Origin of the sequence: Cellulosimicrobium cellulans (assembly GCF_024124905.1) — a bacterium.
In the GTDB taxonomy this organism is placed as follows: Bacteria; Actinomycetota; Actinomycetes; order Actinomycetales; family Cellulomonadaceae; genus Cellulosimicrobium; species Cellulosimicrobium cellulans_G.
In genome coordinates this window covers 1-56,729 of record NZ_JAMXST010000007.1, presented here as the reverse complement: position 1 = coordinate 56,729, position 56,729 = coordinate 1, and the positions used below count along the sequence as shown (strand labels likewise).

Sequence of the window (56,729 nt, the reverse complement as noted above, 5' to 3'; positions counted from 1 at the left end):
AGGGCCGTCGCGCGGAGCTCGTCCCCGCTCTCGGGGCGGGCGAGCGCGTCGGCCTCGACGGTGCGGGCGTTGAGCCCGTCCTGCCACGACGGGCGCGCGTACGGGCGGTGGTAGACCGGGCCCTCGTGCGCGACGGTCCGCGGGTCGACGTCGACGATGCGCTCGCCGTGGTGGTCGATCGTCAGGCGCCCGGAGTCGTTGACCTCGCCGATAACGGCAGTCTCGACGTCCCACTTGCGGGTGATCGCGAGGAACTCGTCGAGCTTGTCGGGCGCGACGACCGCCATCATGCGCTCCTGCGACTCGGACATGAGGATCTCGCCCGCGTTGAGCGTCGGGTCGCGCAGCAGGACGTCGTCGAGCCACACGTGCATGCCGCCGTCGCCGTTCGAGGCGAGCTCCGACGTCGCGCACGAGATGCCGGCGGCGCCGAGGTCCTGGATGCCCTCCACGACCTGCGCCGCGTACAGCTCGAGGCAGCACTCGATGAGGACCTTCTCCATGAAGGGGTCGCCCACCTGGACGCTCGGGCGCTTGGCGGGCACGCCGTCCTCGAACGTCTCCGAGGCGAGGATCGAGGCGCCGCCGATGCCGTCGCCGCCCGTGCGGGCGCCGAACAGCACGACCTTGTTGCCCACGCCCGAGGCGTTGGCGAGGTGGATGTCCTCGTGGCGCAGCACGCCGAGGCACAGCGCGTTGACGAGGGGGTTGCCCTGGTACGAGGAGTCGAAGACGAGCTCGCCGCCGATGTTCGGCAGGCCGAGGCTGTTGCCGTAGCCGCCGACGCCGCTCACGACGCCGTGCACGACGCGCGCCGTGTCCGGGTGGTCGACGGCGCCGAAGCGGAGCTGGTCCATGACGGCGACGGGGCGCGCGCCCATCGAGATGATGTCGCGCACGATGCCGCCGACACCCGTCGCGGCGCCCTGGTAGGGCTCGACGAACGACGGGTGGTTGTGCGACTCGACCTTGAACGTCACGGCCCAGCCGTCGCCGATGTCGACGACGCCCGCGTTCTCGCCGATGCCGACGAGCAGGTGCTTCTTCATCTCGTCCGTGGTGGCCGCGCCGAACTTCGACAGGTGGACCTTGGACGACTTGTACGAGCAGTGCTCGGACCACATGACCGAGTACATCGCGAGCTCCGCGGCCGTGGGGCGGCGCCCCAGGATGTCGCGGATGCGCTGGTACTCGTCGGGCTTGAGGCCGAGCTCGGCGTACGGCTGGACCTCGTCGGGAGTGGCGGCGGCGTGCTCGACGGTGTCCAGCGTCGGTCCTGCGGCGGGACGAGCGTCGGAGCGTGCGGAAGCCTGGGGTGCGGGGGCGGTCATCGTTTCCCTCGGGTGGGCGCTGATGCGGGGAGCGCACGACGGCGCGGGGCCCAGTCTACCGGCGGGTCGCCGGGCCTCGTGGTCCCGTCCGCCCTCCGGTCGGCGTCCCCGTCGTCCCCCTCCCGGTCCCGCCTGGGGCCGACCACGTGGGCGGCCCCAGCAGGCGGGTGTCAGGAGACGAGGCCGACGACGACCCCCACGACGCCCAGCAGCGGCGGGACGAGCTGCACCAGCGCGGCGCGCGCCTTGGACGGCGACGAGAGGATCAGCACGAGCCCGGCGGCGACCATCGACCCGGCGCCCGCGAGGACGAGCGTGAGGCCCACGTCGTGCCGGCCCGTCGCGTACAGGACGATCCCGAGCACGACGAGCACCGCGAGGAACAGGTTGTAGAAGCCCTGGTTGAACGCGAGCTCCTTCGTCGCCGCGGCCTCCTCGCGCGACGTGCCGAAGGTCGCGCGCGTGCGCGCGCTCGTCCACGTGAGCGACTCCATGACGAAGATGTACCCGTGGATCGCCGCGGCGACCCCCGCGAGCGCCAGCCCGAACCCGATCATCCTCGGCCCCTCCCGGTCCGCGAGGCCGCACGGTGCACGACCTCCCGCCGGCGGGCCGGCCCGGGTCGCTGCCTCAGCGGTCCTCAGCGTTCCACAGGAGCGGCTCCGCCGCCGCGAGCGCCACGGCCAGCGCGCCGAGCACGAGCCCGACGCGCGTGTGCGGCAGCCGGACGCCCCGTGCGCGCAGCCGCTCCCCGCGGCGGTAGACCCACTTCTCCCCGGCGACGGCGAGCGTCGTCGCGAGCGCGACTCCCCCGATCGCTCCGGCCGCGACGACGCCGGGCGGGACCGGTGTCGGCTCCTCGCGGTCCGGCACGTACGTGTTGTCCTCGCGCGCGGCGCCGTCCGCCGGCTCGGCCCCGGGGCCGCCGGTCGTCCCGGTGCTCGCCGCCGCGACGTGGTCGCCGGCGTCGTCGGGCGACCGGACGGCGTCGCGCAGCGACCGGACGCCCTCGCGCGCGTCGCGACCCTCCGCGGTCGAGGTCACCGTGAGCACGGCACCCGCCGTCGCGACCGCGGTCTTGGCGAGCGCACGGGCCCAGCGCGGCCGGACGACGTCGGGCACGGCGTACCAGGCGACGGTCATCAGGCCCGCGATCGCCACGGCGCGCGGGTCGGCGGACCGCCGGGTCGGCTCGTGCTCGGTCATCGGGCCCCTTCGTCGGACGGGTGCGGCGCTGACGCGCTCGCCGACCTCAACGGACCACGCGCCCACGAAGTTCCGGCGGCGGACCCCTCGCCCTTGGTGCCGCCGAACCCGGGATCTCTCCCCACGCACGGCCGAGGGTGAGGAGCGATCCCGAGCTCGGCGCCTGGTCAGGGCGCGACGGCGCGCAGGCGCTCGCGGAGGTAGCGGACCGCGGGGGCGTCGGTCATGGTCGCGCGCCACACGACCGTCACCGGGCGGGTCGGGACGGGCTCGCGCACGGGCACCGCGACGACGTCGGACGGCAGGGGTCCCCGGCCCAGTCGCGGGACGAGCGCGACGGCGAGGTCCTGCGCGACGACCTCGACCTGCGACGCGAACTCGAGGCACCGGAAGTCGATGCGCGGGACGCGCGGCTCGCGCGCGAACATGTGGCAGAACCACTCGTAGCAGATGGTGCCGTCGGGCGTGCAGACCCACGTCTCGTCGAGCAGGTCCGACGGCGTGAGCGCGGCCCGGCCCGCGAGCGGGCTCGACGCGTGCACCAGGACGTCGGCCTCGTCGCGGAACAGCTCCTCGGCGCGCAGGCTCGGCGGGAGCGCGAGGCCGACGCCCTCCCAGTGGTGCACGAGCGCGAGGTCCAGGGTCCCCGCCGCGACGGCCGCGACCGCGTCCCACGGCTCGGTCTCCTCGACGACGAGGCGCAGGTCCGGGACGTCGTCCCGCACGCGCGCGACGAGCGGCGCGACGACGCCGCGCACCGCCGTCGAGAACGACCCGAGGCGCACGGTCCCCGTGGGGCGGGCGCCGGCGTCGTGCAGACGCGCGCGGAGCGACTCGACCTGCTCGCGCAGCGCGCGTCCCTCCTCGACCACGCGCCGGCCGGCGGCCGTGAGGACGACGCCGCGCCCCTCGCGGTCGAGCAGGCGCGCGCCGAGGTCGCGCTCCAGGCGCTTGACCTGCTGCGAGACGGCGGACGGCGTGTACCCGAGGTCGCGCGCCGCGGCGTGCACGGTCCCGGTGCGGTCGACGGCGAGCAGCGCGTCCACGGCGGCGAGGTCGATCATGACCCCAGGCTATCGGTTAGCAGAGCTACCGAGAACTGTGCACGACCGTGCGCTGGACGTGCACGATGACCAGGGCGCACCCTCGTACCCATGCCCCTGCGCTCGTCCCTTCTCGCCGTCCTCGTCGCCGTCCTGTGGGGCGTGAACTTCGTCGTCATCGACCTCGGCCTGGGCGACGTGCCGCCCACGCTGTTCGTCGCCCTGCGCTTCCTCGTCGTGCTCGTCCCGGCGATCTTCCTCGTCCCCCGGCCCCGCGCGCGCTGGCGGGACGTGCTGCTCGTCGGCACGTTCATGAGCCTCGGCCAGTTCGGCCTGCTCTACACCGCGCTCGCGCTCGGCATGCCCGCCGGGCTCGCGTCGCTCGTGCTCCAGGCGCAGGTCGGGCTCACCGTCCTGTTCGCCGCCGCCGCGCTGCGCGAGGTGCCGACGCGCTCGCAGCTCGTCGGCGTCCTGGTGGGTGCCGCCGGGCTCGTCGTCGTCGGCGCGGGGCGCAGCGCGTCGACGCCGGCGCTCGCGTTCGTCGTGACCCTCGCCGCCGCGGCGTCGTGGGCGGTGGGCAACGTCGTCGCGCGCCGGGCCGGCCGACGCGACCAGGGCGCTACATCGCGAGACCGGGGCTCTACCCCGGCCGACCAGGGCTCTACCTCGGCCGACCAGGGTTCTACCTCGGCGGGCCGGGGCGTTTCCTCGCGGCCCGGGCTGGACGGGTTGTCGATGACGGTGTGGTCGGCGCTCGTCGTCCCGGTCCCCATGCTCGGGCTGTCGCTCGCGCTCGACGGGCCGGACGTCGTCGGGCACGCGCTCACGCACCTCACGCTCGCGCCGGTCCTGTCGACCCTGTACACCGCGTGGCTCGCGAGCCTCGTGGGCTACGGGATCTGGAACACGCTGCTCGCCCGGTACCCGGCGTCGGCGGTGGTGCCGTTCACGATGCTCGTGCCGCCCGTGGGGATGCTCGCGGCGTGGGTCGTGCTCGACGAGGTGCCGAACGCGGCCGAGCTGCTGGGCGGCGTCGTGCTCCTGCTGGGCGTCGCGACGACGACGGGCGTCCTGCGCCGACGTCCGCGTCACGCCACCAGCGCACGCCCGACGTCCGCCGAGCCCGGGATCACTCCCCACCCGCCGGCCGACCTGGGGAGCGACCCCGGGTTCGGCGGGCCGGAGGCGACACGCGCGCGTTCGCGCTGACACGAGGCCGCGGCCGGGGGTTCCATGGAGGTTCGGGACGTCGAGACGCGAGGGAGCCTCTCATGAGCCAGACCGCGGGTCGCACGGAGGAACGGCAGCAGCCGGAGCTCAAGCGGGTCATGGGGCCCAGGCTCCTGCTCCTGTTCATCGTCGGGGACATCCTCGGCACGGGCGTGTACGCGCTCACGGGCCAGGTCGCGGGCGAGGTCGGCGGGGCGGCGTGGCTGCCGTTCCTGCTCGCGTTCGTCGTCGCGACGATCACCGCGTTCTCCTACCTCGAGCTCGTCACCAAGTACCCGAGCGCCGCCGGCGCGGCGCTCTACACGCACAAGGCGTTCGGCATCCACCTGCTGACGTTCGTGGTCGCGTTCATGGTCATGAGCTCGGGCATCACGTCGGCGTCGACGGCGTCCAACGCGTTCGCCGGGTTCGTCTCCGACGGCTTCGGGCTGGCCCTCCCGACGGGCGGCGACGGCAGGCTCCTCATCGCGCTCGGCTTCATGGCCCTCGTCGCGCTCGTCAACTTCCGGGGCGTCGGCGAGAGCGTCCGGGCGAACGTCGTGCTGTCGCTCGTCGAGCTGTCCGGCCTGCTGCTCGTGATCTTCGTCGGGCTGTGGGCGACGACGCAGGGCCGCGCCGACTTCTCCCGCGTCGTGGTGTTCGAGAGCGCGGACGACAAGAGCGTGTTCCTCGCCGTGACGGCCGCGACGACGCTCGCGTTCTTCGCCATGGTGGGCTTCGAGGACTCGGTGAACATGGCCGAGGAGTGCAAGAACCCCGTGCGCGACTTCCCGCGCATGATGCTCACCGGGCTGTCGATCACGGGCGCGATCTACGTGCTCGTCGCGATCACGGCCGTCGCGCTCGTGCCCGTCGGCGACCTCGTGGACGACTCGAAGGGGTCCGCGCTCACGCAGGTCGTCGCGGCGGGGGCGCCGAACCTGCCGTTCGACACGATCTTCCCGTTCATCGGCATGTTCGCGGTCGCGAACTCGGCGCTCATCAACATGCTCATGGCGTCGCGCCTGCTCTACGGCATGGCGAACCAGGGCGTGCTGCCTCGCGCGTTCGGCCAGGTGCACCCGTTCCGCCGGACGCCGTGGGTGTCGATCCTCGTGACGACGGCCATCGCGTTCGCGCTCATCGTGTACGTCGTGCGGCAGTCGGGGACCGAGGCGGGCACCAACGCGATCGCGCTGCTCGGCGGCACGACGTCGCTGCTCCTGCTCGTCGTGTTCACGATCGTCAACGTCGCGCTCCTCGTGCTGCGCCGCGACCGCGTCGACCACCAGCACTTCCGCACCCGCACGTGGCTCGCGGTCCTCGGCGCGCTCACGTGCGCGTACCTCGCCGGCCCGTGGGCGCGCAGCGCCGAGCAGCAGGAGCAGTACGTCATCGCGGGCGCGCTCGTCGGCCTGGGGGTCCTGCTCTCGTTCGTCACGTGGCTGTACAACCGCTCGGTGCGGCACCGCCAGATCGCGTTCTCCGACGTGTCGCGCCTGGAGGACGAGGTCCCGGACGAGTCCGACGACGACGGCTCCCGGTGAGCGACGACGTCCGCCCGGGGCCGTGGGCCTCGGGCGGACGTCGTGCGCGGCGTCAGGCCGAGCGCTGGCGGGTGCGGAAGGCCTGCGTCGCGAGCCAGCCCATGACGACCGCCGCGAGCGCGAGCAGCCCGAGCCGACCCCACACCACGCCCCAGTCCGGCGAGGCGGCGAGCGCCTCGCGCCCCGCGACGACGGCCCAGTCGAACGGGTTGTACCGCGCGACGTCGGCCACCCAGTCCGCGGACAGACGCGTGTCCATCACGGCGGACGACAGGAACATGAGCGGCAGCGTGATGAGCTGCGAGATGCCGATGAGCGCCTCCTGCTGCCCGGTGAGCAGGGCCATGGCGTTGCTCAGGGCCGAGAAGAGGGCCGTGAGCAGCACGACGGCGAGCAGCAACGCGAGGACGCCGAGCGTCGTCTCGCCGGGCGTGCTGCCGAACCGCGCGCCGCACAGCCACGCGACCGCGAGCACGACGAGCGCCTGCCCGACCGCGATGACGGCCTGGTAGATCATCGTCGACGCCATGAGCGCGCCGCGCGACGCCGGCGACGTGAGGAAGCGGTCCATGACGCCGCGGTCCATGTCCTGCACGTACGACGTCCCGGCCCACGCCGCCCCGAACATCGCCGTCATCATGACGACGCCGGGCGTGATGAACTCGAGGTACGTCCCGCCCGTGGAGAACCCGGGGATCTCGACGACCGCCTGGAAGAGCTGCCCGAACAGCAGCAGCCAGATCATGGGCTGCACGAGGTTCATGACCATGAACACGGGGATGCGCGCGCCCTGGCGCAGCGCCCGCGCGGTGAGCAGCCCGGTGTGCACGACGGCGGTCATGCCGCCACCCCCTCGACGGTCGCGCCGGCATCGGCTCCCGGGCGGCCCCCGGCCGGCGCGTCCGCGGAGGACTGCGCGGCCGTGAACGTGCGGCCCGTGTGCCGCAGGTACACGTCGTCGAGGCTCGGGCGCGCGAGCGTCGCCGACGCGACGGGGAGCCCCGCGGCGTCGAGCGCGGTGAGGACGGCGGGCAGCGCGACGGCGCCCGAGTCGGCCCGGGCGCGCAGGGTGCGGCCCTCGACGTGCACGTCGCGGACGCCCGCGCACGTGCCGACCGCGGCGGTGACGCGGGCCGCGAGGGCGGCACCGCCGTCGGGCAGCCCGGACGCCGCGGCGGTCGGGGCCGCGAGCTCGACGACGATCCCGTCGCCGCGCAGCTCGTCCTTCAGCGCGTCGGGGGTCCCCGCGACGGCGACGCGGCCGTGGTCGACGATCGCGAGGTTCGCGGCGAGGCGGTCGGCCTCGTCCAGGTAGTGCGTGGTGAGGAGGATCGTCATCCTCTCGCGCGCGGTCATGCGCTCGATCTCCGCCCACATCTCGGCGCGCGCCTCGGGGTCGAGCCCGGTCGTCGGCTCGTCGAGGAACAGGACCTGCGGCCGGTGCACGATCCCCATCGCGACGTCGAGCTTGCGCGCCATGCCGCCGCTGTACGTCTTCACGAGGCGGTCGGCCGCGTCCGCGAGGGAGAACCGGTCGAGCAGCTCGGTCGCCCGGGTGCGGGCGGCGCGCGCGCCGAGGCCCTGGAGCCGGCCCGCGAGGACGAGGTTCTCGCGCCCGGTGTCCATGGGGTCGGTCACGGGCTTCTGCGCGACGTAGCCGATCGCGCGCCGCACGCGCTCGGGCTGGCGCGCGACGTCGATGCCGGCGACGGTCGCCGTGCCCGAGTCCGCGCGGCTGAGCGTCGTGAGGATCTTGGCCGTCGTCGACTTGCCCGCGCCGTTGGGGCCGAGCAGGGCGAACACGGTCCCCGCGGGCACGGCGAACGACAGGCCGTCGAGCGCGTGCACGGGCGGGCGGCCGCGGCCGCCCGGGTAGGTCTTGCGCAGGTCGACGGCGTCGATCGCCGTCTCCCGCGCGCGGGTGGTGGAGGGCACGATGAGGCTCCTTGTGTCGGGAGCCGTCTCGCCGGGGGTGGCCTCTCCCGCGCGGCTAGCATGGGAGGGCCCTGGGTGACTGTTGACGCAGCAGTTCCGTCGGTTCCGGCGGGACGACTCGGGCTCGGTGGTCCGGATGTTGGCGCATCCGGGCCACCACTCTTTCTCCGTCCGGCGCGCGCCCTCGTCGGGCGCGCGCCGGTGGTTCAGGGGGTGAGGTCGGCGGGCAGGTGGCGGCGCACGACCTCCTCGATCTCCTCGGGCGAGGCACCCGCGGCGCGCAGGCGCGCCATCTCGGCCCAGCCGTCCTGGCCACCGACCTCGCCCGCCTCCAGGCGTGCGGCGAACCGGTCGATCCACGTGCGCTCCGCGCGCAGCATGGCGAGCCGGTAGTCGGCCTCGACGAGGAAGATCTCGGGCAGCCCGGCCGCCGCGGCGCCGGCGAGCCCGGCGTCGCGCGTGCGGATCTCGTTGTCGAGCGACGCGAGGCGCGCGCGCAGGAGCGCCGCGACCTCCTCGGGCGAGAGCATCGCGATGAGCGACAGCCCCGCCTCGACGTCTGGGTACTCCTTGGACGGCACGGCGAGCAGCTCGCGCAGCCACGCGGCTGCCTCGACCTTGCCCGCCTCCGTGATCTCGTAGACGACGCGCTCGGGCCGGTTGCCCTCGCGCTCCGAGTGCGACGGCGTGATGAAGCCGTGCTTCTCGAGCGACTTGATGACGGAGTACAGCGAGCCGAAGTTGAGCCGGATGCTGTCGTCCTTGCCCCGCTCGCGCAGGGTCGTCGTGATCTCGTACGGGTACATCGGTCGCTCGGCGAGGCTCGCGAGCACGGCGAGCGCGAGCGGGTTGGACACGGGACGACGGGACATTGCTCACCTCCGAATACTTGATTCAGAGTATTCGACATCGGTTGTTCGCGCAAGAGTCCCCCCTTCCACCGGTCGAGCATGCCGGCCGTCCGGGCGTCGGGGCGGGCGGCTCGCATGCTCGGCGCGGCGGACCCGCCTGGTCGCCGCCGACGCAGGGCTCGACGACGGTCGTCGCGCATGATGGGTCCATGCAGATCCGCGTCGCCGCCTACGCCGTGATCGTCCGTGAGGACGGGAGGATGCTCCTCCCCCACTGGAGCGAGGGAGGCCGCGACGGGTGGACCCTGCCCGGCGGCGGCATCGACCCCGGCGAGCACCCGGAGGCCGCGGCCGTCCGCGAGGTGCGCGAGGAGACCGGCTACGACGTCGAGCTCGACGGCCTGCTCGGCGTCGACAGCATCGTGATCGACGCCGAGGACCGGCTGCGCGCCGAGGACCGCGACCGGTCGCTCCACGCGATCCGGATCGTCTACCGCGCCCACGTGGTGGGCGGCGGGCTGCGCGTCGAGGAGGACGAGTCGACCGACGACGTCGGCTGGTTCACGCCCGACGAGGTCGACGCGCTCCGGCGCGTGGGGCTCGTCGACCTCGGCCGGCGCTGGGCGGGCCTGCTCCCCGTGCCGTCGTGACCCGGCCCGGCCGTGCCGGTGCGCGGCGCCACCCCCGTGCGACGACGCGGGCGCTCGCCACCGGCGTCCTCGCGCTCGTCGTCCTCGCCGGGTGCACGCCCGACGACGGCACGTCCTCACCGAGCCACGGCCCGGTCCCGACGACCCGGGCGGACGGCACGTCCGGCGAGCCCGGCGACGACGGCACAGCAGAGGCAGGTGGCGACACGACTGCGGACCCCACGGTCGTGCGGGTGCCCGTCGGCTCGGCGACCGTCGAGGTCGCGGCGCCCGCGCTCGCGTCGACCGCGGAGGGCGAGGGTGCTCCGGCCGCGACTGTCTCCCCGGGCGAGGAGGGCGCGTCGGACGTCTCGCTCGTGCTCGCCGACGCCCCGGCTCTGGTCTCGGTCGAGCACGGCTCGCTCGTGCGCCACCCGGACGGCACCCTGACCGTCCTGGACGACGCCGGCACGCCCGTCGGCGGGCTCGACGCCCCGCGCGTCGTCGGTCCGCCCGCACCCGACGCCCCCGGCGTGCGGGTCGCGCTTCTGGATGCCCACCGCGCGGAGGTGACGCTCGCGCCCGCGACCGGGACGCCGTCGGGCACCACGCCGGACGCCTCGTCCGGTGCCGACGAGACGAGCGGGACCGACACCGGCCCGCCCGCGGCCTGGGACGTCGTCGTGACGCTGGGCACGCAGGCGGTGCGGAGCACCGACTGGGGCGAGCGCGAGGGCGGACGGTCGCTCGCCGTCGACCCGACCGCGTGGGCGCGCGCCGCGGGCCAGGCGGGCCAGGAGCTCGTCTGGGCGCAGGTCGTCGCGGCCGAGCCGGAGGCCGACACGCCGACGATGCACGACCAGCTCGTGTGCCACGCGGTGGGCGCCCCGGACAAGGCGACGTGGAACCTCGAGCCGTGGCGGCCCGACGTCGGGCTGCTCGCCACGATGGCGGCACGCTGCAACCCGACCTGACCGGCAGCGCCCGTGCCGCGCCGAGCACGACGTCGCACGCGGTCGAGCACGACATGGGGGTCGTTCTCAGGTCCAGAACGACCCCCATGTCGTGTTCGGCGGGATCGGGGACCGGACGGCAACGGCCCGGGCGGCACGACGGCTGGTGGGCGTCGTGCCGCCCGGGCCCGACCTCGGCGGCGGTACCGCTCCGCCTGCTGTGCCGAGGACGTTCCGGGGACGGGCCGGTCAGGGGCCGGCCGCCATCAGGTCAGTGGGCCTGGGGGCCGCCCTTCGCGGCCTTGCGCAGCGACTTCTCGCTCCGCGGCTCGTCGCCGCTCGCGCGCAGGCGCCGGTAGTAGTCGCGCGCCTCGTCCTGGCGCTCCTTCTCGATGCCGGTCGCGATCGTCGCGCGCAGGTGCTCGGGGCCGTACCCCCACGCGTCGACGAGGTCCTGCGCGTGCGGGCGCAGGCGGTCGATGAGGCGGTCCAGGTAGCTCGTGACCGTCCGGGCGCGCTGCGTCGAGAGACGACCGTTGAGCAGGTACCACGCGAGGTGGCGCTCGACGAGGCTCAGGCCGAACAGGTCGCGCACAGTCGTGAGGACCTCGCGCGTGCCCGCGTCCTCGATCGTCTCCAGCGCCTGCGTGAAGGCCTCCCAGCGCAGCAGCTCCGCGTGGGCCCGCGCCGCCTCGACGAGCTCGACCTGGTGGGCGTTGAAGAGGTTCGTCGCCGTCTCCGGGTCGGCCTTCTGGGCGGGACGCAGCGCCTGGGCCACGTCGGCGACCATCGTCTCGACCCGGTCGGTGAGCAGCGCACGCTGCGTCTCGGGGTCGCGCAGGTGGCCGGCGGCGCGGCGCGGGTCGCCGACGTCGGCGAGCGCCTGCGCGGCGCGCTTGAGCGGCGTGCGGTGCAGGGCCATGTCGCCCGCGCGCTCGACGACGACGCGCGCCATCTGGCCCGGGGTGATGCCCTTGAACTGCTTGCCGTAGTCGGCGAGCAGCCGCTTGGCGACGAGCTGGAGCAGCACGGTGTTGTCGCCCTCGAACGTCGCGTAGACGTCGAGGTCGGCGCGCAGGCTCGTGATGCGGTTGGCCGTGATGAACCCGGCCCCGCCGCACGCCTCGCGCGTCTCCTGGAGCACGTCGAGCGCGAACCGCGTGCTCGTCGCCTTGAGCGCGGCGGCCGTCGTCTCAAGGTCCTCCCGCTGCTCCGGGGTGTCCTCCTCGCCGGAGAACACGGAGTGGAACAGGTCGAGCAGGCGGTCGTGCGCGAAGTGCGCGGCGTACGTCTCCGCGATCGGCACGATCAGGCGGCGCTTGTGCGTGCCGTAGTCGAGGAGCACGACCTCCTCGGTGGCGCTCGCCCCCGTGAACTGGCGGCGCTCGTTCGCGTACCGCACCGCGATCGCGAGGCCGAGCTTCGAGGCCGTCACGGCGGCGCCGTCGAGGGACACGCGCCCCTGCACGAGCGACCCGAGCATCGTGAAGAACCGGCGTCCCGGGCTCTCGATCGGGCTCGAGTACGTGCCGTCGGCGTCGACCGAGCCGTAGCGGGCGAGCAGGTCGGTGCGCGGGATCCGCACGTGGTCGAAGTGCAGGCGGCCGTTGTCGATGCCGTTGAGCCCGCCCTTCTGGCCGTCGTCCTCGCCACCCACGCCCGGCAGGAACGGAAGCCGGCCGAGCTCGTCACGCTCGCCCGTGGTGTCGCGGATCGGCACGTAGAACGCGTGCACGCCGTGGTTGACGTTCTTGGTGATCAGCTGGGCGAACACGACCGCCGCGACGCCGTGCACGCCCGCGTTGCCGAGGAACTCCTTCCACGCCCCGCGGAACGGGGTGTGGATGACGAACTCCTCGGTCTCCGGGTCGTAGGTCGCGGTGGTGCCGATGCTCGCGACGTCGGACCCGTGGCCGATCTCCGTCATCGCGAACGCGCCGGGCACCGAGAGGTCCATCGCACCCGGGAGGAGGCGGTCCTGCTGCTCGGGCGTGCCGAGGTGCAGGATCGCCGCACCGAACAGGCCCCACTGGACGCCCGCCTTGATCTGGAGCGACGGGTCGGCCGCGACGAGCTCCTCGAACCCGGCGAGGTTGCCGCCCGCGTCGTCCGCGCCGCCGAGGCGCTCGGGGTACCCGCGCCAGACCTGCCCCTTGCCGACGAGCAGGCGCATCTGCTCCAGCACGCGCTCGCGGTGCTCGCGCAGGGTCAGGCCCTCGATGCGCTGGAACGCCTCCTCGCCCGCGGTGGCGCGCGCCGTCGCGCGCAGGTCCGCCCACCGGCCGAGCAGAAGCTTCTCGAGGGAGGCGACGTCGACGCGGGCCTCGCCGTGCGGCGTCGCGCTCGCGTCACCCGTGGTCGACGCGCGCTGCGCGAGGGCGGGACGGTCGGACGTGGCGGTCATGGGATCTCCTTGAGTTCTGAGGCGGTCGCCGGGTGCTCAGGGCGGTCGGTGGCGGGGCGGACGCCGTCGCGACGGGTCGCGGGCGACGTGCGCCGGTCGCCGTGGGTGCGGGGGGTGCCCGGGTTGTGGGAGAGGACGCCGACCGGCCCGGCCCAGAGCCAGGCGGCGACGCGCTCGGTGAGCTGCTCGCGGTCCGGGACGTCGGCCCGGTCGCGGTGGCCGAGCCACCACTCCCCGGCGCCCCGCACGAACCCGACGGCGCCCGCGGCCCAGGCTGCGGCGTCGGCGGGAGAGACGTCGGTGACGCGCGCGAACGGCTCGGCGACGAGCTCGATCACCGAGTCGAGGAACGCCGCGAGGGGTGCGCGGCTCGCGCCGGTCGTCCCGTTCGTGAGCCCGCTCGCGGCGAGCTGCGCGGCGGGCTCCTCCGTCCCCGCGACGGCGCTCGTCCGGGTGACGAAGTAGTACACGTTCGGCGAGCTCTCGATCATCTCGAGGTAGACGCCGACCATCGCGCGCAGCGCGCGCTTGGGGGTCTCGGCCGACTCGGCGGCCTGGGTCAGCGCGTCGTGCATCTGCCCCACGACGGCGGAGCCGAGCGCGACCTGCAGTCCCGTCTTGTCGTCGAAGTAGCGGTAGATGATCGACTTCGACGTTCCTGACGCCGCCGCGATCTCGTCCATGGAGACCCCGGGGCCCCCGCGGTGCACGGCCTTGCTCGCCGCCCGGATGAGCTCCGCGCGGCGCGCCGCCCGGTGCTCGTCCCAGCGGGTCGACCGGCCGTCCACCGCCGCGCCCGGCTGCACCCGTCCTCGGGTGGCCGCTCGCGCGTCGGCACCTGTGTTCACGTCGCCCTCCGTTGCGCCCGACCTCGATGTCGTCGGTGCCTGTTCCGCGGCACCGCGTCGGGCAGGGCACGGCCCTGTGACCCGACTCACGAAACCGAGAGTATCAGGTACTCTTGGTATTGGACACCAGCCGGCCCTCTCCCCTCGCCTCCGCGCGGCGTCGACTGCGGCATCGCCGTCGACCTCGCACAGGGGCCCCCTCCCCGGGCCGGACCGACGCAGCGCAGCGAGCACGGACAGGAAGTGAGGCACAGTGGCCAACCGCACCAGCCCCCGCCAGACCCCCGAGCAGGCCCCCGAGCACGTCCCGGCGACCAGCGCCCCGGGCGCCCCCCGCGACGCCTGGGTCGTCGGCGGGAACCGCATCCCGTTCGCCCGTGCCGGCAAGAAGTACTCGTCCGCGAGCAACCAGGAGATGTTCACGGCCGCGCTCGACGGGCTCGTCGCGCGCTTCGGCCTCCAGGGCGAGCGGCTCGGGGAGGTCGTCGGCGGCGCCGTGCTCAAGCACTCGCGCGACTTCAACCTCGTCCGCGAGTCCGTGCTCGGCTCGTCCCTCTCCCCCGAGACCCCCGCCTACGACCTCCAGCAGGCCTGTGCGACCGGCCTCGAGGCGACGATCGCCGTCGCGAACAAGATCCGGCTCGGCCAGGTCGAGTCGGGCGTCGCGGGAGGCTCCGACACCGTGTCCGACGCCCCGATCGCCGTGAGCGAGGGCCTGCGTCGCGCGCTGCTGGAGGCGAGCCACGCCAAGACGTTCGGCCAGCGCGTCAAGGCGTTCGCCAAGGTCCGCCCCGCCGACCTCGCGCCCCTGACCCCCGCGACGGACGAGCCGCGCACCGGACTGTCGATGGGCGAGCACCAGGCGATCACGACGGCACGCTGGGGCATCGAGCGCGAGGCGCAGGACGAGCTCGCGCTCGCGAGCCACGAGCACCTCGCGGCCGCGTGGGACGCCGGGTTCTTCGACGACCTCGTCACCCCCTTCCGCGGGCTCGTGCGCGACGACAACCTGCGCACCGACTCGTCGCTCGAGAAGCTCGCCGCGCTCAAGCCCGTGTACGGCAAGCGCCTCGAGGGCGTCACCCCGACCATGACCGCGGGCAACTCGACGCCGCTGACCGACGGCGCGTCGACCGTCCTGCTCGCGTCGGCCGACTGGGCGCGCGAGCGGGACCTGCCGCTCCTCGCGCGCGTCGTCGACGCCGAGACCGCCGCGGTCGACTTCGTGCACGGCCACGAGGGCCTCCTGATGGCCCCCGCGCACGCCGTCCCGCGCCTGCTCGCGCGCAACGGCCTCGCGCTCGGCGACTTCGACCTGTACGAGATCCACGAGGCGTTCGCCTCCACGGTCCTCACGACGCTCAAGGCCTGGGAGGACGACGAGTACTGCCGCACCGAGCTGGGTCTCGACGGCGCGCTCGGGTCGATCGACCGCTCGCGGCTCAACGTCAACGGGTCCTCGCTCGCCGCGGGCCACCCCTTCGCGGCGACCGGCGGCCGCATCGTCGCGACGGCGGCCAAGCTCCTCGCGCAGCGCACCGCCGAGACCGGGGCGCCCGCGCGGGCGCTGATCTCCGTGTGCGCCGCGGGCGGCCTCGGCGTCGCCGCGATCCTCGAGTCCGTCCCCGCGACCGACACCCCCGCCTGACGGCCCGACGACCCGAGAGGAACCACCGTGACCGACTCCTACGTCCAGGCCGTCAACTCCGGCTTCACGAAGACGCTCGCCAAGAAGCTCGGCCTCCCGCGCCCCGCGGTCCTGCGCCGCTTCCGCGCGGGCGACCCGCTCACCGTCGGGCCCGTGCTCGTCCTCGGCGGCACGCCCGGCGTGCGCGACGACGCCGACCGCGTCGCCGAGGCCCTGCTCGCCTGGGACCTCGACGTCCGCCAGACCCCGGACGACACGACCCGCTGGGGCGCGGTCGTCGTCGTGCTCAGCGAGATCGAGCGCCCGGAGGACGCGTCGGCGCCCGTCATGGCGCTCTCCGCGACGCTGCGCCGCCTCGCGCCGAACGGCCGCGTCGTGACGATCTCGCGCGCCCCCGCCGACACCGACTCTCCCGAGCTCGCCGCCGCCCGCGAGGGCGTCGACGGGTTCCTGCGCTCCGTCGCGAAGGAGCTGCGCTACGGCGCGACCGGCAACGGCATCCAGGTGACCGACGACGCCCCCGTCGACAGCCCGAGTGTCCTCGCGACCCTCCGCTTCTTCCTGTCCGCCAGGTCCGCGTTCGTCGACGGCCAGCTCCTCCGGGTCGGCGCCGCCACGCCGGCAGACCAGGGCTCTCCCTCGGCGGGTGGGACGGCCGCCGGAGCCGACCAGCCGCTCGCCGGCAAGGTCGCCGTCGTGACCGGCGCGGCCCGCGGCATCGGCGCGCAGGTCGCCCGGACGCTCGCGCGCGACGGCGCGAAGGTCGTCGTGGTCGACGTGCCCGCGGCGGGCGAGGCGCTCGCCAAGGTCGCGAACGAGATCAGGGGCACGGCGCTCCAGCTCGACGTGACCGCCGACGACGCGGGCGCGCGCATCCTCGAGCACGCCCGCGCGCGGCACGGCGGGCTCGACGTCCTGGTGCACAACGCGGGGATCCTGCGCGACAAGCTGCTCGCCAACATGTCCGCGGACAAGTGGGACGCCGTGATCGCGGTGAACCTCGCCGCGCAGCTCCGCATCACGGAGTACCTGCTCGGCGCGAACGGGTTCTCGTCCGCGCCGCGCGTCGTGTCGCTCGCGTCGACGAGCGGCATCGCGGGCAACCGCGGCCAGGCGAACTACGCGTTCTCGAAGGCGGGCGTCATCGGCCACACGCGGGCGTTCGCGCGTCGTCTCGCCGAGGTCGGGGGCACGGCGAACGCCGTCGCGCCGGGGTTCATCGAGACGGACATGACGGCGTCGATCCCGTTCGTCCAGCGCGAGGTCGCGCGTCGCGTCGCGTCGCTCCAGCAGGGCGGCCAGCCCGTGGACGTCGCCGAGGCGATCGCGTTCCTCGCGTCGCCCGGGGCCGCGGGCGTCAACGGGCAGGTGCTGCGCGTGTGCGGGCAGAACGTGGTGGGCCGGTGACCGCCGCGCCCAGGTCGCCCGACGGCGCCGCTGCCGCTCCCGCCGGGACCGCCCCCGCGCGCGTCGAGACGCTGCCCGCGATCCCGGGGCTCGGCGGGCTGTACGTGCGCGGGGTCGCGGCGTCGGGCCGGATCGCGGCGGCGCACCGCCTCCCCGGGGGCGGCGGCCGACGCGACCTCGCGCTGCCCGACGTCACGTACCGCGTCGCGGGCGTGCCGACGGGCGACGACGCCGCGCCCGGCCACGTGGGCAGCGCCGCGCACCTCGCGCGGTACGCGCGCCTCGTGGGCGAGGCCCCGTCGGAGGTGCTGCCCGCCGGGTACCTGCACGTGCTCGGCTTCCCCCTCGCGACGGCCGTCATGGTCCGGACGGACTTCCCGCTGCCGCTGCTCGGCATGGTGCACCTCGCGAACGCGGTGTCCGTGCTGCGTCCGGTGCGGCTCGGGGACACGCTCGAGGTGCGCGCCTGGGCGGAGCGGCTGCGGCCGCACCGGCGCGGGGTCCAGGTGGACCTCGTCACCGAGGTCTCCGTCGAGCGCACCGACGACGAGCGCGCGGCGGGCAGCGGCCTGCCGGCGACGACGCTCGCGTACCGCGGCGTCTCGACGTACCTCGCGAAGGGCGTCACGCTCCCAGGCGACCCGGCGGACGAGGACGCCGAGGCCACCTCGGGGGTCGATGCCTTCGTCGCGCCGCTCCCGACGGCGCGCTGGGCGCTCGGCGCCGGGACGGGCCGCGCGTACGCGGCCGTCTCCGGCGACCGGAACCCGATCCACACGTCGGGGCTCGGCGCCAAGGCGTTCGGGTTCCCGCGCGCCATCGCGCACGGCATGTACACCGCCGCGCGGGCGCTCGCCGAGTCGGGGCCCCGCCGCGGTGACGCCTACGACTGGACGGTCTCGTTCGCCAAGCCGGTCCTCCTGCCGAGCACCGTCGACGTGGCGCTGCGCCCGGCGGGCGACGTGCCCGCCGCGGTGCGGGACGCCGTCGGGCAGGTCCCGCCCGCCGTACCGGACGGCGCGGGCGACCCGACGACGGGCGTCGTCTACCAGGCGTGGGACGGCAAGGGCCGCCTCCACCTCGCAGGCCGGGCCACCCCCCGCCCCTGACGCCCCGCTGCCGAACACGGGGTTGGTGTCGCTGTCGAGCGGATAGCGACACCAACCCGTTCTCGACACCACGGAGGCTCGTGCTCGGCGAGCCCGCCGATCAGGCCAGACGGGCCAGCAGGCCGTCGCGGACGGTCGGCCACTCGTCGAGCAGGACCGAGAAGTAGGCGGTGTCCTGGCGCGACCCGTCGGGCGCGACGCGGTGGCTGCGGAGCACGCCCTCGGGCACGGCGCCCAGACGCCGGATCGCGCCGATGGACCGGCTGTTGCGCGCGTCGGCCCGCAGCGCGACGCGCGCGACGCCCAGGTCCTCGAACGCGTGCCGCAGCAGCAGGTACTTGCACGCCGGGTTGGTCACGCCGCCCCACCACTCGCGCGCGTAGAACGTCGAGCCGAGCTCGATCCGGCCCTGGGAGGGCACCCACTCGTAGAGGGACGTCGACCCGCGGACGACCTCCGCGCCGTCGGTCGCGGCCCCGGGGCCGACGACGGCGAACGCGAGCCGGCCGGGGGCGGCGACGGCGTCCCGGACGTACCCGGCCATCGCGTCGGTCCCGCGCGGCACGCGGCTGGACATGCCGGCCCAGATGCCGTCGTCGACGAGCGCGCCGAGCGCGGGCGCATGGCTCTCGTCGAGCGGGACGAGGCGGACTCCGAAGCCTTCGAGGGTGGTGTCGTGCAGCACCCGCACATCCCACCACACCCGGGGTGCCCGACCGCGTGCGAGCGACCGGGACCGTGCCTACGGTCGAGCGGTACCGACGAGAGGAGCACTCATGGGACTCGGAGACAAGGCCAAGCACGCCGCCGAGGAGGCGGGTGGCAAGCTCAAGGAGGGCGCGGGCAAGCTCACGGACAACGAGCGGCTCGAGGCCGAGGGCAAGAAGGACCAGGCGAAGGCTGACGTCAAGCAGGCGGGCGACGACGTCAAGGACGCGTTCGACCGCTAGTCCCTGCCCCTGATCTGCTCGCGAGGGCTCCGCTCCGGCGGGGCCCTCGCGGCGTCCCGCGTCCGCGGCACCGCCGTCGAGCCTGCCGGCCGGGGCGACGGGTCTACGACGCGGCGAGCGGGAGCGGGGCCACCGGGTGCGCCGGGGCGAGCACGGGCACGACGCGCGGCGCGTTGATGCGCTCCAGGAGGCCGACCTCGACGGTCGGCCACTCGGGCGCGAGGATCGAGAACATCACGGAGTCGGCGCGCGTCCCGTCGGGCGCGGTGCGGTGGCCGCGCATGACGCCCTCCTCGTAGGCGCCGAGCCGCCGCATGGCCCCGAGCGAGCGCGTGTTGCGCGTGTCGACGCGGAAGCCGACACGGTGCACGTCCCACGTCTCGAACGCGTGCCGCAGCAACAGCCACTTGGTCACGGGGTTGACGAGGCTCCCCCACGTGGAGCGGGCGTAGAACGTCCGGCCGACCTCGACCCGGCGGTCGACGAGCGACAGGTCGCGGAACGCCGTGCTGCCGAGCACGTCGCCCGGGGCCCCGTCGGGGCCGGTGGCGCGCACGACGAAGCCCGTCAGGTCGGGCGCGGCGCGCGTCGCGGCCACCAGCTCGGCCATCCCCGCGACCCCGAAGGGCATGGGGATGCTCATGCCTGACCACATCGCCTCGTCGATGAGGCCGGCCAGTGTCTCAGCGTGCTCCAGGGCCAACGGTTCCAGGCGGAAGCCGTGCCCCGAGAGGACGACGTCGTGCAGCACAGCGCATATCAGAGCACACCCGGACGACGCCGCCAAGAGGCTCCGGCGACACGGTGGACAACGCTCGTCGACGCTCGGGTGAACAGTTGCCCGAGCGGCCGCGAGAGAGCGACGCCCGTCCGAGGTAGCGACCTCCGGTGCCTCGACAGGGCTGCCTGTCGCTCCCTCGGCGGGAGGTCGCTATCTCGTGGTCATGCGGCGGGGCCGCACCCCGCGGCGTCGGCGAGGAAGCCCGCCGCGGCCGTGGCGAAGAGGCCCTCCAGGCCCGAGCCCGCCGGTACCGGGCGCGGGTCGTCGGCGACGGCCCAGCAGCCGTCGACGACCTCGTACCGCGTCGTCGGCCCCTGTTCCACGTACGACCGCACGGCCTCGACGAGGCGGACGACGTCGGCACCCGTCGTCCCGACACCGACCGACGCCCGGATGGCGCCCGCGTCGTACCCGAGGCGCGCGAGCAGCGGGTGGGCGCAGAAGCGACCGTCGCGCACACCGATGCCGTGCTCGGCGGAGAGGTACGCGGCGACGAGGCCCGGGTCGTGGCCCTCGACGGAGAACGTCACGACGCCGACCGGGTCGACGGCGTCCTCCCAGACCCGCACGACGCGCACGCCCGGGACCGCCTCCAGCCCGGCGACGAGCGCCGCGCGCAGGGTCGCCTCGTGGGCGTGGAGGTCGGCCGGGTCGAGCGCCGCGAGCGCGTCGCACGCGGCCGCGAGCGCCGCGGCGCCCACGACGTTCGGCGACCCTGCCTCGTGGCGCGCGGGCGCCGTCTGCCACTGCGTGCCGGTGAGAGCGACCTGCCGCACCGCCCCGCCCCCGGCGAGGTACGGGGTCCCCGCGTCGAGCCAGTCGCGGCGACCCACGAGCGCGCCCGCGCCGAACGGCGCGTACGTCTTGTGGCCGGAGAACGCGACGTAGTCGACCCCGGAGCCCGCGAGGGAGAACCCGCGGTGCGGGACGAGCTGGGCGCCGTCGAGCACGACGCGCGCGCCGGCGTCGTGGGCGGCCCGCACGACGTCCGCGACGGGGAGCGACTCGCCCGTGACGTTCGACGCCCCGGTCACGGCGACCAGGGCGTACGGGAAGCGTGCGAGCTCGGTGCGCAGGCCGGACAGCGTCTCCGCGACGGACGCGCCGCCGGCGAGGACCGTCGCGCCGCCCGTGCGCTGCCACGGCAGGAGGTTCGCGTGGTGCTCGACGTCAAGGACGAGCACGCGCCCGGGCGTCCCGTCCGCGTTCGCCGGGACGCAGCCCGCGAGCAGGTTGAGCGAGTCGGTCGTGTTGCGCGTGACGACCGTGACGTCGTCCTCGCGCGCGCCGACGAACGCGCCGATCGTGCGGCGCGAGGCCTCGTAGAGCGCGGTCGAGACCTGCGACAGGTACCCGGCGCCCCGGTGCACGCTCGCGTAGAGCGGCAGCACCTCGGTCACGCGGTCCGCGACCGAGCGGAGCGCCGGCGCCGACGCCGCCACGTCGAGGTTCGCGTACGGGACGCTCCGGCCGTCGACGAGCGGGACGAGCGTGTCCGCGCCGACGACGGGCAGGAGCGCGGGCGCGCCGGCGACCGCTACGAGGTCGGGGGCCTCCGAGACCTCGGTCGGACACGAGACGTGGGCGAGAGCAGTCATGACACAGTCCTCCGAGGGCAGTCCGGGGACGGTGATCCCCGCGCTTGCCGCGCGCCGGTCGGCGTACGGCCTGGTCGTCACCCGGGGCACCCCGCCGCGAGAGGAGGGTTGCCGGCCAGCAAACCGGGGTTTCACGCTGGCACTCATGACCTGCGTCCAGGATGTGCGCGCGGCACGGAGCGTGTCAACCGGTGGTCACGGTGTCTCGGATGGCGGGACGCAGTCCACGGGCAGGTCGAGGCGCCACCCGGACTCGTCGACCTCGAACGCGTCGAGCACCGCTCCGGTCCGCGCATCGAGCACGACGACGGAGTCGGGCGGCCACTCGGCCGGGTCCCCCGGTGGCGTCTGCGGAGGACGCTGGAGCCGTACGCCGTTCGTGTGCGCCTCGACGACCTCACCGGTGCGCGTGCTGACCAGCACGACCTCCGGGTGCGCGTCGGCGTAGGCGTCGCACGCCTCGCCGTCGCCGTCCGAGGTCCACCAGCCCTCGTACCCGCCGACGGTGTGCTCGGCCAGGTCGATCGGCTCCCCCGTGTGCGCGTCGCCGTCGAGCGCCTCTCGGGAGGGGAAGGGCGAGACGAGGTCCTCGTCGGGTTCGACCTGGACGACCCGCGGCCGCTCGGTGGGCAGCCCGGGGACCGCGTCCCCGACGACGTGCACCACCGTCTGCGGGGCGTCCTCGCCTCCGGGCGCCGTCCACAGCAGGACGACGCCCGTCCCGACCACGCCCGCCACCACGGCCGCGCCCACCGCCCGTCGTCGCACGCTGGCCACCGTCTCCCCCCTTCGCTCCCGGGACCCCGCCCCGGCGCGCGATCACGCTAGCGCGACCGTCCGACGTCGGGCACCCCCCTCCCGGAGGCCGCTCCCCGAGACGGGCGTTCCACGCGTCGGACGGGTGGCGTACGATCCCGAGCAACCATCCGGAGCGGCCGAGTGACGTGGCACGTCGACGCCGCAGCAACCCCCCGGTCCGTCGCGAGGCGGCCGGGCGCAGGGTGCTACTGCCACGATCGATGGAGGAGGACTCATGAGCGACCAGTCCCAGCAGACGTCGGCCGTACCCGACGCGCGACCCGCCGTCGGCTACGCCGGCGACCTCACCCCCCAGCAGGCGTGGGACCTGCTGACGAACGACGAGCGCGCCGTCCTCGTGGACGTCCGCACCGAGGGCGAGTGGCGCACCATCGGCGTGCCCGACGCCACGGACCTCGACCGCGACGTCGTGTTCGACGAGTGGGTGACCCCGGCCGGGCCCAACCCGCGCTTCGTGGACCAGCTCGTCGAGGCGGGTCTCACGCCCGGCGACGAGCGCCCCGTCGTGTTCCTGTGTCGCTCGGGCCAGCGGTCGATCGGCGCCGCGCGCGCGGCCACGGCCGCCGGTCTCGGGCCGTCGTACAACGTGCTCGAGGGCTTCGAGGGCGCCCAGGGGCTCTCGGGCCTGCGCGACGTCGAGGGCTGGAAGGTGCGCGGCCTGCCCACCACGACCTACGACGAGGCCGCCCGGTGAGCGCCGCGCAGCCCGGGAGCGTCCCCGGCGGCTCCGGCCGCAAGCCCCTGCCCGCGAGCGCGCGCCCCGCGACGCTCGCCGTGCGCGGCGGCCACCACCGCACGGAGTTCCAGGAGACCTCCGAGGCGTTGTTCCTCACGCAGGGGTACACGTACGACCGCGCCGCCGACGCCGAGGCGGCGTTCAAGGGCGAGCTCGACCGGTTCGTCTACTCGCGCTACGGCAACCCGACGGTGCACGCGTTCGAGGAGCGCCTGCGCCTGCTCGAGGGCGCCGAGGCCTGCTACGCGACGGCGTCCGGCATGTCCGCGGTGTTCACGTCGCTCGCCGCGCTCGTCGGTTCCGGGTCGCGGATCGTCGCGGCGCGCGCGCTGTTCGGGTCGAGCATCGTCATCTTCGACGAGATCTTCGCGAAGTGGGGCGTCCGGACGGACTACGTCGACGGGCACGTGCTCTCCCAGTGGGAGGAGGCGCTCTCGACGCCCGCGGACGTCGTGTTCTTCGAGACCCCGTCCAACCCCATGCAGGACATCGTCGACGCGCGGCGCGTGAGCGAGCTCGCGCACGCCGCGGGCGCGGTGGTGGTGCTCGACAACGTCTTCGCGACGCCGCTGCTGCAGAAGCCGCTCGAGCTCGGCGCGGACGTCGTCGTGTACTCGGCGACCAAGCACATCGACGGGCAGGGCCGCGTGCTCGGCGGCGCGATCCTCGGGACCGAGGAGTACGTCAACGGGCCCGTGCAGACGTTCCTCCGCAACACGGGGCCGTCGCTCTCGGCCTTCAACGCGTGGGTGCTGCTCAAGGGTCTGGAGACGCTCCCGGTGCGCGTCGCGGCGCAGAACACGGCGGCCGCGCAGGTGGCCGAGGCGCTCGAGCAGCTCCCTGGGATCGGCCGAGTGCGCTACCCGTTCCTCGCGTCGCACCCGCAGCGGGAGCTCGCGCGGTCGCAGCAGAGCGGCGGCGGCACGGTCGTGACGTTCGACCTCGCCGTCCCCGAGGGCACCGACCCCGAGACGGCGAAGAAGCGCGCGTTCACGTTCCTCGACGCGCTCCAGGTCGTCGACATCTCCAACAACCTCGGCGACGCGAAGTCACTGATCACGCACCCCGCCACGACGACGCACCGCAAGCTCGGCCCCGAGGGCCGCGCCGCCGTCGGGATCGCGGAGACGACCGTGCGCCTGTCGGTGGGTCTGGAAGACCCGCTCGACGTCATCGAGGACGTGGAGCAGGCGCTCGACGCCTGACGACCCTCGCGCCGACCATGTGGTCGTGGCCCGTCCCGCCGTCGGGACGGGCCACAACAGCATGGTCGGCGGGCAACAGGCGCATGGTCGGCGCGGTGCTCCGGAATGGTGTGGACCGGCCGTGCGGGCCTTCGTAGCGTCGGGGGATGCCCGACGCGATCTTCGACGACCCTCGCCTCGCCGCGCTCTACGACCCGCTCGACCCGGACCGCAGCGACCTCGACGCGTACGTCGCGATCGTCGACGAGCTCGGCGCGCGGCGCGTGCTCGACGTCGGGTGCGGCACCGGGACGTTCGCGTGCCTCCTGGCGGGGCGTGGGATCGAGGTGGTCGGCGTCGACCCGGCGGGCGCGTCGCTCGACGTCGCGCGCACCAAGCCGGGCGGCGACCGCGTGCGCTGGCTGCACGGCGACGCGACGACGCTCCCGCCGCTCCGGGTCGACCTCGCGACGATGACGGCGAACGTCGCGCAGGTGTTCCTCACCGACGACGCGTGGGCCGCGACGCTGCGCGGCGTCCGCTCCGCGCTGGTCCCGGACGGGTGGCTGGTCTTCGAGACGCGCGACCCCGCGCGCCGGGCCTGGGAGGGCTGGGTCCGCGAGGCGACGACCGTACGCGTGGACGTGCCCGACGTCGGGCCGGTCGAGTCGTGGACCGACCTCACCGACGTGTCGCTCCCGTTCGTGTCCTTCCACGACACGACCGTGCTGCCCGACGGCACCGAGCTGCACTCCGACTCGACGCTGCGCTTCCGCGAGCGCGACGAGGTCGAGGCGTCGCTGGTGGCGTGCGGCTTCGAGGTCGTGGACGTCCGCGACGCGCCCGACCGCCCGGGCCGCGAGTGGGTGTTCGTCGCACGGCGCGCTGAGCCGGAGGTCGAGTGACGCACATCCGAGCGAGCGACGCGCTCCGGCGTGCGCCTCTCGGTCGGGCGTGCGTCAGCCGGCACGTCCGCCCAGGACGGCACCGTCGTTCCCGACGATGTGGACGGCGGTTCGACGGTGTGGGACGCACCTCGTAGATTCCTCGTAGCGCCCGGCCGACCGGCGGGCGCGACGACCGGTCCGCCACCACCGACAGGGGTCCCCTTGCTGCACGTGCACCGCTCCGAGCGTGCCGAGGCGCTCGTGGCGCCGCTCGCCGCCGTGCTCGCCGAGGCGCCGGAGGACCCGTTCACGCCGGACGTCGTGGCCGTCCCGACGCGCGGGGTCGAGCGGTGGCTCGCGCAGCGGCTCTCGCACCACCTGGGCGCGGGCGAGACGTCGGGGATCTGCGCGAACGTGGACTTCCGCGGCCCGCGCCGGCTCGTGGAGCAGGTCGTCGCGGACCTCACCGACCTCGACCCCGACGACGACCCGTGGCGCCCCGAGCGGCTCGCCTGGTCGGTGCTCGAGGTGCTCGACGCGCACCTCGCCGAGCCCTGGGCGGCACCGCTCGCGCGGTACGTCGGCGACCCGGGCGACGAGGTGCGCCGGGGCCGGCGCCTGACGCTCGCGCGTCGGCTCGCGGACCTGCTCGTCGACTACGCGCGGCAGCGGCCCGAGGTGGTGCTCGCGTGGTCGGCCCCATCGCCGAAGACCGGCGACACCCCGGACGACCTCGCCTGGCAGCCCGAGCTCTGGCGCCGCCTGGTCGACCGCGTCCCGGCCACGGACCCCGCTCGTCGTGTCGAGGACGCGGTCGCCGCGCTCCGCGCCGACCCCGCGGCCGTCGACCTCCCGCCGCGGCTGTCCGTGTTCGGCCCGACGCGGCTCCCGGAGGACGAGCTGCGCGTGCTGCACGCGCTCGCCGAGCACCGCGACGTCCACCTGTGGCTCGTGCACCCGTCGCCCGCGCTGTGGGAGAAGGTCGCGGCTTACGACGGCGCCCCCGCCACGAGCGACGACCTCACCGAGGACACCGCCCCGGACCACGCGGGCACGCGGCGTCGCGCAGACCTGCCCACGCTCGCCCGGCACCCGTTCCTCGCGTCGACCGGCCGTGACGCGGTCGAGCTGCAGCTCCGGCTCTCAGCCGGTGGGTCGGTCGAGACGCACCACGCGGCCGCGCCGACCCCCCCGACGCTGCTCGGCGCGCTGCAGTCCGCGCTGCGGGCGGACGAGCCCGACGGCGCGCACCTGCTCGACCCGGCGGACCGGTCCGTGCAGGTGCTCGCGTGCCACGGCCGCGCGCGCCAGGTCGAGGTCCTGCGCGAGACGCTGGTCGGCCTGTTCTCCGCCGACCCGACGCTCCAGGCGCGCGACGTGATCGTGCTGTGCCCCGACGTCGAGACGTTCGCGCCCCTCGTCACGGCGACGTTCGGCGCGGTCCCCGAGCTCGGCGAGGACGCGCACCCCGGTCAGCGCCTGCGGGTCAGCCTCGCCGACCGCGGCGCCGGGACGACCAACCCCGTGCTCGCGCTGCTCGCCACGCTGCTGCGCCTCGCAGACGGCCGCGTCACGGCGTCGGAGGTGCTCGACCTCGCGGCGAGCGCGCCGGTCCGGCGCCGGTTCCGGTTCTCCGACGACGACGTGGACCGCCTGCGCCAGTGGGCCGTCGAGGCGGGCGTGCACTGGGGCGAGGACGGCGCGCGCCGGGCCCGGTTCGGGATCGACGGGCACGTGCGGCAGGGCACGTGGGACGCGGCGCTCGACCGGCTCCTGCTCGGCGCGGCGATGGCGGACGAGGACGCGCGGTTCGTCGGGCCGGCGCTGCCGCTGGACGACGTCGGCTCGACCGACGTGGACCTCGCGGGCCGCCTCGCAGAGCTCGTCGCACGGCTGACGGAGACGCTGCGCGCGCTCGACGGGGTGCACCCGCTGGCGCACTGGCTCGACGCGCTCGACCGCGCGCTCACGCTGCTCGCCGAGGCGCCGCCCACGGAGGGGTGGCAGATCGGCTCCGCGCGCCGCGTGCTGGGCGACGTGCGCGCGGCGGGCGCCGCGCACGGCGGGGTCGCGCTGCGGCTCGCGGACGTGCGCGCGCTGCTCGACGACCGTCTCGCGGGGCGCCCGACCCGTGCCGGGTTCCGCACGGGCGCGCTGACCGTGTGCTCGCTCGAACCGATGCGCTCGGTGCCGCACCGGGTCGTGTGCCTCCTGGGCCTCGACGACGGCGTCTTCCCCCGCACCACCGCTCCCGCGGGCGACGACCTGCTCGCGCGGCACCCGGAGATCGGCGAGCGCGACGCGCGCAGCGAGGACCGGCAGATCTTCCTCGACGCCGTCGCGGCGGCGGGCGACCACCTCGTCGTCGTGCACACGGGCGCCGACGAGCGCACCGGCGCCGCCCGCCCGCCGGCGGTCCCCGTCGCGGAGCTGCTCGACGCGCTCGACCGCGTGGCGCGGACTCCCGACGGGCGCCCGGCGCGCGAGCACGTCGTCGTGCAGCACCCGCTGCAGACCGTGGACGAGCGCAACTTCATCCCGGGCGCTCTGGGCGTGCCGGGTCCGTTCAGCCACGACGGCGCGGCGTTCGACGGCGCCCGCCAGGCGCGCGAGACGCGTCAGCCGGTCGGGGCGCTGGTGGGCGCGCCGCTCTCGCTGCTGGCCGTGACCGAGAGCGGCCAGCCGGCCGGCGAGGTCCCGGACGCCGGGGCGGACGCCCGCGCCGACGTCGAGCTCGACGACCTGGTCCGCCTGCTGGAGAACGCGCCGCGCTGGTTCGCGCAGCACACGCTCGACGTCGGGCTCGTGCTGGAGGAGGACGACGTCGAGGACCGCCTCCCGCTCGCGCTCACCGGCCTCGCGGGCTGGGGCGTGGGCGACCGCGTGCTCCGCGCCGCGCTCGCCGGCGTCGACCCGAACCGGGCGATGCAGGCCGAGTGGCGCCGGGGCCAGGTCCCGCCGCGCGAGCTGGGCCGCTCGGCGTTGCAGGAGGTGGTCCGCGCCGTCGGCCCGCTGCGCGTCGCCGCCGTGGAGGCCGCGCGCGAGGCCGACCTCGCCGCGGGCCGCCCGGTGAGCCAGGACGTGCTGAGCTCCGCGGAGACGGTCGACGTCCGCGCCGTGCTGCCCGACGGCCGCACCCTCGTCGGGAGCGTGCCGGGCGTGCACGGGGCGCGGGTCGTGCGCACCGAGTACTCGCGGCTCGGTCCCAAGCACCGGCTGCGCGCCTGGGTCCAGGCGCTCGCGCTCACGGCGAGCGACCCGGGCCGCCCGTGGGACGCCGTCGCGATCGGTCGCTCGTCCCGGGGCCCGGGCGTCGCGTGGTCCACCCTCACCCCGCCGGACCGCGAGACGGCGTCCCGGGTCCTCGCGGACCTCGTGGCGCTGCGCGACGAGGCGGCGCGCGAGCCGTTGCCGCTGCTGCCCGACGTGTCGCTGCGCTACACGGAGGAGCGGCGCACGAGCGACGCGCGCGACGCCCTGATGCGCGCGGGCTGGGCGTGGAACAAGGGCTTCGAGCGCAAGGACCCGTACGTCGTCCTCGCGTGGGGCCAGGACCCGGCCCTCCCCGACGTCGCGGGGCTCGCCACCACGGCCGACCTGGGCCGCTTCCCCGACGACCCGACCCGCCTCGGTGCGCTCGCGCGCCGCGTGTGGGAGCCCCTGCTGGAGAACGAGCTGCGAGGTGCCCGGTGAACGGCGCGACGTCCCGGACCGCGACCGACGGCGCCCCCGCGCACGGGGGCACGGCGGGGACGAGCAGCGCACCCCGGCGCTTCGACCCGTTCGGCGCGCTGCCGAGCGGGACGGTCGTGCTCGAGGCGAGCGCCGGCACGGGCAAGACCCACACGATCGCGACCCTCACGACGCGCTACGTCGCCGAGGGCGTGGCCGCCCTGCCGGAGATCATGCTCGTGACCTTCGGCCGCGCCGCGACCTCGGAGCTGCGCGACCGCGTCCGCGAGCGCCTCGTCGCGACCGAGCGCGCGCTGCGCGGGCCCGCGCCGGCGTCCAGCCGGGACGACCTCGTCGCGTTCCTCGCCGCGGTCGACGACGACGAGCTCGACCGCCGCCGCGAGCGCCTGCGCGTCGCGCTGTCCCAGCTCGACGCCGCGACCATCACCACGACGCACGGCTTCTGCCAGCAGATGCTCACCGCGCTGGGGACGGCGGCCGACGTCGACCTCGCGACGAGCTTCCTGCCGGACGTCGCGGACCTCGTCGAGGAGGTCACCGACGACCTGTACGTGCGGCGGTTCGCCGACGAGCCGGAGCCGATCCTCTCGCCGCGCGACGTGCGCGACGTCGCCCGGGCGGCGGTGAGCGACCACGGGGCGGTGGTCGCGCCGGCGGACGCGGCCGAGGGGTCGGTGGCGGCGGCGCGGTACGAGGTCGCGGTCGCGGCCCGTCGCGAGGTGGAGGCGCGCAAGCGCGCGATGCACCTGCTCGACTACGACGACCTGCTCGTGCTGCTGCGCCGCGCGCTGACCGACCCCGAGCACGGCGCGACCGCGGCGCGACGGGTCCGGTCGCGGTTCCGCGTCGTCATGGTGGACGAGTTCCAGGACACCGACCCCGAGCAGTGGGAGATCCTGCGGACGGCGTTCCACGGGCACCCCGAGGAGTGCCGCACGCTGGTGCTCATCGGCGACCCCAAGCAGGCGATCTACGCGTTCCGCGGCGCGGACGTCGTGACGTACCTGCGCGCGGTCGAGGACGCGACGGACACCGCGACGCTCAGCACGAGCTGGCGCAGCGACGGACCGCTCCTCGCGGGCCTGCACGCGCTGCTGGGCGAGACGGCGCTCGGCGACCCGCGCATCGTCGTGCGCCCGGTCGACGCGGCACACCCCGAGCCGCGCTTCTCCGGCGGCGCGCCGGTGCGGCTGCGGCAGGTCACGCGGCGTGCCTACCGCCTCGGCGGGTCGTCGGCGCCGTCGGCCCCGGACGCCCGCAGCCTGCTGGCCCGGGACGTCGCGGCGGACGTCGCGGGGCGGCTGGGGACCGCCGACGGCGGCGGCGACCGCGTGCGCGACGACGCCCTCGGCGCGGCGGGCGACGACGGCGTGGGCACCGGCACGGGGCGGTGGCGGCCGCTGGAGCCGCGCGACGTCGCGGTGCTCACCCGGACGAACGCGCAGGCCGAGGCGGTGCGCTCCGCGCTCGTCGCGCTCGGCGTGCCCGCGGTCGTGTCGGGGCCGTCGAGCGTGTTCGGCTCGGCGGCGGCCCAGGACTGGCTCACCCTGCTCGCCGCGCTGGAGCAGCCCGGTCTGCACCGCCGCGCGACGGCGCTCGCCCTCACCCCCTTCGTCGGCTGGGACGCGCAGCGGCTCGCGACCGCCGGCGACGCCGACCACGACGAGCTCGGGGACACCGTCCGGACCTGGGCGCGTCTGCTCGCGGACCGCGGCGTGGCCGCGGTCGCGGAGGTCGCGGCCCGGGGAGGTACGACCGCGCGGGTCATGGCCCGGGTCGACGGCGAGCGCTACCTCACCGACCTGCGCCACGTCACGCAGGCGCTCCACGAGGCCGCCGTCACCGACGGGCTGGGCACGGCCGCCCTCACGGCGTGGCTGCGCGCCCGGATCGCGGAGGTCGGCACCGTCTTCACCGACGAGCGCACCCGGCGCCTCGAGACCGACGCCGCCGCCGTGCAGGTCGTCACCGTCCACGCCGCGAAGGGCCTGGAGTTCGGCGTCGTGTACGTCCCGTTCGGCTGGGAGCGGTTCGAGTCGGACGACCAGGAGCTGTTCGCGTTCCACGACGACCACGGGCAGCGCGTCCTGCACCTGGGCGGTGTCGGCTCCCCCGGGTTCGTGGACGCCAAGGCGCGCTGGCGCGACGAGGAGCTGGGCGAGGACCTGCGGCTGCTGTACGTCGCCCTCACGCGCGCCCGGCACCAGGTCGTCGTGCACTGGACGCCGACCAAGCGCAGCACCGGGTCCGGCCCGCTCACGCGCCTGCTGCTCGCGGACCGGATGCTCGGCGGCGAGCCGGGCCGCCACGCCCGCCCCGACGCGATGCGCGACGACGCCGTCCGGTCCGCGTTCGAGGCGGTCGCCGCGCGCTCGGGCGGGACGGTCGTCGTCGAGCAGGTCGATGCCCGGCCGAAGGGCGAGCGCTGGTCGCCCGGAGCCCGCGCCGGGTCCGACCTCGCCCTCGCCGCCGCGACGCACCTGCCCGACCGCGAGTGGCGGCGCGCGTCGTACTCGGCGCTCACCGCGGCGGCGCACCACGGTCCGGTCGGCGGGATCGAGAGCGAGCCCGAGGACCCGGGTGTCCAGGACGAGCCGGAGGAGACGCCGGACGACGACGGGACGGGCGCTGTGCCGGCCGAGGTGCCGGGCGGAGCGCCCACGACCCGTCCGGGCGCCGACGTCCCCTCGCCCTACGAGGGGCAGCCGGGGGGCACGGCGTTCGGCACGCTGGTGCACGAGATCCTCGAGTACGTCGACACCGCGGCGGACGACCTCGATGCCGAGGTCCGCGCCCGGTGCGCGCAGGCGGCGACGGTCCGCGTGCCCGGGGTGGAGCCCGTGTCGCTCGCGGCGGCGCTGGGCCTGTCGCTGCGCACCCCGCTCGGACCGATCGCGGGCGGGCTCACGCTCGCCGACGTCGACCCGCGCGACCGCCTGCCCGAGCTCGAGTTCGAGCTCCCGCTCGCGGGCGGGGACGAGACCGAGGGCGTCACGCCCTCGACGCTGCGCGACCTCGCCGACGTCCTGCGCGCCCACCTGCCCGCCGACGACGCGTTCGCCCGCTACCCCGACCTGCTCGCCGCGCTGGCCGACGAGGCGGCGGACGGCTCCGGGGCGAGCGGAGCGGCGGGCGGCGGCGTCCCGCTGCGGGGGTACCTCACGGGGTCGATCGACGCGGTGCTGCGGGTTCCGGTCGCGGGGCCGGACGGTCGGCCCGACACCACGGGCCGCCGGCGCTACCTCGTCGTCGACTACAAGACGAACCGGGTCGGTCCGCCCGGGGTGCCGCTCGCCGTCGGCGACTACCACCCGGACGCGACGCGCGACGCGATGCTCGCCTCGCACTACCCCCTCCAGCTCGTGCTCTACCTCGTCGCGCTGCACCGCTACCTGCGCTGGCGCGTGCGCGACTACGACCCCGACCGCGACCTCGCGGGCGGCGCGTACCTGTTCGTGCGCGGCATGGCCGGCCCCGACACCCCGACCGGTCCCGACGGCGCGCCGTACGGCGTCGTCGCCTGGACGCCCCCGCCGGGGCTCGTCGTCGCCCTGTCCGCCCTGCTCGACGGAGGTCGCGCATGACCACGGCCCCTCTCGGCGCGACGGTGCCCGCCGCGCCCCCGGCCCCTCCGGTGGACGAGGGCGACCCGCGCCTCGCCGTCGGGGTGCGCGCGTGGCTCGCCGCGTTCAACGCCGCGCGCGTGGTCTCCGCGGCCGACCTGCGCGTCGCGCTGCGGCTCGGCCACCTCACGGGCGAGCAGGACGACCAGGTGCTGCTCGCGGTCGCGCTCGCCGTGCGCGCGGTGCGCAGCGGGTCGGTGTGCGTGCGCCTCGACGACCTGGGGTCGCTGGAGCTGCCCGAGGACGAGGAGGCGGCGCGCACCGACGCCACGGACCTGCCCTGGCCGGACCGGACCGCGTGGGCGTCAGCGGTCGCGCGCAGCCCCCTCGTCGCGGCGGGCGTCGACGGGCCGGCGGACCGTCCCGCGCGCTGGGTGGGCGGCGCCCTGTACCTCGACCGGTACTGGCGCGACGAGCTCGCGGTGCGGCACGACGTCGACGGTCGGCTCGCCGCGGACGACCTGCCCGTGGACGGCGACCGCCTCGACGCCGCCCTCGCCCGCCTCTTTCCCGCGGCGGACGACACCCGGCAGCGCCTCGCCGCCGCGCACGCCGCGACGCGCCGGCTCACGGTGCTCACGGGCGGTCCGGGGACGGGCAAGACGACGACGGTCGCGCGCCTGCTCGCCGTCCTGCACGACGCCGCGCTCCCGACCTCGTCGTCCGCCGGCACCACGTCCGGCGCCGCGCTGCGCGTGGCGCTCGCCGCGCCCACGGGCAAGGCGGCCGCGCGCCTGCAGGAGGCGGTGCGCGAGGTCGTCGCCGGGTTCCCGGACGCCGCCGACCGCGAGCGCGTCGGCGCCCCCGTCGCGACGACGCTGCACCGCCTGCTCGGCTTCCGGCCGGGCAGCAGCACCCGGTTCCGGCACGACGCGCACCACCATCTGCCGCACGACGTGGTGGTCGTCGACGAGACCTCGATGGTCGCCCTGCCGCTCATGGCGCGGCTGCTCGAGGCGCTGCGGCCCGACGCGCGGCTCGTGCTCGTCGGCGACCCCGACCAGCTCGCGTCCGTCGAGGCCGGGGCCGTGCTCGGGGACCTCGTGCACCGGGCGCCGGTCGCGCCGCCCGCGACGGCGGGCGTCGTGGTCGCGACGGCCGACGTCGCGCTCGCCGGCTCCCCGCCGCCCGCCGTCGGCGAGGTGGACGACCGCGCGGTCCTGGGCAACGGCGTCGTGCGGCTGCGCACCGTCCACCGCCAGGACCGCGACTCCGAGATCCTGCCGCTCGCGGCGGCGATCCGGGCCGGGGACGCGGAGGCGACGCTCGCGCTCCTGCGCGCGGGCCACGGGACCGTCCAGTTCCTCGAGACCCCCGACGACGTGCCCGACGAGGCCGTGCTGGCCACCGTCCGCGCGGACGCCGTGGCCGCGGGCACGCTGCTCGTCGAGGCGGCTCGGGCGGGTGACGCGCGGGCCGCGCTCGACGCCCTCGCCCGGCACCGCGTCATGGTCGCGCACCGGCGCGGCCCCGCCGGTCGGGGCCGGTGGGCGGCGCAGGTCGAGGCCTGGGTCGAGGAGGCCACGGGCCACTACGCGACCGACTCCCCGTGGGTCGCGGGCCGACCGCTGCTGGTCACGACGAACGACGCCGAGGTGGGTCTCTACAACGGCGACACCGGCGTGCTCGTCGCCGAGCCCGGGGGCGTCGGCGTCGTCGCCGTGTTCGGCGACCCGCGTGCGCCGCTGCGCGTGCGGACGCACCGCCTCCCGCCGGTGGAGACCGTGCACGCCATGACGGTCCACCGCGCGCAGGGCAGCCAGTTCGAGCGCGTGACGCTCGTGCTGCCGCCCGCGACGTCGCCGCTGCTCACGCGCGAGCTGCTCTACACGGCGGTGACGCGCGCGCAGTCGTTCGTGCGTGTCGTCGGCTCCGAGGACGCGGTCCGCACGGCGGTCACGAGCCCGGTCCACCGGGCGAGCGGGCTGCGGACGCCGCTTCCGGGCGGTCAGTCCTCCGCGCGCTCCGCCTGATCCCGCTCGCGCAGCTCCTTCAGCCGGCCCCACGGCACGAGCACGATCCAGACGACGGACGCGATCGCGGCGCCCATGATCATCGAGGGGACGTCCATGGCGACCATCCTGGCAGACGTGCCGCGGCACTCACGGGGAATGAGGCTTGGGGGTCGCCGGTTGGCACCAGGGTGAGCACCCAGACCCCCCGCCTGTCCGTCCTCGACCTCGTGCCCGTCCGCTCGGGCCAGTCCAGCACCCAGGCGGTGCGGGCGTCGCTCGACCTGGTCCGCCTCGCGGACCGGCTCGGGTACGAGCGCTACTGGTTCGCCGAGCACCACAACATGCCCGCGGTCGCGGCGTCGACGCCGCCCGTCATGATCGCCGCGGCGGCGTCGGTCACCGACCGCATCCGGGTCGGCTCGGGTGGGGTCATGCTCCCCAACCACGCGCCGCTCGTCGTCGCGGAGCAGTTCGCGGCGCTCGAGGCGATCGCCCCCGGCCGGGTCGACCTCGGCATCGGCCGCGCGCCGGGCTCCGACCCCGTCGTCACGCAGCTCCTGCGCATCACCGGCCCGACGGCCGACGTCGACCGGTTCCCCCAGCACGTGACCGACATCCTCGCGCTCATGAGCCCGCAGGGCGCGACCCTGCGCCTCACGAGCGGCCAGGTGTACGACGTGCACGCGACCCCCGCCGCCGACGGCGCACCGACCGTCTGGCTGCTCGGGTCGAGCGACTACTCCGCGCGCCTCGCGGCCGAGCTCGGGCTGCCCTACGTGTTCGCCAACCACTTCTCCGGGCAGGGCGTCGACGAGATCCTCGCGCTCTACCGCGAGGGCTACCGCCCGAGCGAGGCGTTCCCCGAGCCGCGCACGTTCCTCACGCTCAACGCCGTCGTGGCGGAGACGGAGGACGAGGCACGCGCCCGCGCGCTCCCGCAGGCGCGCATGATGTCGCGGCTGCGCACCGGTCAGCCGCTCACCGCGCTGGAGACCGTGGAGGAGGCTCTGGCGGCGCCCCTCGACGGCGCGGCCGGGCAGATGGTCGAGGACAGCCTGCGCCGCTGGGCCGTCGGGACGCCCGACGACGCCGCGGCCGAGGTCCGTCGGCTCGCCGAGCGCCACGGCGTCGACGAGGTGATGATCGTGCCGGTCGCGGCGTCGCGCGCCGACGAGCCGCTCGACTCCACCCCGGGCCGCACCCGCACGCTCGAGCTCCTCGCGGCCGCCCTCGCCGGCCACTTCGCGGCCTGACCCGCCGACCGCCCGTCGGGCCATCCACCCGCCTCGCTGCCGAACACGACCTGGCACGCCGTCGAACACGACATGAGGCTCGTGATCCGCGGGATATCGACCCTCATGTCGTGGTCGGCGGGAGGCTGTAGCGTCACCGCATGACGACGAAGTACGACGACGCGGCCTGGCACTCCGACGGCGAGGGGTACCCGCCGGAGGCCGGCCCCGAGGCGGGCGCGACGCACATCGGCATGTTCCTCGCGTGGGCGGTGCTCGGCGGGCACGTCTCCGAGGAGCTCGCCGACGACGCCGCGGACGAGCTCGCCGCGCTGCGCGACCGGAGGACGACGCCCGGCGCGTTCGTGCTCGACGTGTGCGACGGCAGGCTCGTCGACGAGGACCTCGACGCCGTCGGCGCGGCCTTCGCGAGCGCGTACTACGCCGGCGACGAGGAGGACGAGGACGACGGCGGCCTCTACCTGGAGGACTACGTCGACGCGGTGAGCCCCGGCGACGGCGAGCCCGAGGACGTGTACCGCGTGCCGGACACGTGGGAGACGTACGACCTCGTCGGCCCCCTCATCGACGCGCGCTTCTCCCAGTGGGACGACGAGGGGCGCCCGTCGGTCCTGCGGCACCGCGCCTGAGGCGGCCCGAGATGACCGCGCCCACGCCCGTGACCCGGCTCGCCGCGGTGCTGCGCGCCGACAACCCGGGCCCGATGACGCTCGACGGCACGTGCTCGTACGTGCTGCGCGCGCCCGGGTCGGCGACGTGCGTCGTCGTGGACCCGGGGCCCGACGACGCGGTGCACCTCGACGCGCTGGCGGCGGCCGGGCCGGTCGAGCTCGTGCTCGTCACGCACCGCCACGCCGACCACACGGCCGGGGCTCCCGGGCTGCGGGAGCGGACCGCGGCGCCGGTGCGCGCCGCGGACCCGGCGCACTGCCACGGTGGCTCGCCCCTGCGCGACGGCGAGGTCATCGAGGCCGCCGGGCTGCGCGTCGTCGTGCGCGCCACCCCGGGCCACACCGCCGACTCGGTCTGCCTCGTCCTGCCCGACGACGGTCCGCTCACCACGCCCGGCGACCTCGCCAGGGGCGGCGCACGCCCGGACGGCGAGGCACCCGCCGACCAGCATCTCGGCGACGCGACCCTCGGCGACGTGCCGCCCGGCGGCACCCGGTCGGGTGACACCGCCGCCGGCGACGCGGGGCCGCCGTCGGGCACGACGGTCCTCACCGGGGACACCGTGCTCGGGACCGGCACGACGGTGATCGCCGCACCCGACGGCTCGCTCGGCGCCTACCTCGCGAGCCTCGACGCGATCGAGGCCGTCGCCGCCGCGGGGCCGGGCCGGACGACGGGGCTCCCCGGCCACGGGCCGGTCGTCGACGACCTCGCGGAACGGGTGCGTGCGTACCGCGCGCACCGGCTCGAACGCCTGTCCCAGGTCCGGGCGACGCTCGCCGCGCTCGGCCTGACCGCGGGTGCGGACGACGCCGTGGAGCGGGTCGTCGCGCGCGTCTACGCCGACGTCGACCCGTCCGTCCTCGCCGCGGCACGCCAGTCCGTCGCGGCGCAGCTCGCCTTCCTGGCGCGGGCCGACGCGCTCGCACGACGGTCCGCCCGCGGCAGGTCACGCGCTCGCCGCGACGACGGCTGAGCGGACGGCCGGGTGTCGGTGGCGTCCGGCACGATGACGGGCATGACGACACCACGGCTCGGTATCGCGTTCGTGCCCACCCACGCCCCGGAGAGCCTGCGGCGGCTCGCCACGACCGCGGAGGAGGCCGGCCTCGACGACCTCTGGGTGTGGGAGGACTGCTTCAAGCAGTCGGGCCTCGCGTCGGCTGCCGCCGCGCTGGCCTGGACCGAGCACGTGCGCGTCGGCATCGGGCTCATGCCGGCCCCGCTGCGCAGCACGGCGATCACCGCGATGGAGGTCGCGACGCTCGCCCGGATGTTCCCCGGACGGCTCGTCGCGGGCGTCGGCCACGGCGTGCAGGAGTGGATGGGGCAGGCGGGGGTCCGTGTCGCGTCACCGCTGACGTTGCTGCGCGAGCACGCCACGACGCTGCGGAGCCTGCTCGCGGGCGAGGAGGTCACGACGGCGGGGCGGTACGTCACGCTCGACGACGTGCGGCTCGACTGGCCTCCCACGCAGCCCGTCCCCCTGTGGCTCGGGGGCGTGGGTCCCCGCTCGCTCGCGCTGGCAGGAGAGCTGGGCGACGGACTGATCCTCGCGAACGCGCTCACCCCGGACGACGTGCGCGTCGCGACGGACGCGGCACGCGCGGGCGGAGCCGTCGACGGCTTCGACGTCCACGCGACGCTCATCGCGGCGACCGGTCCCGGCGCGCAGGAGCGCGTCGACCGCGAGGTGCCGCTGTGGGGGAAGGAGGCGGGTCAGGGCATCGGCGCGGGCGGCGACGCCGCGACGATCGCCGCAGCCGTCCTGGCCCTGGCGGACGCGGGCGCGACGGCCGTCGCGGTCCAGCCGACCGCGGACGAGCCGGACGTGGAGGGGTTCGTCCGCTTCCTCGGGCGGGAGGTCGCGCCGCTGCTCAGCGCCCGCTGACGCGCGACGCGTCGGTGGACCCGCCGGCGCGCTGACGCTCCCGGAGGCCGTGCACGAGGGCGACGACCGCGCACACGAGCGCGACCGCCCCGACGGCGAGCGCGAGGCGCACGGGGAAGGCGGCGTAGAGGTCGGACACGTCGCCCACCGGGAGCCCCCACTCGACGGCGGTCTCGCGCAGCTCGCCCGCGAGGACCCCGACCCGGCCCGGCACCCGCGACGCGACCGCGGCGACCCAGCCGAGGAGCTCGATGACGACGGAGGCCACGGAGTAGGCACCGGTCGCGAGGGGGATCACGGGGACACCCTAGCGGAGGCGGACACCGCGGGCATATCCGGCACGACCCCGAGAGTCCCCTGGTGCGACCCTCAGACCAGCGGCTTCGCGAAGCAGAGCGCGACGTGGTTGTCGCCGACGTACGGCGGGAAAGCGAGGACGGCGCGGTACCCGAGCGAGCGGTAGAGCGCGATCGCGCCCGGTTGGCGGATCCCCGTCTCGAGCAGGAGCCGGGCCGCCCCGCGCTCGCGCGCGACGGCCTCGAGCCCGTCGAGGAGCCTGCGGGCCGTCCCGGTCCTGCGTGCCCGTGGGCGCACGAAGACCTTCTTCACCTCGAGCGCGTCGGCGGGCGCCCCCGGTGCGGGGCGACGCAGCGACGCACACCCGACGGCCTCCCCGTCCCGGTAGGCGACGAGGGTCGTCACCACGTCGTCGCCCAGGCGCGCGTCGACCGCGTCGAACCCGCCCGCGGCGTCGAGCCCGCCGAACAGCTCGGGGTAGAGGACGGCGGACGACGTCTCGTGCATCTCCCGGCGCAGTGCTGCCGCGTCCGGGTCGTCCCACGGGACGGGGCGGACCTCCACGACCTCACGGGCAGCGACGCTCGCGGGCTCGCTCGGGCCCACGGTCGCCCGCGGGATGCTCGCCCCGAGCCGGCCGCTCGTCGCCGACGTCTCGTCCGCGGTGCCGGTGCCGACGCCCGGACCGCACGCGGCCCTCAGGTCGAGCGCGAAGCAGCGCGAGAGCGGGTGTCCGGCGTAGTGGCCGTACGACTCGATCGGGACGTACCCGAGCGCGAGGTAGAGGTCGATCGACTCGGGCTGGAGCGTCCCGGTCTCCAGGACCACGCGTTCGAGCCCGGCGACGACCGCGTGCCGGTGCACGGCCCGCATCGCGGTGCGCGCGTGACCGCGGCCGCGGTGGTCGGGCTCGACCCAGAGGCGCTTCACCTCCCCGGTGCGCGCGGGGTGCGTCCCGCCGCGGCCGTCGGGCGTGCCCGACACGTCGCGCAGCGCGACGAACGCGACCGGCTCGCCGCCCGCCCGGACCACGACGTTCGCGACCGACGCCTCGGGCTCGAACGCGCCCGCGACGGGCTCGCCGTACCGCGCGGCGAGCTCCGCCTGCTGACGCGTGCGCAGGAGCTCGGCCGCGGCGTCGTCCCCGGGGACCGCCTCGACGGTGACGCGCGTGCCCGGGCCCCCGACGCCGTCGGGCAGGACGCGCGAGGGCGCGCCGGTCACGCCGACCCGGTCATGCGTGGACGAGCGCGCCCAGGACCGACGTGAAGAAGCCGAGCCCGTCGGTGCCGGCACGGGGGCCGGCCTCGTTCGCGGGCCCGAAGCCCGCCTCGACGGCGTGCTCGGGGTGCGGCATGAGGCCGACGACGTTGCCCGCGGCGTTGGTGATGCCGGCGATGCCGCGGCGCGAGCCGTTCGGGTTCCAGCCGTCGTAGCGGAAGACGACGCGGCCCTCGGCCTCGAGCTCGTCGAGCGTGCGGTCGTCCGCGACGAACTGCCCGTCCTGGTTCTTCAGCGGGACCGTGATGCGCTGGCCGACCGTGTAGTCGCGCGTCCAGGCCGTCTCGGCGTTCTCGACCACGAGGACCTGCTCGCGGCAGATGAAGTGCAGGTGGTCGTTCTTGACCATCGAGCCGGGCAGCAGGTGGGCCTCGGTGAGGACCTGGAAGCCGTTGCAGATGCCCAGGACCGGCATGCCGCCCGCCGCCGCGTCGACGATCGACTCCATGACGGGCGCGAAGCGGCTGATCGCGCCCGCGCGCAGGTAGTCGCCGTAGGAGAAGCCACCGGGCAGGACGACCGCGTCGACGCCGTGCAGGTCGGCGTCCGCGTGCCACAGCGACACGGCCTCGCCGCCCGCGAGGCGCACCGCGCGCGCCGCGTCGCGGTCGTCGAGCGTGCCGGGGAAGGTGACGACGCCGATCCGCGCCGTCGCGAGCGTCGCGCCGCTCATCAGGCGAGCCCCTCGGACGTGATCGTCGCGGCGGCGTCGGCCTCGATGTCGGCGACGCGCACAACGTCCTCGATCACCGGGTTCGACAGCACCTTGACCGCGGCCTCCTCGGCGGCGGCGAGGATCTCCGGCGTGACCGGGCCGTCGACCTCGAGCTCGAACCGCTTGCCCTGGCGGACGGACGTGAACTGGGTGAAGCCGAGGCGCGGCAGCGCCCCGACGACGGCCTTGCCCTGCGGGTCCAGGATCTCGGGCTTGGGCATGACCTCGACGACGACGCGTCCCACGGGGGCTCCTTGGCGAGAGAGTTCGGGAGGGCCGGGGCTCCGGGATCCCGACCACGTCACGGCCGTCGAGGACGGTCGGTGGGACGGGACGAGCGGGAGCCGACGGCGGGATTCCGCGCCCAGTCTACCGGGCGCCCGGGCGACGTCCGGCGGCCGTCCGCACCGTGGCACGACGGCGCTGCCGGGCTCAGGCCCCGGCTGCCCGCGGCGGGTCTGCCGGGACGTCCACGGGGATGTTGCCGTCGAGCACGTGCTTGCGCCACGCTCGCGCGACGTGCGAACGGCGGAAGAGGAGCCCTCCGCCGAGGAACGTCCCGCACCACAGGAGGATCAGCCAGAGGTCGGGCCTGGTGACGTCGTCGGAGAACAGGAGCTGCGCCAGCACCGGCCAGCCGTAGAAGATCGCGAGAGCGGTCCCGAGCCCCGTCATGGTCACGCGCCAGGGGTAGAGCACGCCGTGGATGTCGTCGGCCACCCACCACCAGTAGCGCGCGGGCGGCCGGGCGTCGAACAGCCGGTACAGCAACCAGCGCCCGAGCGGCGGGTGCTCCCGCCGGCGCAGCGCCCAGCCCGCACGCACCAGCCCCCACGCCTCGCGCGCGCCGATGCCGTGCGGCGCCCCGGCGTCGTCGGGTGCGGGCGCGAGGTCGAACAGGACCGCGAGCGCCTCGTCGCCGTGGAGGCGACGCCAGCGCGGCGGGTAGGCGCGGAGCCAGAACCGGGCGGACCGCTCGTACCGGTCCGCGCCGCCCGCGCTCACGCGCCGCTCCCCGCGAGGCCGTCGGCGGCACCCGCCGGGCCGTGGCGTTCCAGGGACCGCCGCGCGCGCTCGGCGAGCTCGGCGAGGCGGAGGGTCTCCGTCCGGGCCGCGCGGCGCCCGTCGTCGGTGGCGCGGTAGTAGCGCCGGAGGCGGCCGTCGACGACCTCTTCGCCGGTCGGCTCGACGAGCCCGGCCGCCACGAGCCGGTCGAGGTTGCCGTAGAGGGTGCCGGCCCCGAGCCGGGTGCGGCCGTCGGACAGCTCGCGCACGGCCTGGATCACCGCGTACCCGTGCCGCGGCTCCGCGCTGAGGGAGAGCAGCACGAGGTACGCCTGCTCGGTCATGCGGAACGCGGGAGGGCTCGGTGCCATGAACGATATATATCGGATGACGACCCATAGAGCCAACCCTCGACGCGTGTCGGAGGGTGCCGCTAGAGTCGAACACGTGTTCGAGACGCACGCTCGGGCACGGTGCGAGGGCGGGGTCCTGCCCCTTCCCCGCCCTCGCACGAACCACGGCTCGACGACGCAGGGAGGTTCGCGTGGCAGCACCGCTCGCACTCGCCCCGGCCATGGAGCGCGGCAGGGCACGACCGTCGCCGCGGACCGTCGCGCGCGTCCTCGCGCGCGACGAGACCTGCGTCTTCCCTGGCTGCCGCGTCCCGGCGTTCCGTTGCGACCTCGACCACGTCGTGGCACCGCGGCCGGGCGCGGACGACGCCGCCGCGGCCGCCGCGCAGGAGGCCGACAACCTCGTCGCGCTCTGCCGGCACCACCGGGTCGTGCGCGCGCGCGACGGCTGGCGGCCCGCCCTGCTCGCCGACGGCTCGGTCCGGTGGACCGCGCCGAGCGGGCACACCTACGTGCGCCCGGGCGCCGCCCGGACCGCCCGACGACTCAGCCGAGCGTCGAGCCCGTGAGCCGCTCGTACGCCTCAAGGTACCGGGCGCGGGTGCGCGTGACGACCTCTGCGGGGATCGAGGGCGGCGGGGTGTCGGACGCGCGGTCCCACCCGGATGCGGGCGACACGAGCCAGTCGCGGACGAACTGCTTGTCGTAGCTCGGCTGCGCGCGCCCCGGCTCCCACTGGTCCGCGGGCCAGAACCGCGACGAGTCGGGCGTGAGCACCTCGTCGCCGAGGACGGTCCGGCCGGTGGTCGGGTCCACGCCGAACTCGAGCTTGGTGTCCGCGAGGATCACGCCGCGCTCGCGCGCGATCTGCTCGGCGCGCGCGTAGACGGCGAGCGTGAGCTCCCGCAGGCGCGTGGCGTCGTCGAGGCCGATCTGCTCCGCGACGACGTCGAAGGAGACGTTCTCGTCGTGCTCGCCCACGGCAGCCTTGGTCGCGGGCGTGAAGATCGGCTCGGGCAGGCGCGAGCCGTCGACCAGCCCGGCGGGCAGCGGCACGCCGCAGACCTCTCCCCCGGCGCGGTACTCGACGAGCCCGGAGCCGGTGAGGTAGCCGCGCGCCACGCACTCGACGGGGAACATGTCGAGGCGGCGACAGATCATCGCGCGGCCGGCGACGACGTCGGGCACGAGGCCGTCGCCCGGCTCCGACGACACCTCGGTCGACACCACGTGGTTCGGCACGAGGTCGGCGAGCTGCTCGAACCACCACAGGCTGAGCTGCGTGAGCACGACGCCCTTGTCGGGGATCCCGGGCGACAGCACGTGGTCGTACGCGCTGACCCGGTCGCTCGCGACGACGAGCACGACGTCGCCGAGCGGGTGCACGCCGCCGACGGCGGGCAGGTCCGGTGCGTAGAGGTCGCGCACCTTGCCGGAGTACACGTGCGTCCAGCCGGGCAGGTCGAGCGCCGCGGTGTCGAGGGCGTCCACCTCGCCGAGCGAGAGGGCCGAGGCAGGATCCTGAGGGGTGTCGGTCACGGCCCCTAGTCTCGCACCGCCCTCCACCGGCGCGGCACCGTGTCCGACGACAGGTCGCCCTCCCCGCCCACCACCGAGAGGCGGCCCGGCCCGGCGTCCCGTCGGGCGCCGGGCCGACCGCACCTGACAGCACGGGACGAGGACCGCCGTCGAACCCGGCGCGACGAACGCCGCCGAAGCCGCTACTGTGCCGTCAGGACGGTCGTGGGAGCGCTCCCTCACCGTCGGGGGCACGCATCGGAGCAGCCCCCTCGGGGGGCGCCCGCACCGCTGTCCCGACCCTGCCGACGACGGCAGGGCGACATCCGCACCGAGGAGGCAACGATGCACCACGGCACGATGCACCATCGCCTGACAGCGCTAGCAACCGGGATCGGCGTGATCGCCGCGAGCGTCGGGCTCGCGACGTCGGCGAGCGCGAGCGCACCCGTCGCCGCACCGCCGACCACCGGGGCCGGGGCCCCCGCGCTGCTCGCCGACCCCGTTCCCGGGCCCGACGACCTGTCCCCCGGCCAGCTCCGCGCGCTGGAGCGCGACCTGGGCCTCGACGCGGCCGGCGTCGCCGACCGGCTCGCGCTCGACGCCGCGACAGGCGCCGTCGAGCAGTCGCTGAGCGGCGGTCTGGGCGCGGCGTACGCCGGCACGTGGGTCGACGCCGACGCCGCGACGCCCGTCGTCGCCGTCACGGACCCCTCCGCCGTCCCGGAGGTCGAGGCGGCCGGCGCCGAGGCCGTCGTCGTCGAGCACAGCCTCGCCGACCTGGACGCGCTCGCCGCAGACCTCGACCACGCGGGGACGCCCGACGCCGTCCAGGCCTGGTACGTGGACGTGACGACGAACGAGGTCGTGGTCGAGTCGCTCGACGCCGGCGCGGCCGAGGCGTTCGTCGCCGCGTCGGGGGTCGACCCGTCGGCCGTACGGACCGAGGTCGTCGACGCACCGTACGAGCTCGCGGCCGACGTGCGCGGCGGCGACCGGTACATCACGCGGGACCCCGGGGCGTCGTCGGGCTCGGCCTGCTCGATCGGCTTCGCCGTCCAGGGCGGCTTCGTCACGGCCGGGCACTGCGGCGCCGCCGGCAAGGAGGTGCTCACGGCGAGCTGGGCGCGCATGGGCACGGTCCAGGCGGCGTCGTTCCCCGGCCACGACTACGCCTGGGTGCGCGTCGACGCCGGGTTCACCCCCGTCCCCCGCGTGAACAACTACGCGGGCGGCACGGTCGACGTCGCCGGGTCCGCCGAGGCGCCCGTGGGCGCGTCCGTCTGCCGGTCCGGCGCGACGACGGGCTGGCGCTGCGGCGTCATCGAGCAGAAGAACATCACCGTGAACTACGGCAACGGCGACATCCCCGGGCTCGTGCGCGGCTCCGCGTGCGCCGAGGGCGGCGACTCCGGCGGCTCCGTGATCTCGGGCAACCAGGCGCAGGGCGTCACGTCGGGCCGTATCAACGACTGCTCGAACGGCGGCAAGTTCATCTACCAGCCCGTGAACCCGATCCTCTCGGCGTACGGGCTGTCCCTCGTCACCACGGGCGGCGGCTCGGGCAGCGCGCTCGTCGGGCTCGCGGGCAAGTGCATCGACGTCCCGAGCTCGGACTTCAGCGACGGCAAGCGGCTCCAGCTCTGGACCTGCAACGGGACGAGCGCGCAGCGCTGGACGTTCGAGCCCGACGGCACGGTCCGCGCGGGTGGCAAGTGCATGGACGTGGCCTGGGCCGCCACGGCCGACGGGACCGCCGTGCAGCTCGCGAACTGCAGCGGCAACCCCGCCCAGCAGTTCGTCCTGAGCGGCGCGGGCGACCTCGTGTCCGTCCTCGCGAACAAGTGCGTGGACGTCCCGAGCAGCAACAGCACCGACGGGACGAAGCTCCAGATCTGGACGTGCAACGGCACCGCGGCCCAGAAGTGGCACCGAGCCTGACAGGACCCACCCCCCCAGGGCGCCGAACACGACATGGGGGTCGTTATCAGCGTGAAAGCGACCGCCATGTCGTGTTCAACGGCGGGAGAGGTCGTGCGCCCGGGCGCCCGGGCGCGTCGGGGTCGGCGGGCGGCCCGACGGCGGGCGTCAGCCCGCGAGGGTGACCTCGCCCGCGGCGGCCTTCGCCGCGATGTCCGTGCGGTGGTGCGAGCCCGGGAGCACGATGCGGTCGACCGCGGCGTACGCCCGACGGCGCGCCTCGGCCAGGTCGGCGCCGCGCGCCACGACCGACAGCACGCGGCCGCCCGCGGCGACCAGGCCGCCGTCGTCCCCGCGCGACGTCCCCGCGTGGAGCACGTGCACGCCCTCGACGGCCTCCGCCGCGTCGATGCCCGTGATCGGGTCGCCTCCGCGCACGGCGCCCGGGTAGCCGTGCGCCGCGACGACGACGGTGACCGACGCGTCGTCGTGCCAGCGCAGCGGGCCGACCTCGGCGAGGCGTCCCTGCGCCGCCGCGAGCATCACGGCGGACAGCGGCGTCGCGAGGCGCGTGAGCACGGACTGCGTCTCCGGGTCTCCGAACCGCGCGTTGAACTCGACGACGCGCGTGCCGCGGCTCGTCAGCGCGAGCCCCACGTACAGGACGCCGACGAACGGGGTGCCGCGGCGCGCCATCTCGTCGATCGTCGGCTGCGCGACGCGCGTGACGACCTCGTCGACGAGGCCCTCCGGCGCCCAGGGGAGCGGGCTGTAGGCGCCCATGCCGCCCGTGTTGGGACCGGCGTCGGCGTCGAACGCGCGCTTGAAGTCCTGGGCCGGCGCGAGCGGGACGACGGTCGCGCCGTCGCTCACGCAGAAGAGCGAGACCTCCGGGCCGTCGAGGTACTCCTCGACGACGACGCGCGGGTCCTCGGGCGTGCCGTCGGCGGCGCGGCGCGGGGTCGCGAAGCACGCCGCGGCGTGCTCGAGCGCGGCCTGCCGGTCCTCCGTGACGACGACGCCCTTGCCCGCGGCGAGGCCGTCGTCCTTGATGACGTAGGGGGCGCCGAACGCGTCGACCGCGGCCGCGACCTGGTCGACGTCGGTGCAGACGTGCGCGAGCGCCGTCGGGACGGACGCCGCCGCCATGACGTCCTTGGCGAACGCCTTGGAGCCCTCGAGCCGCGCCGCCTCGGCGCTGGGCCCGAACACCGGGATCCCCGCCTCGCGCACCGCGTCCCCGACGCCCGCGACGAGCGGCGCCTCCGGGCCGACGACGACGAGGTCGACGCCCAGGCCGGTCGCGAGCGCGGCCACCGCGGCGCCGTCGTTCTGGTCGACCGCGTGCAGCGTCGCGAGGTCCCCGATGCCGGGGTTCCCGGGGGCGGCGTGCAGCTCGTGCGGCTCGGCGCCCGGGCGGTCGGCCTCGTGCGCGAGGGCGTGGACGATGGCGTGCTCGCGGGCACCGGTCCCGACGACGAGGATCTTCACGGGCGCCGAGTCTACCGAGACGGCCCGGACACCCCGCGGGGCGTCCGGGCCGTGGTCGGCGTCCGTCGTCGGCTCGGCGACGAGGCGTCAGTGGATGAGGTCGTGGCGCGGGATGATCGCGTCGCGGCTCGGGCCGACGCCGATCGCGGAGATCCGGGTGCCGGACATCTCCTCGAGCGCGAGCACGTAGCGCTGCGCGTTCGTCGGCAGGTCCTCGAACGTGCGGGCGCCGGAGATGTCCTCCCACCAGCCGTCGAGCTCCTCGTAGATCGGCTTCGCGTGGTGGAACGCGGTCTGGTCGAGCGGCATCTCGTCGTACCGGACGCCGTCCACGTCGTACGCGACGCACACCGGCACCTTCTCGAACCCGGTGAGGATGTCGAGCTTGGTGAGCACCATGTCGGTGATGCCGTTGACGCGGGTCGCGTAGCGCGCGATCACCGAGTCGTACCAGCCGCAGCGGCGCGCGCGGCCCGTCGTCACGCCGTACTCGCCGCCCTGCTTGAGCAGGTACTCGCCGTTCGCGTCGAACAGCTCGGTCGGGAACGGGCCCTCGCCCACGCGGGTCGTGTACGCCTTGATGACGCCGATCACGGAGCTGACGCGCGTCGGCCCGACGCCGGAGCCTGTGAGCGCGCCGCCCGCGGTCGCGTTGGACGACGTGACGAACGGGTACGTCCCGTGGTCGACGTCGAGCATCGTCGCCTGGCCGCCCTCGAAGAGGACGTTCTTGCCCGCGTCGAGCGCCTTGTTCAGCTCGAGCGCCGTGTCCGCCACCATCGGCTTGAGCCGGTCGGCGTACTGCAGCAGCTCGGCCACGGTCTCGTCGACCGTGATGGCGCGGCGGTTGTAGACCTTCACCAGCAGGTGGTTCTTCTGGTCGAGCGAGCCCTCGATCTTCTCCGCGAGGATCTTCTCGTCGAACAGGTCCCAGATGCGGATCCCGACGCGGTTGATCTTGTCCGCGTACGCCGGGCCGATCCCGCGGCCGGTCGTGCCGATGCGGCGCTTGCCGAGGAACCGCTCGCTCACCTTGTCGATCGTGCGGTGGTAGCCCGCGATGACGTGCGCCGAGCCCGAGACGAGCAGGCGCGAGACGTCCACGCCGCGCGAGATCAGGTCGTCGAGCTCCTGGAACAGCACCTCGATGTCCACGACGACGCCGTTCGCGATGACCGGCGTGACGCCCGGGGACAGGATGCCCGACGGCAGCAGGTGGAGCGCGTACTTCTCGTCCCCGATGACGACCGTGTGGCCGGCGTTGTTGCCGCCGTTGAACTTGACCACGTAGTCGACCCGGGAGCCGAGGAGGTCGGTCGCCTTGCCCTTGCCCTCATCGCCCCACTGGGCACCGACGAGCACCACGCCTGGCATGGAATCCCCACTTTCGCACTGCCTGTTCCTCGGGCCGGTCATGGTCGTGGGCGCACCGGCGTCCGGAGCGGAGCGGGCAGGTCGTGCCCGACGGCGCTGGGCCCGCGGGCCCGAGGCGTCACCCGGGCGGCAGTCACCCGGGGACCGGCGCCGAGTTTACCGGCCATTGACCTTTCGGGCGTCCGTCGTCCACGGCGCGTCCGCCGAGCCCGTGATCGCTCCTCATCGTGCGGCCCGCGTGGGGAGCGACCCCGGGTTCGGCACGTTCCGGTGCCGGGCGCATCCCGGGCGGGCAGAATGGCTCCATGAGCGACACGCACGCGAACCTCCTCGACGGCCCCGCGCCGGTCCGCCTCCCCGACGACTTCGCGCACGTCCGCGACGCCATCGCCGCCGACGGCGACCCGTACGAGATCGCGGCCCGCACCCCGGCGAGCTCGCTCGCGTGGGCGTACCTCGCCGAGGACTTCCTCCACGAGAACGGGTCCCGCGGCGCCGTGACGGCCTACGCGTTCGCGCGCACCGGGTACCACCGCGGCCTCGACTCCCTGCGCCGGGCCGGCTGGCGGGGTCAGGGACCGATTCCCGCCGACCACGTCCCGAACCAGGGCTTCCTGCGGGCGCTGCTCGCGCTCGCGGAGTGCGCGGCGTACATCGGCGAGGTCGAGGAGGCCGAGCGCTGCGAGCAGTTCCTGCGCGACTCCGGCACGTCGGCCGATGAGGTCCGCGCGCTGCGCTGACGGCCCGGGTCGCGCGACCGCCGTGCAGGGGCGGTGGGCGCGCGACCCACCCGGGCGACGATTAGAGTCGACGACATGATCGAGATCGCCACCTCCCCCGCGACGACGACTCTCGTCATCGCCGGAGACCTCGATCTCGCCGAGCGCGACCAGTTCCCGGAGATCGCGGCCCGCGTCGTCGGGCTGCGCCGTCAGCTCCTCGTGATCGACATGTGCCGCGTGACGTTCATGGACTCCACCGGCGCCGCGTTCCTCATCTCGCTCGCGGACTCGGGACGCAAGCGCGGCGGCGCCACGGTGCTGCGCGGCTGCGACGACCGCGACCTGTTCGTGCTGGAGGTGTGCGGGGCGCTCGAGCTCTTCCGCATCGACTCCGACCACCGCTGCGAGCCCGCGACGCCGCCGTCCGGCTTCGCGAAGGTCGAGCCCCCGGCCTGACGGTCGGGTCTCGTCGGCGACGACCGGCTACCGCCCGGAGGGCCGCAGCGTCGCCCAGACGAGCTTGCCGGACGCCGTCGGGCGCCAGCCCCAGTCCGCGAGCCGCTCGACGATCTGCATGCCGAACCCGCCCATGCGGTTCGGGTGCCCGTCCGTCGGGACGGGCGGCGCCGGGTTGGAGTCCTCCACCTCGACGCGGATGCCGTCGCCCGTGTCGAAGAGGCGCAGCGCGAGGTGCCCCCAGCCGTGCAGGACGCCGTTCGCCACCAGCTCGGAGACGACGAGCTCCGCGTTCGCGCTGTCGCGCACGCCCCACGCCTGGCACGTGCGCACGACGGCGTGCCGCGCGCGCCCGATCGACGCGGGCTCGCTCGGCAGGAGCCAGCGGCGGCTGCGCGGGCTCAGCACGACGGCCGACGCGTCGTGCACCGGGTCGGGGATGCGCACCACGACGAGCGCGACGTCGTCCTCGGGGGCGTCTGCGAGGCGGGACAGCAGCTCCTCGCCCACGCCCGCGGCGTCGACGGCCGTGACGGCCTCGGACGCCGCGACGAGCGCCTCGAGCCCCACCCGCAGGGCGCGGTCCCGGCGCTCGATGAGCCCGTCGGTGTAGAAGACGAGCGTGTCGCCCGGCGCGAGCGCCGCGACGCCCGTCGACCTGCTGCGGCCGCCGAACCCGACGAGCGCGCCCCCGGCGTCGTCGAGCTGCGTCACCGTGCCGTCGCGCAGCAGGAGCGGGGGCAGGTGCCCGGCGCGCGAGTACTCGATCCGCCACGCGTCGTCGGGCTGCTCGGCGTCGGGCTGCGTGAGCGCCGCGTACACGAGGCTCGCGGAGCGCGGGATGCGCATGCCCTGGACGAGCTGGTCGACGCGCTCGAGCACCGGCCCGGGCGTCGTGAGCTCGTACGCGTACGACCGGACGACCGAGCGGAGCTGGCCCATCGCGGCCGCCGCCTCGACGTCGTGGCCCACGACGTCGCCGATGACGAGCCCGACGACGTCCGGCGCGATCTGCAGGACGTCGTACCAGTCGCCGCCCACCTGGGCGTGCTCGGAGTTGGGCGCGTAGTAGGTCCAGACGTCGAGCCCGGTGACGTCGGCCTGCTCGGGCAGCATCGCCCGCTGCAGCGTCTCGGCGAGGCGGTGCTCGCGCGCGTAGAGCCGTACGTTGTCGATCGCGGTGCCGGCGCGGCGCGCGATGACCTGCAGGAGCGTGCGCACGCCCTCGCGCGCCTCCGTCTCGGTGCCGAGCCCGTGGGGCCCCACGTCGGACGCGTCGCCCGTGACGAGCAGGCCGAGGATGCGGCGTCGACCCGGGACCGCCGTGACCGTCACGGAGCCCGGACGGTGCGGCAGGCCGGCGAGCCGGTGGTGCAGGTCGCGCTGGAGCCAGCCGGAGGCCGACCACTGCGGGTACGTCGAGGAGAGGTCGAGGGTGACGGGGCCCTCGATGCGCCCGTCCAGGACGTCCTGGACGCGGTCGGGCACGTCCACCAGGCGCACGCGCGGCACCGAGCCGGTGACGGCCGCGGAGTCGCCGAGCGCGTCGGTCGTGTGCAGGCCGGGCGCGACCGGGAACGCGCCGGGCGTGTAGCGGCCGTGGCGCTGACCCCGGCCGCTCGGGGGCGCTGCCGTGTCGACGCCCTCCGCGTACCGGAGCCCGTCGTCGTTGAGGTAGAAGCCGGCCCAGTCGACGACGTACCCCGCGAGGAGCTCGGTGATGTCACGCAGCGCGTACGGCTGGTCGAGGTCGGCCAGGAGGTCCGAGCTGCGGGAGACGACGTCGAGCACGGCACGCTCGCGCCGCTCCAGCGCGAGGGACGCGACCTGGGCCGCGTACCGCTCGAGGTGCTCGGAGACGTCGACCTGCACCCCGACCCAGTGGGTGACGGCGCCGTCCGGGCCGGCGAGCGGGGCGAGCGAGAGCTGCGTCCACACCGGGGAGCCGTCGCGGCGCAGCGCGCGGACCGTGTGCGTGATCTCGCGCTCCTCCGCGATGGCCGTGCGCAGCTCCTGCGCGTCCACCGGCTCCGACAGGAGCGACTCGAGGACGTGGGGGCTGCGGCCGACGACCTCGGCCGCGGCGAACCCGGTCTGGCGCTCGAACGCGGCGTTCACCCACACGATCGGCATCTCGTCCGAGCGGGGGCCGGTGACGAACATCGCGACGCCGGCGCCCTCCATGGCGCGCGTGCAGAGCTCCTGGACGTGCGCGGGCAGGTCGGTGCCGAGCCCCGGCGAGCTGCCCATCGTCACCTCCGACGGTCCGTGCGTCGATCGTCTGGATCCGGACGCCACGGTCGCGTTACTGTCCCGACTGGACATTCAACCGTAGATTGGTGCTTCCCGAGACCGGAACGGGTCGGGACCACGCAGAGAGGAGCGCCGGTGCGCGAAGGTACACCCTCGGCCGCCGACCGTCCGGTCGGCGTCGCCGGCGACCCCGCCGGGGCGGGCGACCCGGCGAGCGTGCACGTCATCGTGGGGACGACGCGGGCCCGCATCGTCCTCTCGGGCGAGATCGACGCCGACCTCGGCGCCGACCTCCAGGAGGCGACCGCCGCGGCGGAGGACTCCGGGCTCCCCGTCGAGATCGACGCGCACCACGTCACCTTCATGGACTCGTCCGGCGTGGCGTTCCTCGCGCGTCTCGCGTCGCGCGGCCCGCACCGGGTCCGCGTCCTGCGCGCTCCGCCGACGGTCCGGTTCCTCCTCGAGGTGACCCGCATCGGCGAGCTGCTCGACATCGTCGACGTGGACCCCGGCTTCGACCTCGACGAGCCTCCGGGCAACGGCGCGGGCGCCACGGACTGAGGCCGGCGCCACCCTGCCGCACGGGTCACGACCCGGCGTCACCGGAATCCCACCGGCACGACCCACGACGAAGGCCCCCGGTCCGTACGGACCGGGGGCCTTCGCGCGTCCGGAGCCGGCGCAGCGCCGGCTCTCGGGGCGTCAGCGGATCTTGTTGCCCGCCGAGCGCAGCTGCTGCGACGCCTCGATGATGCGGGCGGCCATGCCGGCCTCGGCCAGCTTGCCCCAGGCGCGCGGGTCGTAGGCCTTCTTGTTGCCGACCTCGCCGTCGACCTTCAGGACGCCGTCGTAGTTCGAGAACATGTGGCCGACGACCGGACGCGTGAACGCGTACTGCGTGTCGGTGTCGATGTTCATCTTGATGACGCCGAAGTCGACCGCGGCCGAGATCTCCTCGGCCGTGGAGCCCGAGCCGCCGTGGAAGACCAGGTCGAACGGGTTCGCCTTGCCGACCTTCGCGCCGACGGCGTCCTGGATCTCCTTGAGGATCTCCGGGCGGAGCTTGACCGCGCCCGGCTTGTACACGCCGTGCACGTTGCCGAACGTGAGGGCCGTCAGGTAGCGGCCCTTCTCGCCCGTGCCGAGCGCCGCGACCGTCGCGAGGCCGTCCTCGACCGTGGTGTAGAGCTTCTCGTTGATCTCGGCCTCGTGGCCGTCCTCCTCGCCGCCGACGACGCCGACCTCGATCTCGAGGATCGTGCGCGCGGCCTGCGAGAGCTCGAGGAGCTCCGCCGCGATCGTGAGGTTCTCGTCCAGCGGGACGTCGGAGCCGTCGTACATGTGCGACTGGAACGTCGGCAGGCCGCCGTTCTTCACCTGCTCGGCCTCGAGGGCCAGGAGCGGGCGGACCCACGAGTCGAGGTTCTTCTTGACGCAGTGGTCGGTGTGGATCGCGATCTGCACCGGGTAGTTCTTCGCGACCTCGCGCGCGTACGCCGCGAGCGCGAGCGAACCGGCGATGCGGTCCTTGACCGTCGAACCCGAGCCGTACTCGGCGCCGCCCACGGAGACCTGGATGATGCCGTCGGACTCGGCCTCGGCAAAGCCCTGGAGCGCGGCGGTGATGGTCTGCGACGAGGTGATGTTGACGGCCGGGTAGGCGAACGAGCCTGCCTTCGCCCGGTCGATCATCTCGGCGTAGACCTCGGGGGTTGCGATGGGCATGCGGAGCTCCTGTGGAGTCGTGCGGGGTGGACTGTCAGGTCAAAGTCTGGCATGGATGACAGCGCAGGGTCAGGGCCGTTCGACCTGTGGTCGCCGCGTGACCACGGCCCGGCCCTCCGTCGCGCCGTCGCCCGGGGCGAGGTGCTGCGCGGCCCACGCGTGCAGGGCGATCGCGCCCGCCGCCCCGGCGTTGAGGGATCGGGTCGAGCCGTGCTGGGTGATGTGCAGGACGGCACGGCACGCGGCGACCGCCTCGGGCGTCAGCCCGGTCGACTCCTGGCCGAGCAGCAGCACGCACGACGCGGGCAGCGCGTACCCCTCGATCGGGACGGAGCCCGGGAGGTTGTCGACGCCGAGGAGCGGCAGCCCCTCCCCCGCGGCCCAGGTCGCGAGGTCGTCGACGGACGCGTGGTGGTGCACGTGGAGGTAGCGGTCGGTGACCATCGCGCCGCGACGGTTCCACCGGCGCCGCCCGACGACGTGCACGCCCGCCACGTTGAACGCGTTCGCCGTGCGCACGACGGAGCCGATGTTGAGGTCGTGCGCCCAGTTCTCGATCGCGACGTGCAGGGAGCGCGCCGGGTCGCGGCGCGCGTCGAGGTCCGCGACGACCGCCTCGACGGTCCAGTAGCGGTAGGCGTCGACGACGTTGCGCCGGTCGCCGTGCGCGAGCAGCTCGGGGTCGTAGCGCGGGTCGACGCGGGTCGCCCCGGGCGGGCCCTCGGGGTCCGGGACGCGCGGCCACGCGTCCGGCCCGCCGGGCCACGGCCCGACCCCCACCTCCCGCTCCTCGGCGCGGTCCTCGGCGCGCTCGCCGTCGTGCCCGACGGCGGGGCGCGCCCCGGGCGGCACCTCGCGCGGGGCGTCGGACGGCGTCACGCGCGGGACCCGAGCCAGTCGCGGTACGTGACCGTCCCGTAGCGGCGCTCGGGCACGAGGTTGCGGCCCGCGCGGAAGAACTCGCCCAGCGGCCCGGGCAGAGGCACCCCGACGACGGGGCGGCGCGAGCCGTGCGCGGCGCGCCACGCGCGCGCCATCTCGCGGGCGTCGAGGACCTCGGGGCCGCCGATCGTCACCGTCGTCGCGTCCGGCCCCGGCCCCGGCACGCCGCCCGCGGGCGGCGTCCCCTCGGCGGCGTCGACGAGCGCCCGCGCGACGTCGGCGAGCGCGATCGGCTGGAACCGCACCCCGCGCGGCACGGGCAGGAGGCCGAGGCGAGCCCACCGGCCGAGCCGCCCGTCGCGCCCGAGGAAGATCTCGAGGAACTCGTGGAACTGGGTCGCGCGCACGACCGTCGTCGGGACGCCGCCGGACGACAGGACCCGCTCCTGCTCGGCCTTCGCGCGGTAGTACCCGTAGTCCCCCTGGTCGACGTTCACGATGGAGAGCACGACGACGCGGCCCGTCCCGGCGCGGCGCGCCGCCTCCGCCAGGCGGCCCGCCCCGACCGTGAACACCTTCATCGCCCCCGGCGACATCCCGTTGCTCGCGTCGACCACGGCGTCGGTCCCAGCGAGCGCCGCGTCGAGCGCCGCGACGACGGCGCCGTCGGACCCGAGGAGGTCGACGCGGTGGTGCGTCGTGCCCGCGACGCGCGCGTCGTCGTCGGGCGCGTGCCGCGAGAGCACGCGCACCTCGTGGCCGCGCGCGGCGGCCTCCTGCACGACGGCGCGGCCTGCCGCGCCGGTCCCGCCCACCACCGCGATGCTCGCCATGCCGGACATTCTGCCCGGCGCCGGCCCAGGACCGGCAGACGGGCCGCGCGGGACCTTCACAGCCGGAGCACACCCGGCGTCGGGGGCGGGTGCCCGGCCCCCACTACGCTGGTGACCCGTGAACACCCTCGCCGAGCTCGCCTCCGCCCTGCCCGGGGCCGCGCACGCCGCGGGCCTCGGCGCCGCCGGACCCGTCGCCGCCCTCGGCCCGGACTGGATGGACCCGATGACGCTCATCGAGCGCTTCGGGGACGCCGCGCTCGTCGGCATCGTGGTCGTGATCTTCATCGAGACGGGCCTGCTGTTCCCGATCCTGCCGGGCGACTCGCTGCTCTTCACCGCGGGCGCGCTCGTCGCGCAGGACTCGCTGCAGATCAGCCTGCCCGTGCTGCTCGCGCTGCTCTTCGCCGCGGCGTTCCTCGGCGACCAGACGGCGTACCTCATCGGACGCACCGTCGGGCCCAAGGTGTTCGACCGCCCGGACTCGCGGTTCTTCAAGCGCAAGTACATCGACCAGACCAACGCCTACTTCGAGAAGTACGGCGGCCGGACGATCGTCATCGCCCGCTTCGTGCCCATCGTGCGCACGTACGCGCCGGTCGCCGCGGGCGTCGGCAAGATGCACTACCGGCACTTCGTGGGGTTCAACGCGCTCGGTGCGCTGCTGTGGGCCGTGGGCCTCACGTGGCTCGGCTACCTGCTGGGGAACATCACGTTCGTCAAGGACAACATCGAGGCGCTCGTCCTGCTCATCGTGTTCCTCTCGGTGGTCCCGATGATCGTGGAGGTCTGGCGCGGGCGCCGCGCCGAGAAGCGCGCCGCGGCGCTCGAGGCGCAGGTCGCGGCCGACGCGGCGGGCACCGACGGCGATCCGGCCGTCACCGAGGGCACGACCGCCGTCGGGCAGGGCGAGAAGGACGGGAAGGACGCCTGAGATGACACGAGAGATCACGAGCTGGCTGACGGACATGGACGGCGTGCTCGTCCACGAGGGGCACGCGATCCCCGGCGCCCCCGAGTTCGTGCGGGCGCTGCGCGACAAGGGCCGCCCGTTCCTCATCCTCACGAACAACTCGATCTTCACGGCGCGCGACCTGCGCGCGCGCCTCGCGACGTCGGGCATCGACGTGCCCGAGGAGTCGATCTGGACGTCGGCGCTGGCCACCGCCCAGTTCCTCAGCGACCAGATCCCGAGCGGCAGCGCGTACGCGGTCGGCGAGGCGGGGCTGACGACGGCGCTCTACGAGGCGGGCTACACGCTCACCGAGTCCGACCCGGACTACGTGGTGCTGGGCGAGACCCGCACGTACTCGTTCGAGGCGATCACCAAGGCGATCCGCCTCATCCTCGGCGGCTCGCGCTTCATCTGCACCAACCCGGACACGACCGGCCCGTCCCAGGAGGGCCCGCTGCCCGCGACGGGCGCGGTGGCGGCCATGATCACGGCCGCGACGGGCCGCAAACCATACTTCGTCGGCAAGCCGAACCCGATGATGTTCCGCTCGGCGCTCAACCGCATCGACGCGCACTCCGAGAAGACGGCGATGATCGGCGATCGGATGGACACGGACGTCGTCGCGGGCATCGAGGCCGGGCTGTACACGTACCTCGTCATGACGGGCTCCACGAAGATGTCCGACGTCGACCGGTTCCCGTTCCGCCCGAGCAAGGTCGTCGACTCCGTCGCGGACCTCGTCGACCTGGTCTGACGCCCCCGCTCCCCCCGCACGCACGACGGCGCC

General features: G+C 75.3%; 52 protein-coding genes and 1 riboswitch (1 of these 53 running past the window's edge). Of the genes, 25 read left to right on the top strand and 27 right to left on the bottom strand.

Going from position 1 to position 56,729, the window contains the following annotated elements:
* From purL to NHH00_RS19435, 4 genes are all read right to left on the bottom strand, one after another.
* Positions 1-1,331, bottom strand: the 5' portion of a protein-coding gene (gene purL / locus NHH00_RS19450) for a phosphoribosylformylglycinamidine synthase subunit PurL (protein ID WP_253055181.1). It extends 1,045 nt beyond the left edge of the window; only the first 1,331 of its 2,376 coding nucleotides appear in the window; its start codon is at positions 1,329-1,331; its stop codon lies off the left edge, out of view.
* Between the two features lie 170 nt (positions 1,332-1,501).
* On the bottom strand, positions 1,502-1,888 hold the full coding sequence (locus tag NHH00_RS19445; RefSeq protein ID WP_253055180.1) for a DUF1304 domain-containing protein: 387 nt from the start codon (positions 1,886-1,888) through the stop codon (positions 1,502-1,504).
* Between the two features lie 73 nt (positions 1,889-1,961).
* Positions 1,962-2,537, bottom strand: a complete 576-nt coding sequence (locus tag NHH00_RS19440; protein ID WP_253055179.1) for a hypothetical protein — start codon at positions 2,535-2,537, stop codon at positions 1,962-1,964.
* Between the two features lie 167 nt (positions 2,538-2,704).
* On the bottom strand, positions 2,705-3,601 hold the full coding sequence (locus tag NHH00_RS19435) for a LysR family transcriptional regulator (RefSeq protein ID WP_253055178.1): 897 nt from the start codon (positions 3,599-3,601) through the stop codon (positions 2,705-2,707).
* A gap of 90 nt (positions 3,602-3,691) precedes the next feature.
* On the opposite strand from NHH00_RS19435, the gene NHH00_RS19430 reads away from it, so the two are divergent.
* Positions 3,692-4,789, top strand: a complete 1,098-nt coding sequence (locus tag NHH00_RS19430; RefSeq protein WP_253055177.1) for an EamA family transporter — start codon at positions 3,692-3,694, stop codon at positions 4,787-4,789.
* 62 nt (positions 4,790-4,851) lie between these two features.
* Positions 4,852-6,336 (top strand): APC family permease, encoded by a 1,485-nt coding sequence (locus tag NHH00_RS19425; RefSeq protein WP_253055176.1) that lies wholly within the window; start codon positions 4,852-4,854, stop codon positions 6,334-6,336.
* A 52-nt stretch (positions 6,337-6,388) separates the two neighbouring features.
* On the opposite strand, the gene NHH00_RS19420 is transcribed toward NHH00_RS19425, so the two are convergent.
* From NHH00_RS19420 to NHH00_RS19410, 3 genes are all read right to left on the bottom strand, one after another.
* Positions 6,389-7,177 (bottom strand): ABC transporter permease, encoded by a 789-nt coding sequence (locus NHH00_RS19420; protein WP_253055175.1) that lies wholly within the window; start codon positions 7,175-7,177, stop codon positions 6,389-6,391.
* Positions 7,174-8,271: an ATP-binding cassette domain-containing protein gene (locus tag NHH00_RS19415; protein WP_253055174.1), complete on the bottom strand. Its 1,098-nt coding sequence runs from the start codon at positions 8,269-8,271 to the stop codon at positions 7,174-7,176. The genes NHH00_RS19420 and NHH00_RS19415 overlap by 4 nt, the downstream gene beginning before the upstream one ends.
* Before the next feature lie 206 nt (positions 8,272-8,477).
* The gene (locus tag NHH00_RS19410; protein WP_253055173.1) at positions 8,478-9,143 is read right to left on the bottom strand and encodes a PadR family transcriptional regulator; all 666 of its coding nucleotides are present in this window, start codon (positions 9,141-9,143) and stop codon (positions 8,478-8,480) included.
* Between the two features lie 188 nt (positions 9,144-9,331).
* On the opposite strand from NHH00_RS19410, the gene NHH00_RS19405 reads away from it, so the two are divergent.
* Together NHH00_RS19405 and NHH00_RS21195 are read left to right on the top strand one after the other, a co-directional pair.
* Positions 9,332-9,772 carry an NUDIX hydrolase gene (locus tag NHH00_RS19405; RefSeq protein ID WP_290445700.1) on the top strand — a complete coding sequence of 147 codons (441 nt, stop codon included), beginning with the start codon at positions 9,332-9,334 and terminating at the stop codon, positions 9,770-9,772.
* The gene (locus NHH00_RS21195) at positions 9,769-10,725 is read left to right on the top strand and encodes a DUF2599 domain-containing protein (protein ID WP_253055172.1); all 957 of its coding nucleotides are present in this window, start codon (positions 9,769-9,771) and stop codon (positions 10,723-10,725) included. Before NHH00_RS19405 ends, NHH00_RS21195 begins: the two co-directional genes overlap by 4 nt.
* Positions 10,726-10,975: 250 nt before the next feature.
* Here the strand turns inward: NHH00_RS21195 and NHH00_RS19395 are convergent, their stop codons facing one another.
* The gene (locus NHH00_RS19395) at positions 10,976-13,108 is read right to left on the bottom strand and encodes an acyl-CoA dehydrogenase family protein (protein WP_253055171.1); all 2,133 of its coding nucleotides are present in this window, start codon (positions 13,106-13,108) and stop codon (positions 10,976-10,978) included.
* Positions 13,105-13,956, bottom strand: coding sequence for a TetR family transcriptional regulator (locus NHH00_RS19390; protein ID WP_253055170.1), 852 nt, complete (start codon positions 13,954-13,956; stop codon positions 13,105-13,107). Before NHH00_RS19390 ends, NHH00_RS19395 begins: the two co-directional genes overlap by 4 nt.
* Before the next feature lie 253 nt (positions 13,957-14,209).
* On the opposite strand from NHH00_RS19390, the gene NHH00_RS19385 reads away from it, so the two are divergent.
* Genes NHH00_RS19385 through NHH00_RS19375 form a run of 3 tightly spaced genes read left to right on the top strand, consistent with a single transcriptional unit; the run spans position 14,210 to position 18,120 of the window.
* Entirely contained in the window at positions 14,210-15,604 is a 1,395-nt protein-coding gene (locus NHH00_RS19385; protein WP_308202350.1) for an acetyl-CoA C-acetyltransferase, read from the top strand.
* Between the two features lie 27 nt (positions 15,605-15,631).
* Positions 15,632-17,011 (top strand): 3-oxoacyl-ACP reductase, encoded by a 1,380-nt coding sequence (locus NHH00_RS19380; protein WP_253055169.1) that lies wholly within the window; start codon positions 15,632-15,634, stop codon positions 17,009-17,011.
* Entirely contained in the window at positions 17,008-18,120 is a 1,113-nt protein-coding gene (locus tag NHH00_RS19375) for a MaoC/PaaZ C-terminal domain-containing protein (protein WP_253055168.1), read from the top strand. Before NHH00_RS19380 ends, NHH00_RS19375 begins: the two co-directional genes overlap by 4 nt.
* Before the next feature lie 100 nt (positions 18,121-18,220).
* On the opposite strand, the gene NHH00_RS19370 is transcribed toward NHH00_RS19375, so the two are convergent.
* A complete protein-coding gene (locus NHH00_RS19370) occupies positions 18,221-18,805 on the bottom strand; it encodes a GNAT family N-acetyltransferase (RefSeq protein WP_253055167.1) in 585 nt (194 codons plus the stop codon).
* Between the two features lie 91 nt (positions 18,806-18,896).
* On the opposite strand from NHH00_RS19370, the gene NHH00_RS19365 reads away from it, so the two are divergent.
* On the top strand, positions 18,897-19,070 hold the full coding sequence (locus NHH00_RS19365; protein ID WP_047233613.1) for a CsbD family protein: 174 nt from the start codon (positions 18,897-18,899) through the stop codon (positions 19,068-19,070).
* Positions 19,071-19,173: 103 nt separating this feature from the next.
* Here NHH00_RS19365 and NHH00_RS19360 read toward each other — a convergent pair whose 3' ends face one another.
* The 3 genes from NHH00_RS19360 to NHH00_RS19350 form a co-directional block, all read right to left on the bottom strand.
* Complete coding sequence (locus NHH00_RS19360) at positions 19,174-19,821, bottom strand: GNAT family N-acetyltransferase (RefSeq protein ID WP_253055166.1); 648 nt, start codon at positions 19,819-19,821, stop codon at positions 19,174-19,176.
* 191 nt (positions 19,822-20,012) lie between these two features.
* The gene (locus NHH00_RS19355; RefSeq protein ID WP_253055165.1) at positions 20,013-21,449 is read right to left on the bottom strand and encodes an aminotransferase class V-fold PLP-dependent enzyme; all 1,437 of its coding nucleotides are present in this window, start codon (positions 21,447-21,449) and stop codon (positions 20,013-20,015) included.
* Positions 21,450-21,484: 35 nt separating this feature from the next.
* A riboswitch (SAM riboswitch) is annotated at positions 21,485-21,600 on the bottom strand.
* 44 nt (positions 21,601-21,644) lie between these two features.
* Positions 21,645-22,217, bottom strand: coding sequence for a hypothetical protein (locus NHH00_RS19350; RefSeq protein ID WP_253055164.1), 573 nt, complete (start codon positions 22,215-22,217; stop codon positions 21,645-21,647).
* A gap of 265 nt (positions 22,218-22,482) precedes the next feature.
* Between NHH00_RS19350 and NHH00_RS19345 the strand changes: the two genes are divergently transcribed.
* The 6 genes from NHH00_RS19345 (at position 22,483) to recD (ending at position 34,364) form a co-directional block, all read left to right on the top strand.
* Complete coding sequence (locus tag NHH00_RS19345) at positions 22,483-22,962, top strand: rhodanese-like domain-containing protein (RefSeq protein WP_253055163.1); 480 nt, start codon at positions 22,483-22,485, stop codon at positions 22,960-22,962.
* Positions 22,959-24,209 (top strand): O-succinylhomoserine sulfhydrylase, encoded by a 1,251-nt coding sequence (locus tag NHH00_RS19340; protein ID WP_374615332.1) that lies wholly within the window; start codon positions 22,959-22,961, stop codon positions 24,207-24,209. Before NHH00_RS19345 ends, NHH00_RS19340 begins: the two co-directional genes overlap by 4 nt.
* Positions 24,210-24,355: 146 nt before the next feature.
* The gene (locus NHH00_RS19335; RefSeq protein ID WP_253055162.1) at positions 24,356-25,093 is read left to right on the top strand and encodes a class I SAM-dependent DNA methyltransferase; all 738 of its coding nucleotides are present in this window, start codon (positions 24,356-24,358) and stop codon (positions 25,091-25,093) included.
* Between the two features lie 213 nt (positions 25,094-25,306).
* The gene (gene recC, locus NHH00_RS19330) at positions 25,307-28,768 is read left to right on the top strand and encodes an exodeoxyribonuclease V subunit gamma (protein WP_253055321.1); all 3,462 of its coding nucleotides are present in this window, start codon (positions 25,307-25,309) and stop codon (positions 28,766-28,768) included.
* Positions 28,765-32,352: a UvrD-helicase domain-containing protein gene (locus NHH00_RS19325; RefSeq protein WP_253055161.1), complete on the top strand. Its 3,588-nt coding sequence runs from the start codon at positions 28,765-28,767 to the stop codon at positions 32,350-32,352. The genes recC and NHH00_RS19325 overlap by 4 nt, the downstream gene beginning before the upstream one ends.
* Positions 32,349-34,364: an exodeoxyribonuclease V subunit alpha gene (gene recD, locus NHH00_RS19320; protein ID WP_253055160.1), complete on the top strand. Its 2,016-nt coding sequence runs from the start codon at positions 32,349-32,351 to the stop codon at positions 34,362-34,364. The genes NHH00_RS19325 and recD overlap by 4 nt, the downstream gene beginning before the upstream one ends.
* Here recD and NHH00_RS20875 read toward each other — a convergent pair.
* The gene (locus NHH00_RS20875) at positions 34,340-34,462 is read right to left on the bottom strand and encodes a hypothetical protein (RefSeq protein WP_290445698.1); all 123 of its coding nucleotides are present in this window, start codon (positions 34,460-34,462) and stop codon (positions 34,340-34,342) included. The two genes, recD and NHH00_RS20875, sit on opposite strands and share 25 nt — an antisense overlap.
* 72 nt (positions 34,463-34,534) lie before the next feature.
* Here NHH00_RS20875 and NHH00_RS19315 point away from each other — a divergent pair, with 72 nt between their 5' ends.
* The 4 genes from NHH00_RS19315 (at position 34,535) to NHH00_RS19300 (ending at position 38,162) form a co-directional block, all read left to right on the top strand.
* Positions 34,535-35,599, top strand: a complete 1,065-nt coding sequence (locus NHH00_RS19315) for an LLM class flavin-dependent oxidoreductase (protein WP_253055159.1) — start codon at positions 34,535-34,537, stop codon at positions 35,597-35,599.
* Positions 35,600-35,739: 140 nt separating this feature from the next.
* Positions 35,740-36,228: a DUF7832 domain-containing protein gene (locus tag NHH00_RS19310; protein ID WP_253055158.1), complete on the top strand. Its 489-nt coding sequence runs from the start codon at positions 35,740-35,742 to the stop codon at positions 36,226-36,228.
* A gap of 11 nt (positions 36,229-36,239) precedes the next feature.
* Positions 36,240-37,247 (top strand): MBL fold metallo-hydrolase, encoded by a 1,008-nt coding sequence (locus tag NHH00_RS19305; protein WP_253055157.1) that lies wholly within the window; start codon positions 36,240-36,242, stop codon positions 37,245-37,247.
* 42 nt (positions 37,248-37,289) lie between these two features.
* Positions 37,290-38,162: an LLM class flavin-dependent oxidoreductase gene (locus NHH00_RS19300; protein ID WP_253055156.1), complete on the top strand. Its 873-nt coding sequence runs from the start codon at positions 37,290-37,292 to the stop codon at positions 38,160-38,162.
* Here NHH00_RS19300 and NHH00_RS19295 read toward each other — a convergent pair.
* From NHH00_RS19295 to NHH00_RS19270, 6 genes are all read right to left on the bottom strand, one after another.
* Positions 38,149-38,460: a hypothetical protein gene (locus tag NHH00_RS19295; RefSeq protein ID WP_253055155.1), complete on the bottom strand. Its 312-nt coding sequence runs from the start codon at positions 38,458-38,460 to the stop codon at positions 38,149-38,151. The genes NHH00_RS19300 and NHH00_RS19295 overlap by 14 nt on opposite strands.
* Positions 38,461-38,531: 71 nt before the next feature.
* Positions 38,532-39,683 carry a GNAT family N-acetyltransferase gene (locus NHH00_RS19290; protein WP_253055154.1) on the bottom strand — a complete coding sequence of 384 codons (1,152 nt, stop codon included), beginning with the start codon at positions 39,681-39,683 and terminating at the stop codon, positions 38,532-38,534.
* A gap of 10 nt (positions 39,684-39,693) precedes the next feature.
* Positions 39,694-40,413 carry a phosphoribosylformylglycinamidine synthase subunit PurQ gene (gene purQ, locus NHH00_RS19285; RefSeq protein ID WP_253055153.1) on the bottom strand — a complete coding sequence of 240 codons (720 nt, stop codon included), beginning with the start codon at positions 40,411-40,413 and terminating at the stop codon, positions 39,694-39,696.
* Entirely contained in the window at positions 40,413-40,700 is a 288-nt protein-coding gene (gene purS, locus NHH00_RS19280) for a phosphoribosylformylglycinamidine synthase subunit PurS (protein ID WP_087470936.1), read from the bottom strand. The genes purQ and purS overlap by 1 nt, the downstream gene beginning before the upstream one ends.
* Positions 40,701-40,887: 187 nt before the next feature.
* Positions 40,888-41,460: a hypothetical protein gene (locus tag NHH00_RS19275; RefSeq protein WP_253055152.1), complete on the bottom strand. Its 573-nt coding sequence runs from the start codon at positions 41,458-41,460 to the stop codon at positions 40,888-40,890.
* Complete coding sequence (locus tag NHH00_RS19270; protein WP_253055151.1) at positions 41,457-41,831, bottom strand: PadR family transcriptional regulator; 375 nt, start codon at positions 41,829-41,831, stop codon at positions 41,457-41,459. The genes NHH00_RS19275 and NHH00_RS19270 overlap by 4 nt, the downstream gene beginning before the upstream one ends.
* A 173-nt stretch (positions 41,832-42,004) precedes the next feature.
* Between NHH00_RS19270 and NHH00_RS19265 the strand changes: the two genes are divergently transcribed.
* Positions 42,005-42,382: an HNH endonuclease signature motif containing protein gene (locus tag NHH00_RS19265; protein ID WP_253055150.1), complete on the top strand. Its 378-nt coding sequence runs from the start codon at positions 42,005-42,007 to the stop codon at positions 42,380-42,382.
* Here NHH00_RS19265 and NHH00_RS19260 read toward each other — a convergent pair.
* Positions 42,360-43,304, bottom strand: a complete 945-nt coding sequence (locus tag NHH00_RS19260) for a phosphoribosylaminoimidazolesuccinocarboxamide synthase (RefSeq protein ID WP_253055320.1) — start codon at positions 43,302-43,304, stop codon at positions 42,360-42,362. The genes NHH00_RS19265 and NHH00_RS19260 overlap by 23 nt on opposite strands.
* 372 nt (positions 43,305-43,676) lie before the next feature.
* On the opposite strand from NHH00_RS19260, the gene NHH00_RS19255 reads away from it, so the two are divergent.
* The gene (locus NHH00_RS19255) at positions 43,677-45,272 is read left to right on the top strand and encodes a ricin-type beta-trefoil lectin domain protein (RefSeq protein ID WP_253055149.1); all 1,596 of its coding nucleotides are present in this window, start codon (positions 43,677-43,679) and stop codon (positions 45,270-45,272) included.
* A 147-nt stretch (positions 45,273-45,419) separates the two neighbouring features.
* On the opposite strand, the gene purD is transcribed toward NHH00_RS19255, so the two are convergent.
* Positions 45,420-46,742 carry a phosphoribosylamine--glycine ligase gene (purD, locus tag NHH00_RS19250; RefSeq protein WP_253055148.1) on the bottom strand — a complete coding sequence of 441 codons (1,323 nt, stop codon included), beginning with the start codon at positions 46,740-46,742 and terminating at the stop codon, positions 45,420-45,422.
* Between the two features lie 87 nt (positions 46,743-46,829).
* Entirely contained in the window at positions 46,830-48,116 is a 1,287-nt protein-coding gene (locus NHH00_RS19245) for an adenylosuccinate synthase (protein ID WP_253055147.1), read from the bottom strand.
* A 305-nt stretch (positions 48,117-48,421) separates the two neighbouring features.
* On the opposite strand from NHH00_RS19245, the gene NHH00_RS19240 reads away from it, so the two are divergent.
* Together NHH00_RS19240 and NHH00_RS19235 are read left to right on the top strand one after the other, a co-directional pair.
* Complete coding sequence (locus tag NHH00_RS19240) at positions 48,422-48,856, top strand: DUF3151 domain-containing protein (RefSeq protein WP_087470930.1); 435 nt, start codon at positions 48,422-48,424, stop codon at positions 48,854-48,856.
* Between the two features lie 75 nt (positions 48,857-48,931).
* A complete protein-coding gene (locus tag NHH00_RS19235; RefSeq protein WP_047233594.1) occupies positions 48,932-49,294 on the top strand; it encodes an STAS domain-containing protein in 363 nt (120 codons plus the stop codon).
* 27 nt (positions 49,295-49,321) lie between these two features.
* Here the strand turns inward: NHH00_RS19235 and NHH00_RS19230 are convergent, their stop codons facing one another.
* Positions 49,322-51,544, bottom strand: coding sequence for a SpoIIE family protein phosphatase (locus NHH00_RS19230; RefSeq protein WP_253055146.1), 2,223 nt, complete (start codon positions 51,542-51,544; stop codon positions 49,322-49,324).
* A gap of 138 nt (positions 51,545-51,682) precedes the next feature.
* On the opposite strand from NHH00_RS19230, the gene NHH00_RS19225 reads away from it, so the two are divergent.
* Positions 51,683-52,108, top strand: coding sequence for an STAS domain-containing protein (locus NHH00_RS19225; protein WP_374615326.1), 426 nt, complete (start codon positions 51,683-51,685; stop codon positions 52,106-52,108).
* A 141-nt stretch (positions 52,109-52,249) separates the two neighbouring features.
* On the opposite strand, the gene fbaA is transcribed toward NHH00_RS19225, so the two are convergent.
* The 3 genes from fbaA to NHH00_RS19210 all read right to left on the bottom strand — a co-directional run bounded on the left by fbaA (position 52,250) and on the right by NHH00_RS19210 (position 54,987).
* On the bottom strand, positions 52,250-53,272 hold the full coding sequence (gene fbaA, locus NHH00_RS19220; RefSeq protein WP_253055145.1) for a class II fructose-bisphosphate aldolase: 1,023 nt from the start codon (positions 53,270-53,272) through the stop codon (positions 52,250-52,252).
* 69 nt (positions 53,273-53,341) lie between these two features.
* The gene (locus NHH00_RS19215; RefSeq protein ID WP_374615371.1) at positions 53,342-54,124 is read right to left on the bottom strand and encodes a TrmH family RNA methyltransferase; all 783 of its coding nucleotides are present in this window, start codon (positions 54,122-54,124) and stop codon (positions 53,342-53,344) included.
* A gap of 23 nt (positions 54,125-54,147) precedes the next feature.
* Positions 54,148-54,987, bottom strand: a complete 840-nt coding sequence (locus NHH00_RS19210) for an SDR family oxidoreductase (RefSeq protein WP_253055144.1) — start codon at positions 54,985-54,987, stop codon at positions 54,148-54,150.
* A 118-nt stretch (positions 54,988-55,105) separates the two neighbouring features.
* Between NHH00_RS19210 and NHH00_RS19205 the strand changes: the two genes are divergently transcribed.
* Positions 55,106-55,921: a VTT domain-containing protein gene (locus NHH00_RS19205; RefSeq protein WP_374615324.1), complete on the top strand. Its 816-nt coding sequence runs from the start codon at positions 55,106-55,108 to the stop codon at positions 55,919-55,921.
* A gap of 1 nt (position 55,922) precedes the next feature.
* Positions 55,923-56,696: an HAD-IIA family hydrolase gene (locus tag NHH00_RS19200; RefSeq protein WP_047233591.1), complete on the top strand. Its 774-nt coding sequence runs from the start codon at positions 55,923-55,925 to the stop codon at positions 56,694-56,696.
* Positions 56,697-56,729: the final 33 nt, after the last annotated feature.

What these genes read in the sequence shown, in the direction of transcription:
- NHH00_RS19310 (WP_253055158.1), top strand. Translation starts at nt 35,740, where the DNA reads ATGACGACGAAGTACGACGACGCGGCCTGGCACTCCGACGGCGAGGGG.
- NHH00_RS19200 (WP_047233591.1), top strand. Translation starts at nt 55,923, where the DNA reads ATGACACGAGAGATCACGAGCTGGCTGACGGACATGGACGGCGTGCTC.
- NHH00_RS19210 (WP_253055144.1), bottom strand. Translation starts at nt 54,987, where the DNA reads ATGGCGAGCATCGCGGTGGTGGGCGGGACCGGCGCGGCAGGCCGCGCC.
- NHH00_RS19440 (WP_253055179.1), bottom strand. Translation starts at nt 2,537, where the DNA reads ATGACCGAGCACGAGCCGACCCGGCGGTCCGCCGACCCGCGCGCCGTG.
- NHH00_RS19270 (WP_253055151.1), bottom strand. Translation starts at nt 41,831, where the DNA reads ATGGCACCGAGCCCTCCCGCGTTCCGCATGACCGAGCAGGCGTACCTC.
- NHH00_RS19405 (WP_290445700.1), top strand. Translation starts at nt 9,332, where the DNA reads ATGCAGATCCGCGTCGCCGCCTACGCCGTGATCGTCCGTGAGGACGGG.
- NHH00_RS19430 (WP_253055177.1), top strand. Translation starts at nt 3,692, where the DNA reads ATGCCCCTGCGCTCGTCCCTTCTCGCCGTCCTCGTCGCCGTCCTGTGG.
- NHH00_RS19425 (WP_253055176.1), top strand. Translation starts at nt 4,852, where the DNA reads ATGAGCCAGACCGCGGGTCGCACGGAGGAACGGCAGCAGCCGGAGCTC.
- NHH00_RS19240 (WP_087470930.1), top strand. Translation starts at nt 48,422, where the DNA reads ATGAGCGACACGCACGCGAACCTCCTCGACGGCCCCGCGCCGGTCCGC.
- NHH00_RS19445 (WP_253055180.1), bottom strand. Translation starts at nt 1,888, where the DNA reads ATGATCGGGTTCGGGCTGGCGCTCGCGGGGGTCGCCGCGGCGATCCAC.
- NHH00_RS19435 (WP_253055178.1), bottom strand. Translation starts at nt 3,601, where the DNA reads ATGATCGACCTCGCCGCCGTGGACGCGCTGCTCGCCGTCGACCGCACC.
- recD (WP_253055160.1), top strand. Translation starts at nt 32,349, where the DNA reads ATGACCACGGCCCCTCTCGGCGCGACGGTGCCCGCCGCGCCCCCGGCC.
- NHH00_RS19230 (WP_253055146.1), bottom strand. Translation starts at nt 51,544, where the DNA reads ATGGGCAGCTCGCCGGGGCTCGGCACCGACCTGCCCGCGCACGTCCAG.
- NHH00_RS19305 (WP_253055157.1), top strand. Translation starts at nt 36,240, where the DNA reads ATGACCGCGCCCACGCCCGTGACCCGGCTCGCCGCGGTGCTGCGCGCC.
- NHH00_RS19300 (WP_253055156.1), top strand. Translation starts at nt 37,290, where the DNA reads ATGACGACACCACGGCTCGGTATCGCGTTCGTGCCCACCCACGCCCCG.
- NHH00_RS19355 (WP_253055165.1), bottom strand. Translation starts at nt 21,449, where the DNA reads ATGACTGCTCTCGCCCACGTCTCGTGTCCGACCGAGGTCTCGGAGGCC.
- NHH00_RS19335 (WP_253055162.1), top strand. Translation starts at nt 24,356, where the DNA reads ATGCCCGACGCGATCTTCGACGACCCTCGCCTCGCCGCGCTCTACGAC.
- fbaA (WP_253055145.1), bottom strand. Translation starts at nt 53,272, where the DNA reads ATGCCCATCGCAACCCCCGAGGTCTACGCCGAGATGATCGACCGGGCG.
- NHH00_RS19420 (WP_253055175.1), bottom strand. Translation starts at nt 7,177, where the DNA reads ATGACCGCCGTCGTGCACACCGGGCTGCTCACCGCGCGGGCGCTGCGC.
- NHH00_RS19255 (WP_253055149.1), top strand. Translation starts at nt 43,677, where the DNA reads ATGCACCACGGCACGATGCACCATCGCCTGACAGCGCTAGCAACCGGG.
- NHH00_RS19245 (WP_253055147.1), bottom strand. Translation starts at nt 48,116, where the DNA reads ATGCCAGGCGTGGTGCTCGTCGGTGCCCAGTGGGGCGATGAGGGCAAG.
- NHH00_RS20875 (WP_290445698.1), bottom strand. Translation starts at nt 34,462, where the DNA reads ATGGACGTCCCCTCGATGATCATGGGCGCCGCGATCGCGTCCGTCGTC.
- purQ (WP_253055153.1), bottom strand. Translation starts at nt 40,413, where the DNA reads ATGAGCGGCGCGACGCTCGCGACGGCGCGGATCGGCGTCGTCACCTTC.
- NHH00_RS19235 (WP_047233594.1), top strand. Translation starts at nt 48,932, where the DNA reads ATGATCGAGATCGCCACCTCCCCCGCGACGACGACTCTCGTCATCGCC.
- NHH00_RS19365 (WP_047233613.1), top strand. Translation starts at nt 18,897, where the DNA reads ATGGGACTCGGAGACAAGGCCAAGCACGCCGCCGAGGAGGCGGGTGGC.
- NHH00_RS19410 (WP_253055173.1), bottom strand. Translation starts at nt 9,143, where the DNA reads ATGTCCCGTCGTCCCGTGTCCAACCCGCTCGCGCTCGCCGTGCTCGCG.
- NHH00_RS19345 (WP_253055163.1), top strand. Translation starts at nt 22,483, where the DNA reads ATGAGCGACCAGTCCCAGCAGACGTCGGCCGTACCCGACGCGCGACCC.
- NHH00_RS19395 (WP_253055171.1), bottom strand. Translation starts at nt 13,108, where the DNA reads ATGACCGCCACGTCCGACCGTCCCGCCCTCGCGCAGCGCGCGTCGACC.